The organism is Actinomyces sp. 565, from assembly GCF_010365615.1.
Taxonomy (GTDB): Bacteria; Actinomycetota; Actinomycetes; order Actinomycetales; family Actinomycetaceae; genus Actinomyces.
Map to the genome: position 1 here is coordinate 1 of NZ_PIZD01000038.1, position 57671 is coordinate 57671.

Sequence of the window (57671 nt, forward strand, 5' to 3'; positions counted from 1 at the left end):
GGCCACCATCAACGCTTCCAAACCACCCAACAGAATCATCAGCAGGCCACCCCGCTCACCCCGCTCCCAACCGTCCCAGAAGTCATGAGACTCAACCGTCCCAGAAGTGTGGAGACAGCACAGTACCCCTACCGTACGAACCGTCACCACAGGGTACGAATCGTCGACCAGAACATACGAACCGTCGCGAGAATGTACGAACCGTCGGCCGGAACAGACGGACCGACCTGCCTCGGAACATTACCAACCACCGCGCCAGCACAGCCCCGAAGGCCAACCGTCTGCACCCGCACGCCACAAGCGCCGTTGTCAGCACGCCACAAACGCCGGTCCCCGCAGGCCAACTCACCCGGACGCGCACCTGCCACCACCGGATGAACCACCACTCCCCCACGAACCAGAAGATCCGGACAAATGAGTCGTTCGGGGTCGTAAGGGCTGGGGAGGTAGTGCGGGGCCTTGGCGAAGTGCCCGACGTGTCCGGCAGGCTCGGGCGACTAGTTGGCAGTCGCACGCGGTGTACCGCACGACCAAGGCGGCAGCTTCAACGACCTCCGTGACGTTTTACGACCTTGGGGTACGTTTCACGACCCCGGGGTGGTCGTGAAACGTACCCCAAGGTCGTATTTCGTATTGCGTGGGTCGGGCCCATGCACATCTTGGATGTCCATCCCATGCTCTCAAGCACGTCGGCCCGTCATTCGCCAGTCGTCAGCACATGGGCAGCACATCGCATCATTGGGCTCCGGCATCGAAAGCGACTGGTGAGCATCGACGACGCAGACCCAAGACCAACAGGCCCGCAAGGGCGCGAGGTGCTTCCTGACGAAGCGCAGTGGCCCGCCATCGCCACGGAAATCCACCGGGCAACGGCCGGCGGTGTCCGGATCGATGACAAACGGCGCCAACGACGCCGGCAGCCACGAACGAATCGTTGGAACCATGCCAGGCTCGGACCGAAGTCCGCTGGTGCGCGCGGCGTTTGTCATCAATTTTGACACCGCACACCACAGCGGCCACCCGCAAATAGTCCTAACGCACCTGGAGGTACGGGTGGGTCTCGTAGTGTGGTGGCAATTCCCGCGAGGGGTTCCCTGTGGTAGGGGGCATCGTGGGAGCCCAGATTCTCGACCAAGATTCACCAGGAAGGTTCACCCACGATGCCCGAGAACAAGTCTGCCGTGTCCACACTGATCGCGGAAGTCCTTGCGGACCCCGACCTGGCCCACAATGATGTCTTCCGCCGGCTGCTTCAGGCCGGCCTGCAGGACCTCGTGGACGCCGAAGCCTCCGCGGTGATCGGTGCCGACAGGTACGAGCGCACCGAGAGGCGCACCAACCGTCGTAACGGCACCCGTCCCAGAAGGCTGGCGACCACCGCCGGGGAGGTTGACCTGGCCATCCCCAAACTGAGGCAGGGCTCGTTCTTCCCGTCCCTGCTGTCCCCGCGTAAGCGGGTGGACAAGGCCCTGTACGCAGTGATCTGCCAGGCCTGGATCGAGGGTGTGTCCACCCGGAAGGTCGATGACCTGGTTAAGGCCCTGGGCAACGAGTCCGGGATCTGGCAGGGCGACCGTCTCGCGGGTCTGCAAGGACATAGACGAGGGCGTGCACGAGTTCCTGTCCCGACCGTTGGATCACACCTGGTTGCCCTACCTGTTCGTTGACGCCACCTACGTGGACGTAAGGCTGGGCCACCGGGTCGTCTCCCAGGCCCTGGTAGTGGCCACCGGGGTCTCGGCCCAGGGCAGGAGGGAGATCCTGGGCACGGGGCGTCGGGGACGCGGAGACCACGGACTTTTGGACCGCTTTTCTGCGGTCCTTGCGCGAGCGGGGGCTGAAAGTGCCTACCCAGGAGGACCCACAGGGGGTGGTGCTGGTAACCAGCGATGCCCACTGGGGCATCAAGAACGCGGTCAAGGCGATCCTGCCGGGCGCCTCGTGGCAGCGGTGCCGAGTGCACTTCGCCCGCAACATCGGCCTCCAAGCTCGGCTCGGCCCGCTCCAAGCCCGTAAACGCCCTGATTACGACGATCTTCGCTCAGACCACTGGCGAGGCCGTGAAGGACACTTACAAGCAGGTCACAGCCTCTCTGCGTTCCTCGTTCCCTGAGATAGCCGACATGCTGGCCGAGGCCGAGCCGGACCTGACCGCGTTCGCCGCCTTCCCCAGGGAGCACTGGCCCAAGATCTGGTCCAACAACCCCATTGAGCGTCTCAACCGTGAGATCAAGCGCCGCGCGGATGTGGTCCAGGTCTTCCCCGACCGAGACTCCGTCACCAGACTGGTCGGTGCCGTCCTACAGGAGCAGCACGAGGAATGGCAGTACGGCGAACGCCGCTACCTGTCGGAGACCTCCCTGCGCCACCTCACACGGATCCTCCACGAACAAGCCGAAACCACCCACCCCATCATGGCCATCACCGCCTAGAACATTTACACCACACCAAGAGACTTGACCGGAGGTACGAGGTGCTTCCTGACGGTCAAGGTGAACGGGCGGGATTACGAGGCCGCCCTTGAGTCTTAATGCACCTTGAGGTGCGAGGTGCTTCCTGACGGGGCCTACTCCAGAAAGGGGAGTAGAATGTTAAGTCTTAATGCACCTTGAGGTGCGAGGTGCTTCCTGACCCCTACCCCTGGAAACCGCGCCATACCGCCACTTCCAGGCCCGAGATCGCCACCGGCTCCGCAAGCACCCCACGGAACCGACTGGCACCAAGCCAAAACTACCACCTTTCGTTGAAAACAAGCCAAGCGCCACCGACACCCCTCAGACCCCCTCCAGCCACCAACTTTCAACGAAGTCATGCAGAAAAGTCGGGGTCAAACGTACCTATCTTTGTACCGTAGACCGAATTGTAACCTCCCGGCAGGCGCCACACCAACCCCATACGCCCCAACTGCATCACACGCAACACTCGCAAACACCGCTCTCGCCACCTCCAGGCGGCCCCGCCGCACCGACACTACCGCCGCAAACGACCGCGAGCACCCACCACCCCGCCGCGCCTTTACTACGCCACTTCGCCGTTAACAACGCTAGTTAACGGCCTGCTGAATACCTCAGAGGCCTTCAGCAAACGGCTAAGTGGCGTAGCAAACGGTGAACCGACGTAGTAAACGGTGAACCGGCGTAGCAGACCGCGAACCGGCGTAGTTAACACACCCGGCTTAGGCCACTGACACCTCTCCCGGTCATGTGAGCGCCTAGCGACTCGCGCGTCACGGCATGCAGGAGACGCAGCCCTCCACCTCGGTGCCGACGAGTAGCCCCGCCACGAAACTGGCATCTGCGCCGGTTGGCGCTGACGAAGTAAGCCACGCACCGCTCAGGGCAGTAGTCCTGCGAAGTGAGCCCGGCAGCCTTCCGGACGGTGGGCGAGCCGGGTTTCGCGTACCGGATTCGCCCGATAGCCGCCTTCACGTCCGAATCGCCACCACCGGAGCGCTCTCAACTCAACGGCCTCATTCGGGCACAGCCTTACAGCATGCAGGAGACGCAGCCCTCCACCTCGGTGCCGGTGAGCGCGGCCTGGCGCAGGCGGATGTAGTACAGCGACTTGATGCCCTTGCGCCAGGCGTAGATCTGCGCCCGGTTGACGTCGCGGGTGGTGGCGGTGTCCGGGAAGAACAGCGTCAGGCTCAGCCCCTGGTCCACGTGCTGGGTGGCGGCGGCGTAGGTGTCGATGATCTTCTCGGGCCCGATCTCGTAGGCGTCCTCGTAGAACTCGAGGTTGTCATTGGTCATGTAGGGCGCCGGGTAGTAGACGCGCCCGATCTTGCCCTCCTTGCGGATCTCGATCTTGGCGACGATCGGGTGGATCGAGGAGGTGGAGTGGTTGATGTAGGAGATCGACCCCGTGGGCGGCACCGCCTGGAGGTTGCGGTTGTAGATGCCGTCCCGCTTGATCTTCTCCGCCAGCTCCGCCCAGTCCGCGCGCGTGGGCACGTGCACCGACGACGCGGCGAAGACCTCCCGAACCCGCTCGGTGACCGGGACGAAGTCCTGGGTCAGGTACTTGTCGAAGAACTCGCCGGAGGCGTACTTGGAGTCCTCGAATCCGACGAAGGTCTCTCCCCGCTCCACGGCCAGCTCATGCGAGGCGGTCAGCGCCGCGAACAGCACGGAGGCGAAGTAGACGTTGGTGAAGTCCAGCCCCTCCTCCGACCCGTAGTGGATGCGCTCGCGCGCCAGGAAGCCGTGCAGGTTCATCTGCCCCAGGCCGATCGCGTGGGACTCGCGGTTGCCGCGGTTGATCGACGGCACGGACTCCAGCTCCGTCTGGTCGGAGACCGCGGTCAGCCCGCGCACGGCCGTGCGGATGGTGCGGGCGAAGTCCGGGGAGTCCATGGTCTTGGCGATGTTCAGGGAGCCCAGGTTGCAGGAGATGTCCTTGCCGACGTGCGCGTAGGACAGGTCCTCATTGAGCACGCTGGGCTCGGACACCTGCAGGATCTCCGAGCACAGGTTGGACATGACCACCTTGCCCTTGATCGGGTTGGCCCGGTTGACCGTGTCCTCGAACATGACGTAGGGGTAGCCGGACTCGAACTGGATCTCGGCCAGCGTCTGGAAGAACTGGCGGGCGTTGATCTTGTCCTTGCGGATGCGCTCGTCGGCCACCAGCTCGCGGTACTTCTCGGTGACGTTGATGTCCGCGAAGGGCATCCCGTAGACGCGCTCGACGTCGTAGGGGCTGAACAGGTACATGTCCTCGTTCGCGCGGGCCAGCTCGAAGGTGATGTCCGGGATGACGACGCCGAGCGAGAGGGTCTTGATACGGATCTTCTCATCCGCGTTCTCCCGCTTGGTGTCCAGGAACCGCAGGATGTCCGGGTGGTGGGCGTGCAGGTAGACGGCGCCGGCGCCCTGGCGCGCACCCAGCTGGTTGGCGTAGGAGAAGGAGTCCTCCAGCAGCTTCATCACCGGGATGACGCCGCTGGACTGGTTCTCGATGCGCTTGATGGGCGCGCCCATCTCCCGCAGGTTGCTCAGCAACAGAGCCACGCCGCCGCCCCGCTTGGACAGCTGCAGGGCGGAGTTGATGCCGCGGGAGATCGACTCCATGTTGTCCTCGATGCGCACCAGGAAGCAGGAGACGGGCTCGCCGCGCTGGGCCTTGCCCTCGTTGAGGAAGGTGGGGGTGGCCGGCTGGAAGCGGCCCGACATTATCTCGCCGATCAGGTCCAGCGCCAGCGACTCATCGCCGTCACCCAGCGCCAGGGCGACCATGGTGACGCGGTCCTCGAAGCGCTCCAGGTAGCGCTTGCCGTCGAAGGTCTTCAGCGTGTAGGAGGTGTAGTACTTGAAGGCGCCCAGGAAGGTCTCGAAGCGGTAGTCGTAGGCGTAGGCGGCCTTGAAGGCGGCCTTGACGAACTCGGGGCTGTAGCGGTCCAGCACCTGCTGCTCGTAGTAGCCCTCCCGCACCAGGTAGTCCAGCTTCTCCTCAAGCGACGGGAAGGTGACGGTGTTGTCATTGACGTGTTGGAGGAAGTACTGGCGCGTGGCCTCACGGTCGGCGTCGAACTGGATCATGCCGTTCGCGTCGTACAGGTTCAGCTTGGCGTTCAGGGCGTGGTAGTCGAGGTCCGGGGAGACCGTGGTCTTCGGTGCGGTGCTCGCCGGGGCCGTCAGCGTTTCTGCCAAAACTTGTCCAATCCTTCTTTGACGCGTTCGACGTCGGTAGGGGTGCCGAGCAGCTCGTACCGGTAGAGGAAGGGGACGTTGAGCTTGCTGGCGATGATGTCGCCGGCGATGCCGTAGGCCTCGCCGAAGTTGGTGTTGCCCGAGGCGATGACGCCGCGGCACAGCGACCGGTTGTGCGGGTCGTTGAGGAACTTGATGACCTGCTTGGGCACGGCGCCCTTGATGGCGCCACCACCGTAGGTGGGGACGACGAGGATGTAGTCCTCGTCAACGCTCAGCGGCTCATCCCCCGGGCGCAGCGGAATGCGTGCGCTGGGGTAGCCGAGCCGCTCAACAAAGCGACTGGTGTTCTCCGAGGTAGAGGAGAAGTAGACGAGCAGGGGGCGGTCACTCACGAACGCCTGGCCCCACTCAGATGGCGGCGGCCTCGACGGCGGCGGCCAGGGCCTTGATCTTGTCCGGGCGGAAGCCAGACCAGTGCTCGCCGCCAGCCATGACCACGGGAGCCTGCGCGTAGCCGAGGGAGCGGACCTGCTCCAGGGCCTCGGCGTCGAGAGTGATGTCAACCGTCTCGTAGGACAGGCCGGCCTTGTCCAGGGCGCGGTAGGTCGCGGAGCACTGGACGCAGTTGGGCTTGGAGTAGACGGTGATGGCCATGTCGGTCACTTCCTGGCAGCGAGTAGTTGGAGCGGTTGGTTGATGGTTCGGGTGCGCGTGCACTCCGGCGGCCCCAGCGGACGGGAACCTACCCGGTTGTAATCACACCCATGTAGTTCTCGGGAGGGCAAGCGCCCCCTGCTGCTCAAAACACTACCCCTGGGGGTCGAGGAGCGCCACCACCCCAAGATGATGTGTCTGACGTGTTGTTGTGCATAGACCCTCCGGAGCTGTGGACAGCGCGCCTGACGCTGTGGATGCGGTTGTGGAGCGGGCACAGCCGCCCCGCCCGCCGCCCCCGGCGCCACGACGGCAACGCGACGCCGGATCGGCTAGTTCATGGTCTCGCGGGGGTCTGACACGAATTCGCCCCCTTAGCCCCGAGTTACCCACAGGCACCCCTGCGTCACACCGCGCCCTCAGTCCCCAGCCTGGGGACTGGCCGGGGAAAATACCTCGCGGCCCGCACCCGCGCCCGGCGTGTCGCAACTGCCTGCCCGCCGCACCGACGCCGCTCATCACCCCAGTCCATTCCGTCTCCCCCACAACTTCCCCTCAACCGTGCTACGTTCCCATGAGCCGCCTCACACAGGCCGACCGCACGGCAGCGAGCCCACCAAGGAGAGGACCGCGAGACGACCATGGACGCAACCGAGCGCCGGCAGGCGATCCTGGCCCGCCTCAAGGACGCCACCAACCCGCTGGCCGCAGCCTGGCTGGGCGAGCAACTGGGCGTCTCCCGGCAGATCGTCGTCGGCGACGTCGCCCTGCTGCGCGCCGCCGGCCACGCCATCCGCGCCACCAACCGCGGCTACGTCCTGGCTCGCCCCAGCTCCCGCCCGCGCCGCGTCTTCCACGTCCAGCACGGACGCGACCAGGTGGCCGCCGAGCTGGCCGCGATCATCGACGCCGGCGGCACCGCGCTGGACACGATCATCGAGCACCGCCTGTACGGCCAGATCACTGTGGACCTGCTCATACACAACCACGCCGAGCTGGATCTCTTCCTCGAGCGCATGGCCGAGTCCTCCACCCTGTCCGAGCTGACCAACGGCTGGCACGCGCACACCATCGAGGCCGACACCGAGGCACAGCTGGACACCATCGAGTCGCGCCTGAGCGAACTCGGCATTCTGCGCTGATCCCCCGGCTGACTCCGCAGGGCGAATGTCCGAATCCGGCATAAACGCGTCGGCGCCCCCTTGTTCGACGGCGGCGATTCGTTGAGATCGTGCGGTTTCACGAGGTAAGACACGGTAGCCCCGGGACGTTTGTGCCGTTTTCGGACACTTTTCCGCCCCGCTGGCCCGGCCGCACGCCCTAGCCACGCGCGCGGGAGAGGCGGCTCACGCAACTTGTGTCATGACACCTGACGGCTCTCGGCTATCCTTTGAGTGTCTTGACACCTAGCGCGGGCGCGCGCTCCCACGCCGTCCTGCCATCCAGGGGAGGCCCCATGTCCGCATCCTCCAAGCCCATCCCCGCCAGCAAGTCCGCCGCCACCAGCAACAACACCGCCACGGGCAAGGCCGCCACGGCCCCCTCCTCAGCTGCCGCCGCCGAGGGGCACGGCCCGCTGGACTGGCTGCGCGCCTTCGGCAACCGCTTCTTCATCGAGGGCCTGACCGGCATGGCGCACGGCCTGTTCGCCACCCTGATCATCGGCACGATCCTCACCCAGATCGGGGCCTTCATCCCCGGGACGGTCGGCGGCCTCATCGTGCTGATGGGGCGAGTGGCCTCCTCAATCACCGGCGCCGGCATCGGCCTGGGCACGGCCCGCCGCCTGGGGGCCGACGCCTTCGTCACCATCTCCGCGGCCGCCGTCGGGCAGGTCGGCGCCCAGGCGTCCGGCCTGCTGGCCGGCAGCGCCATCCTGACCGACGACGTCGGCACCGCCCTGCTGCTGCGCGGCCCGGGTGAGCCACTGGGCGCATTCGTGGCGGCGTGCGTGGCCATCGAGGTCGGCCGCCTGGTCTCCGGCAGGACGCCGGTGGACATCCTGGTGACGCCGTTGACCACCGTCGTCGTGGGCGGCGGCGTCGGGCTGCTGGTAGGCCCGCCCATCTCCTCCGCCATGACGGCGCTGGGGCAGCTGGTCAACTGGGGCACCGAGCGGCAGCCGCTGCTGATGGGCGTGATCGTCGCCGTCATCATGGGGATGGTGCTGACCCTGCCGATCTCCTCGGCGGCCCTCGGCGTGATCCTGGGACTGTCCGGCATCGCCGCCGGGGCAGCGACGATCGGCTGCGCCACCCAGATGGTGGGCTTCGCCGTCGCCTCTTTCCGGGAGAACCGCTGGTCCGGGCTGCTGGCGCAGGGCCTGGGCACCTCCATGCTGCAGATGCCGAACATCCTGCGCCGACCACTTATCTGGGTGCCGCCCACGCTGGCGTCGGCGCTGCTCGGGCCGGTGGCCACCGCCGTGCTGCACATGGAGTCCAACGCCGTCGGCTCGGGGATGGGCTCGGCCGGGCTGGTCGGTCAGATCATGACCTGGCAGACCATGAGCAGCGCCATGCCCACAGGACAGCTGCTGGCCACGATCGTGCTGTTCCAGTTCGTGGCCCCGGCGGTGCTCACCCTGGCCATCAGCGAGTTCATGCGCGCCCGCGGCTGGATCCGCCCCGGCGATATGGCGCTGGCCGCAGCCTGAGTTCTCCACTACCCCGTCACCCTGCGGCGCGCTCGCCGTCGGCAATGCATGCAACCCCACATACGACTATGAGCACATCCGTGCCATACTCGTAATCGAAACGCGATTGTCATTCGGTGGCGGCCCCCGCGTCACCCGAAACAGCCCTGACCCGGGTGAAGGAGGTAGAACTTGACCTCACAGGCCTCACAGACTCCATACGCGGCAATGCCGCCACTCCCTGTCGGCTGCCGACCGGCACCGCGGCAGGTGGTTGCGGAGAGTATTGCGATTGACCTTGCCATCGTGCTGCTACCCCTGGCTGTCGGCCTAGTTGTGCCGGGGTCGGCACTGCTCAGGCTTGCGCTCGTACTGGGGGCGCTCGGCCTGCTCCTGGCACAGCTCGTGAGCCACTGCCTGTACGGCAGAGCTGTCGGCGGCCGCCTGCTGGGACTGCGCACCGTCGACGCCGACGCCGGGCTCCCCACCGGGACGGCGCGTTCCCTGCTGCCACTTGCGCGCCTAGGCGCAGCGGCCGGCGCCGCTGTGCTGGACGTCCGGCAGGGCCCGGATCCGTCGCGCGGGACCCTGGACGACCTTGACGCGTCGGCCGCCCGAGCCCTGGAGGCGAGTGCGGCGTCTGCGCCCCCGCAGCCTCCCGCCGAGCCGCAGCGGATCGCAGCTCCCCCGGCATCTCCCATGATCACGCCGACGCCGGCCGAGCCAGCCACGACCGCACCTTCACCCGCCAAGACACCGCCTGCGCTGCGCGCAGTGCCGGCGCAAGCAACCCAGCCGACATCCATGCCGCTGCCGCCCGCTGTGCCACCGCAGCCGGCACCTCCACCCCCACCGCCTCCCGAGCCCGCTCAGCAACCGGTCACCGAGCCCCTGCCGCAGGCACCCGCCCCACCCCGCGTCACCCGTAAGGCGCTCAGGGCCAAGGAGAGGGAGCGGGAGCGTGCGCGCGCCCGGCAAGACCTGGGCTTCACGGACCCCGACTCCGAAACCCCCTCAAGGATGGTCGGATGAACCCGGCACCAGCCCCAACCGCATGCGGCGCGGTGACGCCGCCCAGCCGACCCAGTCAGGTGGACAACGCCCATGCCGCGTGAGAACGAGCAGGCGGTCCTCGACTCCGCGCGCGTGCACCATGCGCGCCTGCGCGACGCCCTGGAACGTGGCCGCACGCCGGGGAGGAGCCGGGCTCAGGCGCCCCGGCTGATCGCGTCACTCGTGGTCGCTGCCCTTGCGTGCAGTGGCTGCGTGGGCTACGCCTACGTCTCCACGCACCTGGACTCGATCCGCAGTACCCCGGGCGGAAGCACAAGTACCCCCACGGACAGCGCCACCGTGGCGCCCGCGCCTCCCCAGCCGACGGATGCAGCGGCACAGGCATCCCAGGAAGCAGAGCAATGATCCCCTACACCCGCATTACCCTTGTGGCAGACCGGTCGCGGGCCGAGCTGGTTGTGCCCTCCACCGAGCCGGTCGGCACTCAGATGCCGACGCTGTTGTCCCTCCTGGGCGACCAGTCCAGCCACTCCGGCACCCCGCTGGCGCTGCGCCTTGTGCGCGCCGACGGCCGCCTGGTGGACCCCGAGCTGGACCTGGCCGCCCAGGAAGTGCTCGACGGCGAGGTCTTGCGCGTTGTGGCCGACGACGAGATTCCGCCACCCGCGCGCGTGTCCGACCTGAGCGAGGCCATGGCAGATCTCACCGAGGCGCATCCCGGTAGGTGGCGGCGCACGGACCGTCCGCTCGGGGTCGGCATCCTCATCGGCGTTCTAACCGCGCTCGCCACCTGGCCCGAGCTCCAAGCACTCACGCCGACGGCGCACACCTGGGTGGCGCTTGTGAGCCTGCTTTTGCTCTCCGCCGTAGTCGTGCTCCGGCGCGGCGGTGCCGGCCCGTCGGGCGCCGACGTCCTGGGCGCCTGCCTGCTGCTGGGGCTGCTGGCGGCGCAGAGCCTCACCCTGGCGAGGATCGGAACCGAATCCGGGGTGCTCGCAGCCCTGGCCCTGGTCCTGTTGGTGACGGCCGCCCTGGGACTGGCGCTCGACCGCCCCGGTTGGATCGCGGGGGCCGCCGTCGGGCTCGGCGCCGAGGGCGTCTGGATGCTTGTGGCCGCCCTGAGCCCCACCACGAAGCTGGCCCACGGCGTCCTGGCGGTGCTCGCGCTGGTACTGGCAGGCTGCCTGCCGTGGGTCGCGCTGCTGGTCTCCGGTGCGGCCCGGCTGGATGACACGGCCTTGACCGGGGTGCTGCCACCACGCGATCGTGCCCGGCGCAGCCTGTCCGCCGCCCACGACTCGCTGCTGGTCTCCTGCCTGGTGGCAGCAGCCGCGCTGGCATGGGCGACGGCGAGCCTGGCGCGGCAGGAGGATCCGTGGGCTCACTGGCTGGCCGTGGCCGTGGTGGTTGCCGCGGCGCTGCGCTCACGCGCCTTCCCGCTGCGGGCAGAGGTCATTGCGCTGTGGCTGGCCTGTCTGCCGGCGCCGCTGATACTGGCCTCCCCGCTGCCGTGGCCGCAGCGTGGCGTGCTGCTGGGCGTCGTCGTCCTGGTGCTGGCGGCAGCCGCCCTCTACCAGAGCGCCGATCAGACCCGCGTGCGCCTGCGCCGCCTGGGTGACGTGCTGGAGGCGGCGGCCACCATCGCCACGGTGCCGCTGCTTTGCGGCCTCGACGGGCTCTTCACCCACCTCCTGGGGCTGTTCTCATGACTGCGCCGGAGTTGCGGAGCTCACTGACGCGCCGCGCAGACGCCGCCCGTATGGACCGCCTGCGCCGCCCACTTGACCTGTGCGCCCTGGTGCTGACCGGGGCGCCTGCGTGGCGCCGCGCCGCTGCGCAGACACATCGGGACCTGACGCAGCCGCTGCCGCTGACCTGCCGTATTGTCGTGGTGCCGTTGGTGCCTGCATGTGGGGCCACCACCGTGGCCCTGCAGCTGACCGGGGCGCTGACCCGCGCCAGGCGGGCGCCGGCACTGCTGCTGTCCGCGTCGCCAGGCCCTGCCTCCGCCGCCGACCAGCTGCCCTTCTCCCGCTCCTGGCCCCTGGCGGATCCTGTGCCCGCCGCGGTGCCTCCAGCGGAGAGCGGGCCGGTGCTACGCGGCGCGGCTGGCTGCGGGCCGGATGGCCTGACTTCCTGCCTGCGGGTCACGTCGGCGGACATGGCACCGCTACAGGCGTGGCATAGGGCACGGCGCGAGCTGGGGCACTTCTTCGATACCTGCCTGACCGAGTTCGGTCTCCTGTCCCCCGCCGAGCTGGCGGAGATTGCCCAGCTTCACCACGCGATTGTGCTGGTGTCCCCGGCACGGCGCCGCGAGGTCGAGCGCAGCCGCATACTCGTAGGGAGGCTCAACAAGGTGCTCAACGAGGTCCTGCCCAACCGCCCGGCCGGTGTGATGAGCACTGAGGCCGGCGCCGCTGACGGTCTACCCGGCACGGCCCCCGCTGCCCCCGGCCTGGAGCGCCGGTCTCCCGTCGTGCTGCACGCAGTAGTCGCCACCTCCCCCGGGCACCCGCTCATCCCACGTCTGCACCCCGACGAGGTGCTAGTCCCGTATGACACCGCGCTGGGGCGTCCCGGTCCCACTCCTCTGCGGCGTCCTACCGGCTTCGCCTTCTCCTCACTGGCCGCGCGCGCAGTGGATGCGGCTGCCCGGTCTGCGCAAGGCACTGCACGAACCGCTGCGGGAGGTGAGGCATGATCCGCACCGTCCACCGCCCCGGGCGCCTACGCCGCCCGCTGGAGCTGCCCGAGCCGATGGTGCTGCCCGCGCCCCCGCAGCTGTCCGATACCGGTGCGGGTCAGGGGTTCCCGTTCCAGATGATGCTGCCCCTGGCCGGGGCCGGCTCATCCATGCTGATGATGACGCTGCTGCGGTCCAACCTGATCTTCGCGATCCTCGGCTCGGTGGTGATGCTCGTGACCGTGATCGGCATGCTGGCTGCCACCTTGTCCCGCCGTAACGGGCAGGCCCGTCAACGCCGTGAGCGCCGCGAGCGCTACCTCGACTCGCTCGCGGACGCCGCGGGCGGCCTGGAGGCCGCCGCCGGTCAGCTGCGCAAGCACGCCTACCAGGCCCACCCCGCCCCGCAGGCGCTGGCCTCCTGGGCGATCTCCCCCGACCGGCGCTGGGAGCGACGTCGCACCGATAGTGACTTCCTGCGGCTGCGGCTGGGTACCGCCGACGTGCCTCATCCGCTCGCAGCGATGCCCCGCTCCGACGCCGTGGCGCAGGCTGATCCCCTGCTGGTGCGGGAGGCGCAGACCTTGGTGGACAGCTACGCGGTGCAGTACGCGATGCCCGCCACCGTTGATCTTGACGCGGCCGGCGAGGTGTCACTGATCGGTCCCCGGGAGGTCACCCGCGCCCTGGCCCGCACCCTGCTGGTGCAGGCGGCGGTGCATCACGCCCCGGAGGACCTGCATATCGCGCTCGCCTATGACAAGTCCGTGGCGCGGGCGTGGGAGGGCGTGGCCCGGCTCCCCCACCTGCGCATTCATGGTGCCTTCGACGGTCCGGTGGCGATGCGTCGAGTGGGGGCGGACCAGCAGGACCTGGAGCGGGTGCTGCGGCCCGAGATCGCCGCCGCCGCGAAGGCCGCTGCGCAGGTGGCGCGGATCGGGACGGGCGGCGCGCAGCGGCGTCGGACCCGGCTGCTCGCCGTCGTCGACGCCGAGGGGCCGGCCCAGTCCCTGGCGATCCCCGACGCCTCCCTGCGGGCGCAGGACGTGGGGGCGACCGTCCTTCACCTGGTCACCGACCGTCTGGATGAGCCCTCCGACCCGTCGCTGCGGCTGACGGTGCGTGAGGACGGCACGGTGCTGGTGGAGGACCTGCGGCCGGTCACTGACGCCTCAGGCAGGATCGATAATGACGCCGCCCCGATCCCGCCCACCGTGGTGACCCCCGACGAGTTGGGCCCGGCGGCCGCTGAGGGCGTGTGCCGGGCGCTGGCGCCGCTGTCGCTGGGGGCGGCCGCCGAGCGGGAAGTGGAAGACACCTCCGCCACCTCGCTGGCTGACCTGCTGGGAGTGGACGATCCCAGGCGCATTGATGTGCCCGCGGCCTGGCGGCCCCGCTCGGCCCGTGACTTCCTGCGGGTGCCGCTGGGCACCGATGACAACCATGAACTGGTGCTGCTGGACCTGAAGGAGTCCGCCCAGCTGGGGGTCGGGCCGCACGGGCTGTGCGTGGGCGCGACCGGTTCTGGCAAGTCCGAGCTGCTGCGCACCCTGGTGACTGCGCTCGCCGTCGGCCACGGCCCGGAGGACCTGTCGATGATCCTGGTTGACTACAAGGGTGGCGCCGCCTTCGCGCCCTTCGCCTCCCTGCCGCACGTGGTGGGGCTGATGGATAACCTGGCCGACGACGCCGGGCTCATCGAGCGGGCGCGCGCCTCGATCGCCGGGGAGGTGGTGCGTCGGCAGAAGCAGCTGCGGGATGCCGGCTCCTCCCCCGATATCGCCCACTATCGGCGGCTGCGCGAGGAGCATCCGGAGATGGCGCCCATGCCGCACCTGTTCGTCATCATCGACGAGTTCGGGGAGCTGCTGACGGCGAATCCTGACTTCGTGGACCTGCTGCTGACGATTGGGCGCATCGGCCGGTCCATAGGCGTGCATCTGCTGCTGTCAAGCCAGCGTATTGAGGGCGGCAAGCTGCGGGGTCTGGACACCTACCTGTCCTACCGGATCTGCCTACGTACCTTCACCGAGGGGGAGTCCTCCACGGTGATTGGGGTGCCGGATGCATTCCACCTGCCCGCCTCCCCCGGGTACGGGTACTTGAAGGTGGACACTAGCGTGTTCACGCGCTTCCGGGCCGGCTACGTCTCCGGCCCGGTGGAGGAGGTGGAGGCCGAGCCCGTCCCTGCCGACCGTGAGGAGCAGGTGCCGCTGCTGCTGCCGGTGTACAACGGCCTGGAGGGCGAGGAGCCGACGGCGGCGCAGGCCGTCGTCCCGGAGGAGCACACCACACGGCAGACGGTGGTGGATGCCGTGGTGGCTCAGCTGAGCCGGGCCGCTGAGCCCATGGCGCCGGTATGGCTGCAGCCGCTGCCTGCCCGTCTGCCGCTGACGAGCGTGCTTGGCGGACCTTTGCGGCGCGACGCCGTCGGGCTGCGGGTGCCCGCCCCTGCCGGTCCCGGGCCCAGGGTGCCGGTGGGGCTGGTGGATGATCCCGCCCGCCAGCGCCAGCAGCCGTGGCTGGCGGACCTGACTGTGGGCGGCGGGCACGTGGCCGTGGTTGGGGCGCCGCAGAGCGGCCGCACCACGTTCCTGTGGACGCTGGCCACGGCGGCAGCACTGACCCATGCCCCGGATCGGCTCGCCTTCTACGGGGTGGATGCCACCGGCGGCGGGTTGTCGCGGCTGGCGGCGCTGCCGAATGTGGGCGGCGTGGCCACGCGCGGGGACCGGGAGCGCATGCGCCGCGTACTGGAGGAGGTGGTGGCGATGCTGGACCAGCGCGAGCGGGTTCTGGCCGCACGTCACATCGACTCCCTGGAGGTGCTGCGCGCCCGGCACGCCGCGGGCGAGTTGCCCGAGCTGGCCAGCGCGGACGTGGTGCTGCTGGTGGACGGTCTGGGCCTGCTGCGTTCGGACTTCCCGGAGCTGGAGGACCCGCTGGATGAGGTGCTGCGGCGTGGCGGTGGTTTGGGGGTGCATGCGGTGATGACGCTGTCGCGCGGCAATGACCTGCGTATGTCGCAGCAGTCGCTGGTGGGCACCCGCCTGGAGCTGCGGCTGAACGATCCGGCGGATTCGCTGGTGGCGCGCAAGCTCTCGGCCACGCTGCGGGCGGATACGCCGGGGCGGGTGCTGCGCACGGACAGGCTGTTCGCCCAGGTGGCGCTGCCGGTGGTTGAGGATGCCGACCTGTCGGACGGCGTCGGTGCGGCCCTGCAGGCGCTGGCGGAGCAGATCGGCGATGCGTGGTCGGGGCCGCTGCCGGCACCCGTGCGCATGCTGCCGGAGAGTATTGACCCGGCGGACTTGCCCGACGGTGAGCAGGAACCGGAGCTACTGCCGCTGGGACTGTTCCAGGACACGATGACGCCGATCAATTTGGACCTTGGAGGGCGTGACCCGCATCTACTGGTGCTGGGCGATCCGGGCTGCGGCAAGAGTACTGTGTTGCGCGGCGTGATCGAGTCGCTGGTTGAGCGGCACACGCCCGATGAGCTGGTGGTGGGCGTCTATGACGTGCGGCGGACGACGGCCGGGGCCTGCCCGGAGGCGTTCCTGGGTGGGCACGCGACGTCGACGGCGCTGGCCGGCGGGCTGTCGGCGTCGATCGCGCAGGAGCTGCAGCGCCGCTCCGATGCCCTGGCGGCGGGTGAGGCGGTGGAAGGGCCGCGGATCGTGCTGGTGGTGGACGACTATGACATCCTGTCCTCAGGCGGCAACGGGCCGCTGGGGCCGCTCATCCCGTTCTTGTCCTCGGCGCGGGATCTGCGCCTGAATGTGGTGCTGGCCCGGCCGGTGGCCGGGGCCTCGCGGGCCTTGTACGACCAGCTGCTGCAGGCGCTGCGGGACACCGGGGCGACCGGCCTGATCATGGACGGTGACCGCGGCGAGGGGGCGCTTATCGGCGGTGTGCGGGCGGAGCATCTGCGGCCCGGGCGCGGCTGGTGGGTGCGTCGGGGACGCAAGCCGCGCCTGGTTCAGGTCGGCGACTTCACGCCGACCGGCGAGTGAGCTTCATGCCGACCCGAGGCCGGGGTGCCCGGCTACTTGATGAAGGGGATGCCGCGGAACGGCACGACCTTGCCGCGGCTCGCCCGGACGCCGAAGGCGATGCAGATGATCACGTGGATCAGGGAGATGAGCAGCCAGGCCAGAACCGGCAGCCCCCACGGTAGGAAGTCGTCTGAACCGTCATCAGGCATGAAGGCGAACAAGTACACAAGGAAGCTACCGAGGAACACGATGGTAGCCAGTAGATAGTTGATTCCCCAGCTCGCGGCGGCCGTGCCATTCGTCCGTACAGGTTCGGGATCCTTACGGCAGTTCAAGCCAACGGCGATCATAATGACCGACGTTATGATCGCTCCGACGCCGGGATAGAAGCCGAATACGAATAGCCCCATGAACCAAGCGATTGAGGCTGTCGGCCGGGGCCGCGCCCGCGGGTAGTGCGGCCCGCCATAGGGCGGGGGCGGCACCTGCTGCGGTGTCCCGGGCGGGACCGGGTACGGCACCTGAAATGCCGGGTATGGGCCGCCGGGTACGGGCTGAGCCTGTGTGGGCGGCACCGAGGCCCGCTGCTGGGGAAACTGTGGCGAGACGGGATAGTCAGGGTAGGGGCTGCTCACCGGTTCTGCTTCATCCAGTCCGGGGTCGCTTTGGGGTCGCGGGGGAAGAGCTGAAGCTCTTGGGCGACATCCTCGGGGGTGTAGGGCGGGTTGAGGACGGGTTCGTGGTCGTAGTCGAAGTCGGAGATCAGCTGGTAGTCCTGCTTGTTCATGGTGAACACGCCCCTGGTCCAGGCTCCGCCGCCGGGCCGGGCCATGGCGATGCGCACCTTGACGGCGGGCTCGACGACCTCCCGTGGCACGATGTTGTCCTCCCAGCCGCCGCGGCGCATTAGCCCGGAGGAGCGCAGCGCACGGCTGCGCACGCCGGCGCGGGTGCCCACGGCCTGGACCTCGATGGACATCTCCTCCACGTGGGCGGAGCGCATCCAGCGTGCGCAGGCGTCAGACAGCGCCTCGACGGCCTGCATCTGTGCTTCGAAGGACCACTCGGTCATGAGTTCCTGCCTCTACTCTGCTCGGGTCAAACTGGCAACGGCGTTTACCAAAACGACACTACCGCGAACGAAGACGCACCGCATCCCAGAGCGGGGTCACATGCGTCACGATCGTCCGAAACGATTTCCAAGCTGCGTTCCAGCCGCTCCGGGGCGAGCTTGTGTCCGGGACCCGGACAAACGACTCCGGCACACCTAGACACCTGCCACCTGGCCCCTGCGCAGAAGTAGTTGAAATCACGCGGTTCTGCTGCCGCCGGCCGAGGCCGGCACCGCCGCTTGTCCCGAATCCGGACACCAAATCGGGTCCGCGTTCGCGTTGGCCCCCGTCACCTCCAACGAGACTTACCGTCCGAGGGCGGGTGGCCGTGGAGGCGTGTGCGCCTGGAGCCAGTCACAATCTATGACAAACACCGTCTACACCCACCGAAGCCAATCCGGCGTCCGCATGATTCCAACGTTTCCTCCCAGGAAGTCAACGTCCCCAAGCGTGTTTGTCATGGATTTGGACACACCAGGATTCCGCCGCCGCTTCAGCTCACTCGCCGCGCTCCTGCTCACGCTTACGACGACGCGCCTCACGCCGACGAGCATTACGCTCCTTACGCTTCTCATACTCAGCAGCACGCTCAGCCAACCACTCAGGAACAAACTCAGGATCACGCGGATACCGATCCAGCTCAATCGCATACTCACCCACGCCAGCACTCGAATCCTCGAACACCGGCTCACGCATCCAATCACACTCCTGATGCAACACCCCATCAGACGCATCCATCCACAACCGACACCACGTCCACGCACCCCGACCAGGAACAACCTGCGCACGACGAAGCTCACTAAAAGGCAGTTTCGTGCCGTACGGCGGTATAACCCTGCTCGTTACACCATCAATGGTCAGCTGCGGATCAAACTGACCATACAGCCCGATCCTGTTGATCGTTATTTCGATGCGGCTAGCACCCTCTTGGAGAATCCAACTCCTTATAGACTCTTCAGTCTCATTAAAGATCGCCTCTACCGACTTCGACCCACGCGGCACAGCACTCTATCCCTTCCTCGTTACTTACCGATTCTCAAACGTTTGCGGAGTTCTCGCCAATCCATTGGCGTCCTGCGAAGCCACTGTCCATTGCGTCGGAACCCTATCATCGGGATTCACATCGCTCAGCCTGGTCACTGAGCCGGCGTTGGCAGGCGGCCCGTCGTACTCGATAGTAATGTCGATGTTCCGGTAGTTGCCCGGGCTGTCAGCGATCCTCTGCTCCAACTCATAGAAGCTACCCGGATGATTACCGTTCACCGACTCTTTCATCGGCACCACGTTAATGTCCTCCGGCGGCGCACCGAACCGCTTACCACCAAGGTGACCACCCGGGAAGCCACCACCCAGACCATCACCATAATGGCCTATCCGCCGCTGCACCGCCTTCGACTCATATGTCGCATCAGCATCAACCACATCCAGACGATCCACCTGAAGACGCACCGTACGACCCCAATCATCAGTCGTATAGTGGAACTTCCCATCCACCGTATACGTCGCATTCGGCAGAGGATCCCTCAAATCCGGATTCATCGTCGTGGAAGTCCTACCCAACCACGTCTGCCGCTGCACAGCGGAGTCCGCCTCCACATGCACAATCTCACCGGCGTCGTTGGTGTAGTACTTTCCGCGTCCCTCTACCTCGTAGCAGGTGTTCGGCTCCAAGTCCACACCCTTGCCAAAGGGCTTAGTCGGCTTAGGCACCAGCGGACTGTCGGCATCAACCTTTACCGTCTGCTCCGTGCTGGGACGATGCTCCCGGTTGAACGCATCCTTATCCGGGTCATAGTCTGGCGTGCGCTGCTCGGTGTCGGGCGAGTCCTTGACCTCCGGCGAGCGCTCCCCATCCGACGCGACCCCATCCCCGTCCGGCGTGCGGCCGCCATCAGAAGCCGCATCACCGTTATGCGTCCGACGCACCCCATCAGGCGCATCCGCATCGGGGGTGCGCCCGTCCGGACTCACATCCCCATCAGGACCCCTGCCACCGTCGGGCGTCGCATCGGCATCCGGCCTACGGCCGCCCTCCGGCACGTCGCCCCCATCACCACCGCGTGCATGCGGAGCATCGGGCGCATCAGGAGCGGCGTCCATGTCCGGGGTACGCCGCGTGCCGGGCGCATCCACGTCGCTGCGGCCCAGATCAATCCCGTCCAGATCCGGAGTCTGATTACTCTCACCGTGGGTACGTGAGCTCCGCACTCCACCGTCAACATCTACACCCATGTCAGGCAGATCGGTGCGAGCGTCGACGTCGACACTGGCGTCGGTGGCGCCGTCCGCCCTACCCCTGCGGCCAGGCAGGTCAAGATCAGTAAAGTCCAGATCAACTTTGCCCAGAACAACCTTGAAGCCCTTGCCCAACGTAATGTCCACCACTATGCCAAGCGGGTCCAAGTAGTTCAGCACCTTGCCCACCACAGCAGCCCAGCGCGCGGCCCTACCTGCCTTCGAGGCGCCGGAGGTGACCTTGGTGGCGATGCCTACACCTGGAAGTGCGAGGGAGAGGACATTGAACACTAATCCGCCCGCCGCGCGGGCCGGGTCATCCTCCCACACGTCCCAGCAGACGAAGCCTTTTGCAGTCTCCTTCCAAGCGCCCGTTGCCGTAGGCGAGGGATGCCAGCCCGCATAACTGCCGTCCTCATTCCAGGTGAAGCCGAGCAGCATGCTCATGCCCCGCCATGTGGCGGCAAAACGCTCGCCGTCGTGGGTGAAGCCGTCACTGCCCTCGAACTCAGCCCCGCCCAGATTCAGCACGCCGTTGACCATGCCGCCCAGGCCCTCACACACAAGCCCGTCCCACAGGAAACGCTTGGTGGACACCGCAGCCTTCTTCGGGCAGGCGTCCTGCCGGTCCACCGGGCTGCCCCAAGCCTGGCCCTCGGCGTCATCGGGAATCTCCGAGTAGCCGTAGCCGAGCTCGTCGTCGTCACCCGTGGGGTTGGCGTGATAGCCCTCCAGGCCGTCCAGGGCGCGGATGTTGTTGGCGCAGGTCCGTTCAGCATCCCACATGTCCACCTGGATGCCGTTGGCAGTGATGACCAGCCCGTTGTTCTCATCTACCAGGTCCTGATCACGGTCCCACTCCGGGTTGTCCTTGATCTTCGCCTTGAAGGCGGCGCAGCCGCTTTCAAGGTCTGTGCCCGCGACTTGATGCCGGACATCGACTCCGCAAAGGTGGACAGATACCCGGCCATGCTCTCCAGGGCGGAGGCCAGCGTGTCGGTGTCCGTCGCCACCGGATCCATGGCGGCATACAAGGTCTCCTGCTCGGGTGCCTTGTACACGTTCTGGATGCCCGCCCACTTGGTCTTGATGTCCGAGCCGGAGGTACGCAGGTCACCTGCCTTCGTCTTCAGGTTCGTCGCCGCAGTGCTCAGCGAGTCGACGTCGAAGTCCACAGCGGGGATCTTCGTCTCATCAAAGGGGGTAGCCATAGGGTCAACTCACTACGTCGGGGGATATCAATGGGCCTGGCGCTGGAACTCCAGCGCGGACGCCTCATCGTGCTGCTGGTAGGCGTCGACCGCCTTAACGGTGTTGTTCAACACGTTACTGATCGTCGTGGTGACGGACTCGAAGTCCGGCTTGTGCGTATCGATCCAATCGATGACCGCTTTAGCCACGAGCGCTGACTGCATGAGTTCCTCCCCATTGGAGTCCGTACCCATGCCGCTGGCCTCGGCGCACGGCGTGACCACGTTTCCCAACTCATCGCTGACGCCGTTCAGGGAGGTGGTGAAATCGCCCTCCTGACCCGGGGTGGAGTCCACCAGCGCCTGCTCATCAGACAGCACCTGCGCCACGCCGTCAGGATCGATGTCCCAGGCCGACACCGCCGTCAGCCGATCTCATCCACGGCCTGGCGGGCGCGCTGCAGCGTGGACTGAGCGCCCTCATCCGTGGTCTGCATCGACTGCCGCAGCGTGGCAATGATCCCCCGCACCTCGCCCGCTGCATTCTTCCAGCGCAGCTCCTTGGCCTGGTACTCATCCGAGACGCCATCGGCCTGGTACTGGGCCATGGCGGTCTTGACGTCGCTGTCACGCTGGTTGATCAGGCTCTCGAGCCGCGAGGCGACCCGCTCAAAGTTCGCCTGCACCTCCTGTGAGGCGCCGACGTCGTAGGAGCGCTTGTCAATCTGGTTGGCCATACTCATCCCCTCCTTGAGGACACAACTTACTCAATCGTGGAAGTCTTCTTGATCAACGTCGGCCTCTCCGACGCCTACCGGCAGGTCGTTCCAAGCCGACTCAGCGAGCAGATCCGAAGCGCGCGGAGTCGAAGCTCACCGAGCCCTCGGCAGCACGGGTGGTATCCACCATCTCCTGCTCACCCTGCGTGAATGCGATGTCCATGCCGCTGATACCACCCAGAACAGCCTACAGGAAGGAATCAATTGCAGGTGTAATACAGCCCGATACAAGTACCGAATCGGGACCGCGGGGCCGTCGGGGCGGCTACGTCGCGTAGCACTGCACTCCGTCAGCAGTCACGCAAGAGTAACGTCAGCCGCGAGTCGGTGCGCACAACCCATGCGAACTCAGTCCGGTGCGGCGCGCCGCGACATCCACCGCCATCCCTCTTCGCCCGTCCCCGGAAGGAGCCACGCCCACCCATGCCTCATGGAACATTCGCCCTGCCCGGCGGACCCCGGGCCGAGCAGCCCACCTTCAAGATGACGCACCCTATGCTCGACGCCCAGATCGGCAACCGCGCCAGGGTAACCAGGCTCCCCGGCCCCGTCGTCGCCCTGACCGAGCCGCTGGCAGACCTGCTGCACCGCACCGCCGGAAGCTCCCAGCGCACCATCCTGGTAGTCCCCGAGAACAGCACCGTCACTCCCGCCTTCGACCGCCTCACCGACGCAACCGGCACCATCGTGCTCGTCCAGGAGGGCCCCACCTACCGCGAGCTGCGCTCCGGCCGCCTGATCCCGCAGCTCGGGCAGACCCTCGAGGTCCTGGAGCAGCAGCTGACGGCATCCCCGCGGCACATGGTGCAGCGAGACGTCCGCCCCATCCTCACCGTGTCAATCTCCGCCTATCACCCCACCCGTCGCAGCACCCGGCTAGGCGGCGTCGTGGAACTGGTCACCGAGCAGCTGCTACCCGACGCCGAGCTCTCCTGGGGCGGCTACGAGCCTGCCGGCGCATTCTGGGACCGCGACGCGCTAACAGGCTTCTGCCGCGCGCACATGCCCACCGTCCACCTGGTGCTGGCCGGCCACGGCTACAACGGCACCCTTACTGGCACCCTCACTGCCTCTCGCACCAACAACGGCCTGGAGGAGTACGTGGAGCTGAACCTTGCCGGGGCCACGCCGCCCACCGCATTCCGCGACCGGGCCATCGCACTGTTCCGGGCAGTGGCCGAGCAGGCTAAGCCGCAGTTCGCGCTCGCCATGCGCACCTACGCCCGCGCCGATACCTCCCTGCCAGTGACCGTGAGGCGCCCGCCCACGCCCCTAGCCGTGCTCATCGGCGCCCCGGGTATGCGACAACTCGGCGTCGACGCCGCGCGAGTGGCCGCCGCCCACGGCGGCCAGACCACCGGCTACGGCCGCCGCCGCGGCCTGCTGGTGCCCCTTGAATCCAACTTCGACGCCGACTGGGGCCCGCTGCTGAACCTGGTGCACACCCTGGACGGCGACGCCGGGAACGTCAGGCGCGCCCTCGGGGTGGAGGGCAGCACGCCCAACAACCGTGGCCCCGCCGCGCAGCAGACCTGACTCGCCCAATACGCCCCATATACGTCAGCCCGCATCCACTCGGACTTCTCAGACTTCAAGGAGTAGCAGCAGTGCCCCGCATTATCACCGCAGTCACCCAGGAAGTGCCTGAGGTCCTGGACGTCGTCAGCCTGGCGCTTGCCCGCGACATCACCGCCACCTACACCCGTACCGCGGACAACGCCGCCGTAGCCATCTTCACGGACTTCTCCGACCTCCGCCCCAGCCTGGAGATCGTGAGACCGAGCCTGGTTGCTGACGCGCGCGAGCTCACCCGCATATTCCGGGTCGACTTCCCACGGGACTGGGAGCCACCGTACGTCATCAACCAGTTCCTGGTGCCCTGGGAGGAACGCTGCGACGTGTTCACCCAGGTGCCCATCGACGTCGGCATCATGTTCCACGGTGTAGCAGTCAGCGAGGGCTCAGTCCTACCCATACCGGAGCCCTGGTGGTGGCGCGTGACCGAGGAGGGGCGGTGGAGGCCGACTCGCGCCGCCCAGGAGCAGTGGCGGCGCGCCACCATTGACAGGCCCACCATTGACTGGCCCGCCATTGACTGGCCCACCAGCGGACCAGGCCGCGGCTAGCCCGTATCGCGCACCGGTATAGGGACAAGTTCGCACTAGGGTGCTGCGCCGCCAACGCCCCGCGAGCCCGAGCCGTCCACTACCCTGAGGGCGTGAGCACTTCCGCTGATCCCTATGCCGAGTACCGGCGCCGCCTCAAGCGCCGGCAGACAATCGTGATCGGCGGTGTGCTGACGGCCATGGCCGCAGTGACCGTGGTGGGCCTGATGGTCTGGAGCGGCATACTGCCTGCCATCTACGATCCGGGCTTCTCAACCGCGGAGGAGGACACCACGCCCCTGGTGCAGCCCTGCCCACCCACCGACGCCACCACCGTGGAGATCACCTCAATCCCCGTCAACGTCTACAACGGCACCAACACCATGGGCCTGGCCGGCGGCGTGGCTGACACCCTCGGAGACGCCGGGCTGACTGTGAACAACACGGCGGACTGGCCCAAGGGAGACTACAGCGGCGACGTACAGCTGACCACGTCCCTGAGCGGCCTGACCAATGCCTACACCCTCGCGCGCGCTTTCACCGGCTCCGTAGTCGTGCAGATTGATGAGACACAGGACGCGGACGACCCCACTGTGTCCGTGGTGCTGGGCGAGCAGTACTCCACCGGCATCCTCTCCGTGGAGGAGATCGGCCAGCTCAAGACCGGGGAGGTGGTCTCCGCCCCCACCGGCTGCGTCACCGCCACCACCTCCACGGAGGCGGCCGAGGCGGGCAGCGGGGCAGGCACCGAGAACACCGTCGGCACAGACGATTGACGCTTCGCTCCCCGACCCCACCTGGCGGGCTGATCCGCGTGCAGTCCCAGACCGGTCGATCCGTGGCACGATGAAGTCATGAGCCCCGAGCAACCCGATGTCGTCGACCCCGCCCGGATCGTCCCAGCCGACTTCGTCTTCCCGGGAACCGAGAAACTCAATCCGCGGGAGATCTTCGCCGGCCCCGGCTACCAGGCGCCCCGGCAGCGCACCGAGCCTGCCGCGGTCGCCGCCCTCGTATGCGCCGTCCTCAGTCCCATCCCCGGCGTGGGCCTACTCGCCCTCGGCCTGGGTATTTTTGCGCTGCGCCGCATACGCGACAGCTACGACACCGGGCACGGACAGGCGTGGTTCGCAATCGTCGTCGGCGCAGCCACCACCGCCGGCTGGCTATGGCTGTGGTGGCTGATCACCCAGATGAGCTGACCCCACGCCGCCTGGCGCCGGTGAGCCGGTACGCCCTCATCGCCGGGTGGGCCGCCCCACCCGTGCGCGGCGCGCTCCACGAGCAAGAAAACCCGTATGGTAATCGCGTGAAGCCCTTCATCATGGTCTCGACGCGTCCCGAGCTTGAAGCCGCGCAGAGCGAATACGACTCCTTCCTCGCCCAGGGCGGCCTCCAGCCGGAATACCTCCAGCACATCCTCCTGGAGGAGGTCGACTACTCCGGCTCTTTCTCAGCCGAGGACGTTTCCGGCGTCTTCATCGGCGGCAGCCCCTACGACATCTCCACCCCCGAGGCCGCCAAGACGCGCACCCAGCTGCGCGTGGAGGAGCAGGTGCGGGAGCTGCTGGCCGTGTCCCTGAGGGAGGGGGTGCCCGTGCTCGCCACCGGCTTCGGCCTGGAGGTGCTCGCCGGCTACCTGGGCACCGCCACTTCCCGCGAGTTCGGCGAGCAGCTCGGCACTACTGACGTCTACCTGACCGCTGCGGGCCGCCAGGACCCGCTGCTGGCGGGGATGCCGCAGACCTTCAGCGCCTTCGTCGGCCACCACGAGGGCGCAGTGGAGGTGCCCGAGCACGCCACCCTGCTGGCCAGCTCTGCGGACTGCCCGGTGCAGATGATCCGGGTCGGTAAGGCCGTCTACGGCACCCAGTTCAATCCGGAGCTCGACGCCGAGCGCTTCGCCCAGCGCGTCTCGGTCTACTCCGACGCCGGCTACGGGGACCCAGGACTGGTGGACAACATCCTGGCGGAGGCCCGCAGCTCGCAGGAGCACGTGGCCGGCCAGGTCATCCGCAACTTCGTGAGCCACTTCGGCCGCGAGGAGTAACCCTTACCATTCCAGCTCAAGGATCGGTCGTGACCACCCGTGACGCAGTCAGCAGTCGAAGCCGTCGCCGAGGTAATGGCCGGCCGCCGCACCCTCGCCGTCACCGGCGCGGGTATCTCCACTGACTCCGGCATCCCCGACTACCGGGGCATGGGCACCACCCCCGTGGAGCCGGTGGACTTCCAGCAATTCGTCACCGACCCGGTGTGGTACCGGTGGGTATGGGCCCGCATTCACTCCACCTGGCGGCTACTGGAGCCGCTGGTCCCGACGCCGGGGCATGTGGCACTGGCCCGGCTGGAGGAGGCCGGACTGCTGACGGGAACGGCCACGCAGAACGTCGACCGGCTCCACTCCCGCGCCGGGCAGCGCGCCGTGTGGGAGCTGCACGGCGCCTACGACCGGGTCGTATGCCTGGACTGCGGGCGCATAACCCCACGCGCGGAGCTGGACACGCGCCTGACCGCATTGAACCCCGACTACCCGCGTGAAACCAACCCGGCCCGCGTGGCCATCACCCCGGAGGCCGACCGGGCCGCCGCCGAGGCCTGCGACTTCAAGGCGGCCCGCTGCGAGCAGTGCGGCGGCCTGCTCAAGCCGGACATCGTCTTCTTCGGTGAGAGCCTGCCGGCCGTCATGGATGAGGCTATGCAGGCGGCCCGGCACTGCGACGTCGTGCTGGTGGCGGGCTCGAGCCTGGCGGTGCTCACGGGCCTGTGGATCGTGCGGCAGGCACTGGCCGGCGGCGCCGAACTAGTAGTAATCAACCGCGGCCCGACGGCCGTGGACGAGTTGGCCGCGATTCGCGTGGAGGGCGGCACCAGCGAGTTCCTCGCCCCACTGGCCGAACGGCTCATAGCCTGAGCCTGCCGCCCGGGCCACGGATCCGCCTGCATGCAGGCCGCCCGCGGACCTGGTGTACAGGCACGCGGGCGGCAGAGGTCGGCGCGGAGTCGGCCCGCCGTTCTCAGTCCGGCTCAGCTGTCCAAGTCGGCGTACTCGGCGGGGACGTCGGCGATCGCCTCGGCAATGGGCGTTTCGCCGTCGCGGAAGGGAATCACCTTCCCGATGCTCGCGGAGTCGGCGAGCACCGCAGCGGCTACGGCGGCCACATTCGCACGCGAGGTCGGCGCCTGCTCACCGCCGTCAAAGCGGCCGACGTCGATACGCCCGGTCGGCTCGTCAAGCGTGAGCAGGCCGGGGCCGAGGATGGTCCAGTCCAGGTCGGAGGAGACCAGGTGGCGGTCCGCTGCCAGTTTCGCCATGGCGTAGGTGCGCAACGGGTGATCCGCCGGCACCGGCTCCTGCCCGTGGGAACCCGCGAAGGAGACCATCACGTAGCGAGACACCGAAGCGTCCCGGGCGGCCTCCATGGAACGGATAGCTGCCTCACGGTCCACCGCCTCGGTGCGCTGCGGGCCGCCCTTGCCGCCGGCGCCGGCGGACCAGACCACGGCGTCGGCCCCGGCGAAGGCCGCCGCAAGCTCCTGCTGGCTGGCGTCCTCCACAGAAACGACCAGCGGGGTGGCGCCGGTGGCGGACACGTCGTCCGCGTGCGCGGGATCGCGGATGAGGGAGATGACGTCGTCGCCGCGCTGAACCAGGAGCGGGGCGAGCAGCAGGGCGACCTTGCCATGGCCGCCGACGATGACGATGCGGGACATGATTCAACCTTCTTCCGTGCGCGGGACGCGACCTACGCGCCCCTCCTCGCACATTGGTGCTCCGTGAACCTCCGTCCACGGGCTTCACTCATCCTGGCACCGTGCCACAGTCGTGTCCATGCCGGTACGCGCCCGTCGGCGCCGGTTACGCCCCGGCCGAACGAGGCCCCTCAACGGGAATAGCGCGCCACGAAGTTGGACAGCACCTTCCACGAGTCGGAGACGTCCTGGCGGCGCACGTCCTCCTGGACCTCGGCGAGGTGGTCGTCGTCGAAGTAGCCGTGGCCGGCGTAGAAGGACAGGCGGTGAGCCAGGTAGTTGCCGTCCAGCTCGGGGTGGAACTGGGTGGCATACAGGTTGGTGCGCATCCGCAGCAGCTGCACGGGGCAGGACGCCGAGCCGGCCAGCACGACCCCGTCGGCGGGCGGAACGGTGACGGCGTCGGTGTGGGCCACGAAGGCGCGGAAGGCCGCCGGAACCCCCTGAAGCAGCGGGTCCTCGCGCCCGGCCTCGGTCAGTTCCACCTGCGGGTAGGAGACCTCCTCCTTGTAGGTGCCGTCCACGACGCCGCCCTCGTGGCGGGTGAGCAGGCCTAGCCCGTAGCAGGCTCCCAGGAAGGGGAAGTCTACGTCTAGTACGCGGGTGACCAGGTCGTCCAACTCGGCCTCGACGCGCAGCTGCACCGGGCTCTTGCGCTCCTGCGGGGTGGAGACGTTGAAGGGGGAGCCGCCGACGATAATGCCGGACCAGTCAGCCAGGTCGATCTCCGGCATGGGTTCGGCCTCGAGGCGGTGGCGGATCAGGGAGGACTCGTCGAGTCCGGTGCGCAGCAGGAAGGCCTCGTATTCGGCGTCGGCGGGCTCATCGTCGGCGCGGGCGGCCAGCATGAGGAAGGGTTTCACAGGGCAGAGACTATTTCCTCACCAGGCTCTGTTCACCCCTTTGTCTCACGTATCACCACTGCCGCGGGGCGCCCCCTACAGGGCGGCGAGCAGTTTCTCCGCCGCAGCCAGGACCACGTCCGGCGCGGGCGCCTGCTGGAACTCGGCCGGGGGCGGCGCGGCGGCGGCACGGCGGCCCGCCGCGGAGCGATCAGCGCCGACGCCGTCGGCCACCGCGTCCACATACGCCAGCCCGGCCACGCGCACACCGCGGGCGGCCAGGGCCATGGCCTCGGCGACCGTATCGGTGACGACGGCGTCCGCACCCAGGGCCGCCAGCACGCGAGCCTCCGTTGGACTTGGGCGCACCGGGCCGGTGGTAAGCGCAACCACGGCGGGGTCGCGCACGCCGTCGAGTCCGGCGAGCTCAGTGGCCAGAGCCTGATCCCAGGCGGCCTCCTGCGGGACAGTCGCGGGAAACAGTGGAACGCCGACCAGGCTCAGGTGATCGCCGATCGTAAGGAGGTCCCCTGGGGCGCAGCCGCCCAGTCCCACCGCCCGGGTGACCAGCAGGGCCGCGCGCACACCTGCGCCGGGGGCGATGCGCGCCAGGGCCGTGGTGCGGCGGGCGGGCTTGCCCTCGAAGAGACTGGTGCGGCCGCGCGCCACAAGCACGCCGCGGCCATCACGGTCGTAGGAGCACAGGGCGTCCTCCTGGCCGGGGCCTGCCGGTGCCGACACGCCCGGCAGGAAGGACAGGCGCACACGGGAGACCGGACGTCCCCAGGCCTCGTCCAGCTCGGCCAGCAGCCAGGGCTCGGCTACGACCATGAGGTCGTGACGCTGCCGGCCAGTGGCCAGGACGATCGAGGCGCCGTCGGGGTCTTCGTCCCAGACTCCGGCTGCGGGCTGTGTGGCCACGGGTGCTCCCTCTTGTGCGTCGTGCATTCGTCTTCCTGAGGAGCCTACCCGCCCGGCCCGGGGCTCGACTCCGTCCGCGGGATGAATACCCCACCGGCCCCCGCAGCCCCCACGGCTACGCGCGGGATCCGACCCCCGGATGAGGGTTATCGGCGCGAATGTGTGTGTGGTTCGGGCGTGTCGTGGTGTTCTAGCTGGTTGGTCCGGCCCGGCCTTTGCGGGTCCTGAGGCCTTCTTCGGGGGTGGGGGTGGTGCCCCATCCTGCGGGGTGCGTACTGGCGCTAGTGGTGGCCTCCGGCGTCGGGGACTGGGCGGCTTTGCATGACACTGCACGACACTGCACGACCCTGGGTGGCACTGCACGACCTTGGTGCGCACTCCACGACCCCGGGGTGGTCGTGCAACGTACACCCCGGTCGTGGAACGCGGCCCGAGGTCGTGCAAGACACGGGGCGGGTAAGCGGTCCGGGCGCCGGATGCGTGTGCCGTGCTTCGTCCCGGCTTTGTCCCGGCGCCGTCCCGGGGTGGATCTAGTGGCGTGGTGGCAGTTGCGGGGTTGTCGGCGCGAGTGTGTGTGCGGTTGGTGCGTGTCGCGGTGTTCTAGCTGGTTCGTCCGGCCCAGCCTTCGCGGGTCCCGAGGTCTTCCTCTGGGGATGGGTGTTGTACCACCGCCTGGGGCCGGTGCGGGCGGCGGTTTCGGGGTCCTGCTCGGCGGTGGTGCGCTGGTTCAGTCAGCACCGGTACAGGGTGGTGTGGTCGCTCAGGGCTACCAGCCACCCGGTGGCCTGCTCGGTGGTGGAGATGCTCAGCAGCTTGCGGGAGTGGCGTAGTAGGGCCTTGCCGGGGGTGGTCTTGGGGCGCAGTGTCAGGTCTCGGACCGTGTCACGGTGTACGTGGATCAGGCACCGCTGGATGGGAGTGTCGGGCCACAGGCTGCGTAGTGCTTTGAGGGCGCCGCCGGCCCCGTCGGTGGTTGCCAGGTCGGGCGGGGCCAGGTCGGCTAGCAGCGCCTGGTAGGCCGCCGCGCTCTCGGACGCGGCCCACTGCCAGCCGATCACGTATGTGGGACTGCGGGCTACCAGGAGCACCCATTTGTGGGCCAGCCACATCCCGTCGATGAAGATCAGGGAGTGCACCTGGCCGGTAGCCGGCGGCTTGGGGACGGGGACGTCCCAGCACCAGGCCATCCGGCGGCCAAACGCCCTGTCGCTACCGCCGGCGGCGTCGGCCTGGGAGCGAGTGCCGGTCCCCCACGCCACGAACGTGGTGAGGTCTTCTACCTGCCTGGGCGTGGTGCCGTCCTGAGCGGGTGCCTGATCGCGGCGGCTTCGGGTGGTCCAGGCCCCACAGTCCTTGCACCTCCAGCGCGGGTGCCGGGCGGTGGTGGAGCCGTTACGAATCATCCCGCAGCCGCATACCACACAACGCGGCCTGTTAACGCGGGGCATGCTGAATCATGCCCCATCCCCAATCAACCCCGATCCTCCCCCATTATTTCAACGAAAAACCCCGATCCCACACACACATCAGCGCCGATTACTCCCGGATGAAGACCCGGGTACGGGCAGCACCGGCTCGGCGCGTCGCACAAGCGCAGCCGTATGGCTGCATGGCCGCATGGCCGCGGCGGCACGCTACGTGCGCGCAGCGCGGACCCGCTCACATAGTGCGCTCGTAGTAGAAGCGCGAGCCGTACAGGATGATGATGTTGATCCACATGCCGCCGACGGCGGCAGTGCCCAGGTCGATCTCCGCACCGAGCAGCGCGACGATCACCGCCCCCAGGACCACGTACCAGGCCACTTTCCCGGTCATCGCCCAGGCGGACTTCCAGATCTGCTCATCGCGCTCGTCCTGGGTGCCGTCCAGCGCGCGCGAGTAGGAGCTGCCGCCGCGCCGACGCACCCACCTGCCGATCAGCCAGAGGGCGAAGATACCCATCGCGACACCGCTGACGTAACCACTCAGGGAGTCCGCCTCACGGCGCGCGGGGTCATACACCCAGGCGACCGTAACGACTATGAGCATGACAATAGAGAGGACTGCGGTGATAGTCCTTGTCTTGCGCCGCCGAGCCGCCTTCGCCGCCGCCTGCGGGTTGCTCACCGCGGGGATGCGCGAGTTGCCACGTTCAGGCGCATGCTCCGGCGCATGACGGTTGCCGGAAGCGTCGGCGGCGGGCGTACCGGCGCCGTCGGGCAGGTCAGGCATGGAAGATCTCCTCGACTGCTTTGCCGAAGTAGCGGGCGATGGCAATGGCCAGCGGCAGGGATGGGTCGTAGCGGCCCTTCTCAATGGAGTTGATGGACTGGCGGGACACGCCGACGACCTCTCCCAGCTGGGCCTGGGTGAGACCCCTGGCCTCGCGCAGGGCGCGCACGTCGTTCTCCATCGTCGGACTCCTCTGTAGCTTCAGCACGATAGTAGCGAAGGCTCCGGCGGCAGGCCCTGGCGCGCGAGGCAGGGCCTGCCGCGGTCCGCAACCGCAGACTGATACCGCAGGAGCGGCTGACCCTAGCGCAGGGAGAACAGCTCACGCCTCCGCTTTCCCATTCACCTGCCCCCGGGCGGCAACGACCACCGCATTGCCTGCGACGCTAACAAGCAGAACGGCGATTCCTGCGCCACTGAGCACGAGACTTCCATTCGTAGAGCCAACCAGCTGGGCAGCGAGGGAGGCACCCAGGCCGAGCTGCAAAAGGGCAGCCCACAGGCCAGTCATCTCCGGGGAGCCCACAGACACTGCCGGAGCCCCGGAGCGGCGCCGGGCGTAGCGGCGGACAAGCCCATACAACACACCCGCCAGCGCACCGCCGATGGTCAGCCCGAGGCCGAGGTCGAGCAAGAAGCGGCGCTGACCGGGCAGGACCGTGGCGATCACGGCGCCTACCAGCAACGCCGCAGCGACGATCACAATCAGGCGGGTCCTCATCGTTTGCGCAGCTAACCAGTTCATGGCGGAGTCCTTTCGGATCAGCTTTCAGACGGGGCTTCGTGTCCGTATTCACGGAGGCGCAGCCACCGGGATCAACCCAGCAGCTCACGTCCAGCTCCCTTGACATGACTAGCATGCTTGACATCGTCGCTCATGTCAAGCTTGCTTGCCCACCGTGACATCTGGTCACCTGCGCTCACCCGCCGCGTGGAGGCGGCAGCACCCGGCGTCGTGCAAGCCCGTCGTGCGCTCGCGGTAGGTGCGCGCGCCGTGGATGCGGGCATGATGGGCGGGTGAAGCAGACCGCGGACCCCGTCGCCCGACTCCTGGCCGACCCGCCAGGTCTGCCCGTCGTCGCCGCTCTGCCCCGACTGCGCGCACTGCTCACGTCTGGCTCGGACCACGACGCCGCAGCAGACGCCGCCATGAACCAGCCGACACCCACCACCCCGCTATCGCCGCGGGCCGCCCTCCCCACATCCACGTCCGACGTCGCCACATCCACGTCCACCACCAGCAAACCCGCATCTGCCGTCGTGGTCACCGCTCCGCCCGGCACCGGCAAGACCACGCTCGTCCCGCCCCTGGTAGCAGACGCCCTCGCCCACCCTGTCGTAGGCGCCGACGGGCAGGTCGACGCGCATCGCCCCGACCGCGTCATCGTCACCCAACCTCGACGCGTGGCCGCACGGGCCGCCGCCCGCCGCCTGGCCTCCCTGCTGGGCGAGGATGTCGGTGAGACGGTCGGCTACGCGGTGCGCGGCGAGCGCCGCACCTCGGCCCGCACCCGCATTGAGGTGGTCACCGCCGGACTGCTGCTGCGCCGCCTGCAGGGCGACCCGGAGCTTGCCGGCGTGTCCGCGGTGATCCTGGACGAGGTGCACGAGCGCTCCCTGGAGTCGGACCTGCTGCTGGCGCTACTGCTGGATGCGCGCGCCGCCCTGCGCGAGGACCTGACGGTGGTCGCCATGTCCGCCACTGCCGACCTGACGCGCCTGCCCGTACTACTAGGCGGCGCCGCCACTCCGGCACCGGTGGTTGAGGTGCCCGGCGTGCTGCACCCGCTTGAGGAGTTCTGGGCGCCGCCGCCGTCGGGCACCTCCCGCCTCGGTCCGCGCGGGGTGCCGCGAGAGTTCCTCGCGCACGTGGCCGCCACAGTGCTGCGCGCGCTGGCGGAGCGGGACGGGGATGTGCTGGTCTTCCTGCCCGGCGCCCGCGAGGTCGACGACGTCGTCGCCCGGCTGCGCGAGGCCGTCCGGGGCGACGAGGCACAGCCCGTAAGCGCAGCCGGTCGTAACGCACCTACCGTTCGGGTGCTGCCGCTGCACGGGCGCCTGCCCGCCCCTGCCCAGGACACCGCGCTGGCGCCGGTGGCCGGGGCGCGGCGGGTGATCGTGTCCACCGACGTGGCCGAGTCCTCCCTGACGGTTCCGGGCGTACGCATCGTGGTGGACGCCACCCTTGCCCGCGAGCCGCGCCTGGACGTGGCCCGGGGCATGTCCGGCCTAGTGACTGTTGGCGAGTCCCGGGCGGCCGGCATCCAGCGGGCCGGGCGGGCAGCGCGCACCGGGCCTGGCGCCGTCTACCGCTGCTGCACACAGGTGGACTGGGCACGAGCCGCCGCCGCGCCGACCCCTGAGATCCTGACCGCGGACCTGACCCGTACCGCCCTGGAGCTGGCCGCCTGGGGCGTGCCCGGAGGGGAGGAGCTGGCCTGGATCGACCCGCCGCCCGCCCCGGCACTGGCAGCGGCCACCGACACGCTGCGCCGCCTTGGCCTGCTTGACGCCGGCGCCGTGACCGCGCTGGGCCGCGCCGTGGCCGCCATCCCGGCGGACGTGCGGTTGGCACGGGCGCTTTTGGCGGCCACCGGCGCGATCGGCCTGCGGCGCGCCGCCGAGGCGACCACGCTGCTGAGCGCCGACCTGCGCGCACCCCAAGCCGACCTGACCGAGCTGGCGCGCAGCGTCCGCCGTGACCCGGAGGAGCGAGCCTGGAGGGAGGAGGCGCGACGCCTGGAACAGGCTGCACGTCGGCACCCGGCCGGGGAATCCGCCGCCCCGCTTGCAGCCGCCACCACCCAGCCTGGCGCAGAGCGCAGCGGGGCCGGCACGAAGGCGGCCAACGACGCTGCCACCGGCATGGGTGGACTGATTGGCCCGGCGGCAGCTGACGCCGTCGGGCTGGTTGCGGCGCTGGCGCACCCGGAGTGGATTGCCCGCCGTCGTGGCCCAGCACCGGCTGCGGGGCGGTCCGCCGGCTATGCGAGCGTCGGCGGGACCGGGCTGCGACTGCCGCCTGGTTCTGCGCTGGCCTCCGCCCTGTGGCTGTCGGTCGCCGACGTAGACCGCACCCCGGGAACTGCAGACGCGACGATCCGCGCGGCTGCACCGATTGATGAGACGCTCGCGCTGGCGGTGGCCGATGCCTGGCTGACCGAGGACGCGCACACCCGCTGGGACGGGGACCGGCTGCGGGTGGAACGGGTGCGCCGTCTGGGTGCGATCTCGCTGACCTCCGTTTCCGTCGGGGCACCGACACCGGCGCAGGTGGCGGACGCCGTCATCAAGCGGTGCCGCGACGAGGGGCTTGGCGTGCTGCCCTGGCGCGGCGGCGCCGAGCTGCGGGCGCGGCTGGCGCTGCTGCACCGGGAGCTGGGTGGACCCTGGCCGGACGTGGGGGACGCGGCACTCCTGGAGCGGGTGCGCGAGTGGCTGGTTCCGGGCGTGCAGGCGCTGGCGGACAAGTCCGGCGGGCACTTGGACCTAAGCCGACTGGATATGACGGCGTGCCTGCGCGCCCTTCTGCCCTGGCCCGAGGCCGCGCGCCTGGAAGAGCTGGTGCCGGAGCGGCTCCTGGTGCCGTCGGGCTCGCAGGTGCGCGTGGACTACCTGGACGAGCGAGGCGAGGCGTTGAAACGTCCGGTGCTGGCGGTGCGGGTGCAGGAGTGCTTCGGCTGGGCTGATACACCGCGGATCGTGGACGGGCGCGTGGGCGTGGTGATCCACTTGCTGTCCCCGGCGCGGCGACCGGTGGCAATCACCGATGACCTGCGCTCGTTCTGGCGGAATGGTTACCCGCAGGTGCGCGCCGAGATGCGCGGGCGCTACCCCAAGCATGCCTGGCCGGAGGACCCGTGGACCGCGCCGGCCACCCGCGGCACCGGCAGACGCCCTAGCTAGCGGTGTCCCTTCGCCTTAGGAGCTCGCCCTTGTCACCAGATGCACCACTTTTCCAAGTGCCTACCCTCTTCAGGTACGCCTAATCGCATGATCCCGCGAGTGACTCGGCAGATACGGCAACGGCTGGGCGTAAAGCGGTGCATTTCATGACACCGTCTAGAACCGGCTCGCGTCCAGGCGGCGGAAGCGCCACCCGGTCGGGTTGCGCGCGGTGCCGGCGGCGGAATCCGGGACCACGTATCCGAGGATCTGCAGGTTCCAGGTGCCGCGTACGCCCCAAACCGTAGCCTCGGTGCGGGAGCGGCCGCGGACCACGGGGAATCCGTCGGAGGTTCCGGTCTCTGCAGAGACGAACTGCGAGGCGTGGTAGGCCAGAGTGCCTTCGCGAATGTCGGACAGCCACTCGACCTTGGGCTGGGGGTAGCCGGTCATATGGGTCAGCACGCAGTCCTCGGTGAGCAGGGCGTCGATGGCGGCCGTGTCCGCCGCAACCATGGCGTCGCACAGCCGGCGGTAAAGCTCGATCGACGCGTCTTCGGAGTCGGCCGGGTGCACGGGCGGATTCGTCGCAGTCATGGCGCTGACTTTATGGCTGCGCGGCGGCACCGAACCAGGCCCTGGCAGGAACCCGAAGCTGTGCCGACAACGATCGGCGGGCGCATAGCACCCGGGCGATGCTTGTTCCGCTGTACCCGTTCCGCTGTACGCACTGGGTCCCCACGGCGGGGAAGCGCTACATGAAAAGATCCCCGGACTCCGACTTTTCGCCTGGATTCCGGGGATCGGTTTGGCGGTAGCGCTGGGATTCGAACCCAGGGTGGCTATGAACCACACAGACTTTCGAGATCTGCACCTTCGGCCGCTCGGACACGCTACCTTCGAAAGAGAGCCTACATGCCCGCAGGCCCCAAGCGCACCCACACGGCCTGCGAAGTCGCTCACGGCACCCCGGCCGGCCAGTACCGGAACCGTCCGCTGCACTACCCGGGGCGCCGTGAGGCAAAGAACTCCTGCAGCAACGTCTCGGACTCCTGCGCGCACAGCCCGGCCACCACCTCCACCTGGTGATTGGCACGCGAATCACGCAGCACATCCCGCATGCTGCCGCATGCACCAGTCTTCGGCTCCCACGCGCCGAACACCACCCGCTCCAAGCGGGCCAGCTGAGCAGCACCTGCACACATGGTGCACGGCTCCAGCGTGACCACCAGGGTGCAGCCATCCAGGTGAGACCTGCCCAGCACCGCCCCCGCCGCCCGCAGGGCAAGGATCTCGGCATGCGCCGTCGGGTCGTTCTGCGCCTCACGAGCATTGGCCGCCCCGGCGAGCACTGCGCCACCGGGTGCCAGCACCACCGCACCCACGGGCACCTCCCCGGACTCGCCCGCCGCGCGCGCCAGCGCCAGCGCCCGACGCATGGCGCCGTGGTAGCGCCGCTGGGTGATACCTGGAAGAGTCACACCCCCACCCTGCCACAGTCCACTTCCGCCCCTCGATCGGGTCAGAGCCCAATCCGGCGCCTCAACAGGGCCGCATCATCGGGCAGTTTGCGAGGCGCGGAAGGGAAATGTGGGAAGAATCTCGCCGACGCCCATTTATCGCTGACCTCATGCGGCTGTCAAGTCCACCCAACGTAGCCGCCCCAGGGGCCTTCACTTGCGGACGCGCACAAACCCTGAAAGATTCACAATCTTGTAAACGTCCTCATGGTCACGCGTTGAAGGCCATGTGCACGCCGATCACACCAGCAGTGCATCAACAGCACAATGGTGACGCATACCCTGCATCAAGGAGTGCCACGTGTCTGATTCCCCTAGCACGACTAGCAATCAGCCAACACCACTAGCATCCGCAGCCCCTGAGCAGCGCAGACTCAACACGGTGGTCTTCGCCGTCTCAGCAGCCATCATCGCCACCATCGCCGGCGCCGCGATCATCGCCCCGGAGACGGTCTCAGCTGCCTTCAATGCTGCCGTTTCCTGGGCCGGACGCTGGTTCGGCTCCTTCTACATCCTGCTGGTGACGGCAGCGCTGTTGTTCGTGATCGTCCTGGCGCTGTCGAAGTTCGGGAAGATCCGCCTGGGCCCGGACAACTCCACCCCGGACTTCTCCACCTTCTCCTGGGCCGCCATGCTCTTCGCCGCGGGCGTGGGTACGGGAATCATGTTCTATGCGGTCGCCGAACCGGTGGCCCAGTACATGAGCCCGCCGACCGGTGACGCCCAGACCGTGGAGGCGGCGCGCAACGGCATCGTGTTGACCCTGCTCCACTACGGCATCAGCGGCTGGGGCCTGTACTCGATCCTCGGCATGGCACTTGGCTACTTCGCCTACCGCCGCCACCAGCCGCTGGCGGTCCGCTCCACCCTGCGCCCGCTGCTCGGCGAACGCGTGGACGGTCGGCTCGGCGACGTCGTCGACGCCGCCGCCCTGGTAGGCGGGGCCGTTGGCATCTCCGCCTCGCTCGGTGTGGGCGTCGTCCAGTTGAATGTCGCCCTCACCATCCTGTTCGGCCTGCCGCAGGGGACCGCCACCCAGATCGGCCTGATCGCCCTGAGCGTCCTCATGGCCACCGTTTCCGCCGTTTCCGGCGTCGACCGGGGTGTACGCGTGCTATCCAACATCAACGTGCTGCTCGCCGTCGGGCTGGCCCTATGGGTGCTGCTGACCGGGAACACCTCCTTCCTGATTGATGCCCTGGTGGGCAATATCGGCGACTTCGTCACCCAGTTCCCAGGCCTGACCCTGGAGACCTACGCCTATGACCGTCCCACCGAGTGGCTCAACAGCTGGACACTGTTCTTCTGGGCCTGGTGGATCACCTGGGCCGCCTTCGTCGGCATGTTCCTGGCGCGCATCTCGCGCGGCCGTACCGTGCGCGAGTTCGTGGTCGGCTCCCTGGTGCTGCCCTTCTCCTACGTCACCATGTGGGTGTCGATCTTCGGCAACAGCGCCCTGGACCTGATCCGCTCGGGCAACCTCGAGTTCGCCGAGCTGACGGTGGAGCAGCCGGAGCAGGGGCTGTACACGCTGCTCGGCTACCTGCCCGGAGGGAAGTTCCTGATCGCCCTGGCCCTGTTCATCGGCATCCTGTTCTACGTCACCAGCGCCGACTCCGGAGCCCTGGTAATGGCCAACCTGTCCAGCCGCGCGCTGCCGACCTACCACGGTGACCCGCAGGACGCACCCGCCTGGCTGCGCATCTTCTGGGCGGCCCTGACCGGCGTGCTCACGATCGCCATGCTCGTGGCCGGAGGCATCCCCATCCTGCAGCAGGCAACGATCGTGATGGCCCTGCCGTTCTCCTTCGTGATCATCGCCGTCATGGCGGGGCTGTGGCGGGCAATGCGCACCGAGGCCACCCGCGAGCAGGCCCGCGGCATCGCCAACCGCAACCGCCTGCTGGGGGCCACGGGCACCGCCGCCGGCATGAACCGGATCCCCTGGCGCGACCGGCTGTCGCACACCTTCGACATTGTTTCCCCCGCCCGCGCCCAGCGCGCCATGTCCAACCGCGTAGTCCCGGCCCTGGAGGCGGTCGCCGACGAGTTGCGCAAGGAGGACTTGGTGGCCGAGGTCGTCGTCGCAGGCCCCGAGGCGCAGGACCCCGACGACGTACGCAACTTCCTCGGTTCGGCCACCCTCGTGGTCACGCCCCCGCCCACGCTGGTGCAGGCGACCGAGACGCAGGGCGAGCGCCTCACCGGCTCCCACTTCCGTTACGCGGTGCGCATGGTGCAGGCGCCGGTGCCGGCCTTCGGCGTGGTAGTCCACGAGGCCGACGACCTCACCGTCCGCCTGGAGGTGCGCCCCCGCGGCGGCGGTCAGGGCTACGACGTGATGGACTGGTCGCGCGAGCAGGTCGCCCACGACGTCCTGGACCACTACGAGCGCTGGCTGGAGTACCTGGGCGCCGCCGAGACCGTCTGAGCCGACTGACCTCCAGGAGGCGCGGTCGCGCCGACCCGGCCGACCGCCCCTCCCCCGGGGGACGATTCATCTAGGCTTGACCCATGCGCCTGCACGTTGCCGATCACCCGCTCATTGACCACAAGCTCTCTGTCCTGCGCGATGAGAAGACCCCCTCGGCCGTCTTCCGCCAACTCGTTGACGAGCTGGTCACTCTCCTCGCCTACGAGGCCACCCGCGACGTGCGCACGGAGGAGATCCGCATCAAGACGCCCGTGGCGGAAACGACCGGTCGGCACCTGGCCGAGCCGCGACCAATCGTCGTGCCGATCCTGCGCGCCGGGCTGGGCATGCTCGAGGGCATGACCCGGCTGCTGCCCACCGCCGAGGTCGGCTTCCTGGGTATGAAGCGCAATGAGGACACCCTGGAGGTGGAGACCTACGCCAACCGCCTGCCGGATGACCTGTCCGGGCGGCAGTGCTTCGTCGTCGACCCCATGCTCGCCACCGGCCACACCCTCGTGGCCGCCATCAACTACCTGCTGGAGCGCGGCGCCCGTAATGTCACCGCCATCTGCCTGATCGCCGCGCCGGAGGGCATCGCCACCCTGGAGGCGGCCATCGGCGACCGGGCCGATGTAACCGTGGTCACCGCTGCCCGTGACGACCGCCTCAACGAGCACGCCTACATCGTGCCCGGCCTGGGCGACGCCGGCGACCGCCTGTACGGCATCGTGGACTGAAGGCGGCACCCTTAAAGGCACGGCACCGTCGGGCCGGTGGGCACCTCTCCCCGTGCCCGCCCGCTTCTGTGCGGCGACCGAAGCATTTAGCATCGAGACCATGACTTCCCCGACGCCGTTCCCCGGGCAGTCTGGCCCTGCGCCCGCCGACCAGGACCGGCTCAGCCCACGAGCCATCGGCACCGCCATCCTGGCGGGGCTGCTGGCCTTCGGTGTGGTGCTCGGGGGCGGCCTGGCGCTGGGGCGCGGAAAGGACTACGCCACACCGGCCGCCACCGACCTGGTCACCTACATCTCACCGTCCCCGGACTGGACTGCCGGGGCGGAGCAGACCTGGACCACCACGGTGGCCGCCAACGCCCAGGTCATAACTGTCCCGGGTCATCTACTCACCCTTGAGACCGGGGACAATCCCGCCGATGCGACGCTCACGGCGTACGCGCTGTCTGACTCGGGCGCAGCCAAGTCCTGGTCGGCTCAGGTCGACGCCTCCACGGATGCGGGGGACACGGGCGACGACTTCGACATCCCCATGAAGCCCGCCTACCTCATGTGGGGCAAGAACACTCTCATCCATGACACCACCTTGTACGACCTGGACACCGGCGAGACCCGCGAGGCTCCCTGGTCCTCCAGCGACGGCGTGATGATCGCCGAGGACATTGCCATGGCCTGCGCCTCCGGCGGCAAATGCACCGCGTATCGCGAGGACCAGCCGGATACACCGCAGTGGACCGCAACCATGGAGTACCCCGAACGCTACTTCCAGTACGTGTCAAACTTCTACCAAACGGTATTTGTACGTGATGGCCAACGGTACTGCATTCTCGGGAGCCGCACCATACATAACATCGACACCGGTGAGCGGGTTCCCCTCACCATCCCGGTCCCGGAGGAGAACATCGTCGGGTACGGCACTTATGCGACGACCGATGGCTGGATGATTTATCTGACCGACTTCAGCAACCGGAACACTGTCTACGCATTTCCCCCTGAAGGCGGCGAGCCAATCGACTCCTATGCGGACAGCGAGGCTGGGGCCAACAATCAGTCGTCTGTCAGCACCTACAGGGCACGTTCGCAGGCTGAGCTTAAGGACCGATTCGCCGACGGCTCAACCGAGACCTTGCTCGGCATAGTGAACCGCGATGACAACAACTGCGCCCAGTCGGTTGAGGTCATTGACAAACGAACGATTGAGGTTACGCAGTTCACCGACGACCTCTCCTGCCTGTCAGCAATCCATATCTCTGAGGACCGCACCGTAATGACGGCCGGCCTCGGGGCAGCCGACGCCCAGGATGTTCTGACCTTCCGCCTGATGTACAACGCCGACACCGGAGAGGAGATCACCTTCCCCGGGATGGACACGAGCTCGGGCGCCCTCTTCGACCTCGTAGCCGAGGACTACGCCATCGGCTACGACCCGGCCACCGGCACGCTGATCGGCTACCGCCCCGCCTCCTGATCAAGCTCGCCCCGTCTCACCGCGCGAATCGCTACCTGCCGCCCGAGTCCTCCAGTCTTCCGGGTGAGCCGCGGTAAGGGCGGCGCCCCGGGCAGCACCCCGTCAGACACTGGATCGGGCAGGGGCACGGCCAACCTCGTGGCCATGCGGTTAAGGTACGCGGCCTACTCGGAGCCAACGCATGTAGGCACCATGTCAACGGTGTCGTCCCCGCCCAGGCCCAAGTCCAAGCACGAGGCCGGGAGTCGGCCGAGCCCACACCCGCAACCCGACGGACAAGCCCGAATACGTCCTGTGCTCGGCAAGCCGCCCTCACCGATCCCCTCCACGTTCGGGATGCTCGGGGATGACAAGGTCGTGCCCGGCAGGCCGACGCCTACCGAACACGACCTTGTCAGCCTGAGCGCAACCAACCCGCACAGCAGCCGCAGTCAGCCCACCGCGCCCGCGGGTAGCGGATGCGCCTCAGAAGGCGGGGACCACGGACTCGTCGGTCCAGGTCTCCTCGATGTAGGTGCGCAGCTCCTCGGTGTTCAGCAGTCCGGCGAGCTTGAGCAGGTACTCGTTGTCCTTGTCGGCCCTGCGCACCACGAGCTGGTTGGCGTAGGGGGACTCCCCACTGGGCTCTAGGACGAGAGCGTCCTCGCTGGGGTTCAGGCCTGCGCCGAGCGCGTAGTTGCCGTTGATCACGGCCAATTCTGAATCAGCCATCGAGAGGGGCGTCTGGGCGCCGTCGACCGGGATCAGGTCGAACTTCTTCGGGTTCTCGGTGACGTCAAGGGTGGTGTGAAGCTCGACGTCGGGGTCGAGCGTGATCAGGCCAGCGGACTCCAGCAGCTTCAGGCCGCGGGCGGTGTTGGCGGGGTCGTTGTTGAGCACGATCGTGCCGCCCTCGGCGGCCTCGTCGACTGAGCTGTAGCCCTTGTCGGTGTAGATACCCATCGGCTCGATGTGCACGTCAGCGATGGCCACCAGGTCGTAGCCCTTTTCCTCGTTCTGCTGCTCCAGGAAGTTGGGGGTCTGGAAGAAGTTCGCCGCCAGGGAGCCGTCGCTGAGCGAGGCATTGGGGATGTTGTAGTCCTCGATCTCTACGATGTCGAGGCTGATCCCGGCGTCGGCGGCAAGGTTGTCCTGCACCCACTGGAGGATCTGAGCGTGGGGCTGGGAGGACGCGCCGATTTTTATGGTGGCCGTGTCGCCGTCGACGCTGATGCCGTCAACGCCGCTGGAGTTGCCGGAGCAGGCGGCCAGGGTCAGGGCAATAGCGGACGCGACGCCGCCCACGAGGGCGCTGCGGCGGGAGATAGTGAGTCCCATGACTTTGGTTCCTTGTCTTGAAGTCGTGAAGGCTGCGCGTATTTCCATGACTGGCGCGAACGTGCGCAGCGAGGCGTCGGCACCATGGTTTACGAGCCGAGCCGTCGGGGCATCGCCCCGGGACTCCGGCTGGTCGAGGCTCAGCGGTGGTCGACCAGCCGGCTGAGCATGTCGCCACACACCTGGATGACAGCAACCACGAACACGATCAGGACGACGACGATCACCATGACGTCGGAGGCGTTCTGCCGGTAGCCGTACTGGATGGCCAGGTCGCCCAGGCCGCCGCCGCCCACGGTCCCCGCCATGGCGGTGTAGCTGAGCAGTGTGATCAGGGTGACCGTCGCGGACTGGATGAGGGTGGGCAGGGCCTCACGGACCAGCACGCCCCAAGTGATCTGGCGGTCGGACGCACCCATCATCAGGGCCGCCTCAACCTTGCCGTGGTCGACGTCGTTGATCGCGGTCTCCACCAGGCGGGCGTAGAAGGGGATCGCGCCGATAGTCAGCGGCACACATGCCGCACCCCAGCCCAGTGAGGTACCCACGAGCGCGCGCGTGAAGGGAATGAGCGCCACCATCAGGATGATGAAGGGCATGGAGCGCCCAATGTTGACGATCTGGGACAGCACCTCGTACACGGCCCGGTTGGCGTGCTGCCCCCGCTTGCCGGTGGTGACCAGCGCCAGGCCCAGCAGCATGCCGAGCACAATCGTCAGGACCCCGGACACGCCGAGCATCTGGAAGGTCTCCAGGGTGGCCGGGGCGAGCTTGCGCTGAATCGCCGGGTTGTTGAACCAGGTGTCATCGCCGCTGGCAGCCAGGGCGAGGATTCCAGCAGGATTAACGGAATTGACCAGCATGTTCATGCGCGCACCTCCGCGGTGACGCCCGCTTGGCGCAGGGCGGTGAGCGTGCCCGCCGCCTGTTCGGCGCGGGCGGTGAGGGCCAGGCGCCCGACCTGCGCGGACCCGAGGGTCTCGAACAGGCCGCCGGCGACGTCGGCGCCCCGCTCGGCGGCGAGTGCTAGCACCTGCGCGGCAGCCGGCTGGCCGGGGCGGGCGGTGAGCGCGACGTCGATGACGACGTCGCCGTCGGGCAGGCTCCCCTCGGGGATCTCGGGGGTGGGGACCAGCTCGTGGGACAGGCGGGAATCGACGTCGGAGACGACCGCCTCAATCGGGCCGGACTCGACCACGCGGCCCGCCTCGAGCAGGCTCACGGAGTCGCAGATCTGACGCACCACGCTCATCTCGTGGGTGATGATGACGACCGTGACGCCCAGGCGGTCGCGCACGTCCCGGATGAGTCCGAGGATCTGGCGGGTAGTTTCCGGGTCCAGGGCGCTGGTGGGTTCGTCGCACAACAGGACGGGGGGCTGGTCCGCGAGCGCCCGGGCAATGCCGACGCGCTGCTTCTGGCCGCCGGAGAGCTGGGAGGGGTAGGAGGAGCCGCGGTCTGCCAGGCCCACCAGGTCGAGCATCCGGACGACCGTGTCATGGCGCTGCCCCTTGGGTACGCCTGCCAGGGCGAGCGGGTAGGCGACGTTCTGGGCGGTGGTGCGCGAGTCCAGGAGGTTGGCGTGCTGGAAGACCATGCCGATGGCGCGGCGGGCCTCGCGCAGGTCGCGGGCGGAAAGGTCGGTCATGTTCTTCCCCGCGACGCGAACCTCCCCGAAGGTGGGGCGCTCAAGGCTGGTCAGGCAGCGCACCAGGGTTGACTTACCGGCGCCGGAGGTGCCGACGATGCCGTGAATGGAGCCGGCCTGCACGTCCAGGGTGACACCGTCCAGGGCGCGTACAGTCTTCCCGCCCGGGAGCTTGTACACCTTGTGGACGTCACGCAGGGAGATCATGGGCTCAGCTACTGCGGCGCCGTCCCGGTCCAGCACCCGCGTGCCGGGTGTATCGGATGCAGGTGGTTGCGTCACGTAGTCCTCCATCGGTCCTGGCGGTAGCACCCTCACCGTGAACGGGGGTTGCTGCAACGTCGATGAGCCAGGTCTCTCGGTTGCTCTGGATGGTCTGCGCCAACGTTAGGCGGCGGGTGGCACCCGAGGCAAGCGGGGCGCGCAAAACGATGCACGCATCACTTCGCCGAGATCGGTAGATATAACCGCCGAGGTCGGTAGAAGTTGCGCATCGGCCGGCACTAGCCACCGGTAGCGACCGACCGCTATGAGGCCGTCCGTGACAGGATGCAGCCATGGCACCCACGAACGCGACGACCCCTGCCCCGCGGCCGGAGCCGACCGGCCGCGCCTCCTCCCCCAGCGCTGCGCCGGCCGGGCCTGCGCCGAAGCTGTCAACCGACATCCTGGGGGAGCCCTGGGTTGCCCGCACCATTTCGGTGGCTGAGTTCCCGGCCGCTCCGGGTGCGGACCACGCCGTGCTCGTGCACCAACGGGGCGCGGCGCCCGCTCCGGGATCGGCGGGGCAGCCAGGCACCCCCCGCCACGAGCGGGCCGTGCTGTACCTGCACGGACGCAACGACTACTTCTTCCAGACCTGGCTGGCCGACGCCTTCCTGGCCGCCGGCTATGAGTTCTATGCGCTGGAGCTGCGCGCCTGTGGTCGGGCCGGAGTGGGTTACTGGTCCCCGCATGACGTGCGCGACCTGCGGGTGCATGACGAGGAGATCGCTGAGGCGCTGCGCATTATCCGCAGCGAGCACGGGCACTCCACGGTGGTGCTCAACGGCCATTCCACCGGCGGGCTGCAGGCGGCCATCTGGGCCGGGGACCGGCCTGGCTCGGTCGAGGCGGTCACGCTGAACTCCCCCTGGTTGCAGCTGAACTCCTCCGGCCTGGTGCGCTCCTATGGCTCTGCCTTCATTGACCTGCTCTCCCGGCGCGATCCGGACCGGATCATCGACAACCCCAGTGAGAACACGAAGCTTGAGCAGGCTGCCGCGGATCCCGCCGCCACACCCGGCCAGGACCCCGCCACGGGTGCGCAGGAGGATGCCGACGCCGCCGCCTCGATCCCCGCGAACACCGATCCCGGCCCGATTGAGGTGGACATTTACGCCCGGACCCTGCACCGCCGCTGGGGCGGTGAGTGGGATTGGGACCTGACGTTGAAGCCCTCGCCGTCGTTCCCCGTGCGGGCCGGCTTCCTGGCGGGCATTCGCCGACTGCAGCGGGAGGTACGCCACGGGCTCGGCATCGGCGTGCCCGTGCTGGTGTGCTGCTCGACGGCGTCGGGCGGGCCGGGAATTTCGCGACAGGAGGCGCTTCGCTGCGACACGGTGCTGTCGGTGGAGCAGATCGTGGAGCGCTCCCGTTTCCTGGGCGAGGACGTCACCGTGGTGCAGATCCCCGGCGGCGTGCACGACCTGGTGCTGTCGCCCTCGCCGGTACGTGAGGAGTACCTGGGCACGCTCACCGGTTGGCTGACCGAGCGGCTGGGTTGAAGACTGGGATGCCGACTGGGCGTCCGGCCCGGACTTAGCGGCGCCGCTCACCGTGTGCCGGAGGCTCCCACCGGTTCCGCGAGCGCGGGGGCGCGCCGCGCCCACGGCGGCAACAACCGTCAGCCGGCCACCAGCTCCGTGAGCGCGGGGGCGAGGGCGTCGCTGACGCGTTCTACGACGTCGAGGGTGTCGATGAAGTCTGCCATGGTGCCGTACCAGGGGTCGGGCACATCCAGGTTCGCCGCGCGTCCGGGTGCGCCAAGCGCGCCGGCCGCCGTCGGGTCGTACTCGCGGAACATGCGGATGCGTGCGGGGTCGACGCCGAGCTGCTCGCCCCGACGCATCAGGGCACGGTGGTGCGCGGCGGTCATGGCGAGTACCAGGTCGGCGCGGCGTAGTTCGACGTCGCTGATGCGGTGGGCGGCGTGGTCGGCGATTGCCGCGGCGGTAGCCCGCGCAGTCGGGTCGGCACCGACGCCGTAGCCGCCCTCGGCCATGACTTGCCGGGCGCGGGGGTCCATGGGGTTGCCGGACTCCTCGTCGGACACGCCCGCAGAGGTGACGACGACGCCGCCGGGACCGTCGGTGGAGATGCCCGCGGCGGTGAGGCGATCGATGAGCACGACCTCAGCCATGGCGGAGCGGCAGATATTGCCGGTGCACACCATGACGACGCCGTAGGGCGCCGCCGGATCCCGCGGCGCGGGCAGGTCGGGGACTGCGGCGTGGGCCGCCGCATCTGGGTTGGCGGGATCGGTGGAGCCGTGTGGGCGTGAGGTCATGGCAGGAGGCTAAGCGGGGTTTCAAGCCGACGCCACCGCCGCAGACGACCGCGAGCACCCATCGCCCCGCCGCGCCTTTACTACGCCACTTCGCCGTTAACAACGCCAGTTAACGGCCTGCTGAATACCTCAGAAGCCTTCAGCAAACACCTAAGTGGCGTAGTAAACCCCGAACCGGCGTAGCAGACCGCGAACCGGCGTTCTAAACGCCCTCCCGAAGCGCCCTCTCCCTCAACGCCCTCCCGGGCAACCTCAGTCGAACAGCGCCGGCAGCATGGCCTCCACACCCGCACGCAGCTCATCCAGGTCCGGCACCAGCGGGCGGCCGGAGCCGCCGTCGGCCAGCAGATCGGTGCCGGTCACGGCGAGTATGTCCCCGTCGGCATGATCACGGAGAACCCCAGTGCGAAGGGAAAGCCCGGGCGCAGCAGGCACTCCACTACCGGGCTTGCCATGTCGGTCAGGCGCTCGAGTTCAAGTCCCTGGCCTCCTTGACCGTTGTTGGACAACAGGCTCTGGTAGGGGATGTCCAGGTCCAGCAGGGTCATGTTGTCGGACCGCTTGGCGTGCGCCCAGGCACCGTCGTCCATGTCAAGCAAGGTACCCAGGTGGAAGTGCATGACCTGGCGCGCGTCCACCTCGCTGGGCACGGACAACAGGTGGTGCGCCTCGGGGTCGCGGGGGGCGCGCAGCGTGAACAGCAGGATGGCGCCGTCGCGCGCCGCCCGCAGCATGAGACGAGCGATGTGGACGGCAAAGCTGGTGCGGTCCAAGCCGCTTGCCACGCCCATGGCCTCGTGGGCCGGCAGCGCCGGAGACAGGCGGATGGGGGCGCCGTCGCCCGGGTCGTTGATCGCGCGACGGCCCGACGGCGTGACCGCGCGCAGCCGCAGCACGGGGACGTCGTCGGAGTCGGAAGCGGGTGGCAGCAGGGTGGCGGTCTCGACGAGTTCCTGCCAGCCCTTGGGCGTCGCGGTGGGGCCGGGTTCGGTCTGCACGTAGCCCAGGCCGAGGATCGAGGCGAAGTCAACCTCGTCGAGCGGGCGGTGCCAGGTGATGTCGGTGCCGTCGTGCCACAGGGGCAGGATGTCGTTGAACGGCAGCCCGAAGCGCACGTGCTCGGGCGTCGGCGGCGCCACATGACGGCCGCGCGAGCGTTCTCGGGGCCGGGACCGGCCTGGAATGTCAGCGCTGGAAACGGAATCCGGTCGGCGCCCCGGGAAGGGCGTCCAGGGCTCAGACCGTCCGCTCTCCGGGAGTCCCCCTGGTGCGGCCTGGCCCCGCTTGCCCCCGAAGTACTCGCTCATGGGGCCAGCCTAAGGCGCCGACGTCGAAACGGCGTCGCCGCGACGCGGCCCCTGCGCGTTCGGCAGAACTGCCTGCACAGAGCGCTTCACCGCGCGGCTCGTGCAGGTCATCCAAGCCCTCAGGTCCTCCGCGAGTGCGTTTGCCGTCCATATCCTTCGTCGTGGGCTGTTACCTGCACGCCGCCTGCTCGACGAGCACATGACCATGTGAGACGGCCGGAGCCTCACAGATCACTCACGGCTTACTCGGCCCGTGCCCGCAGCCGCTCGGCCTTACGTGCCCTCTCCCAGCGGGGAACCGGCCTGGCCGTCATCGCCAGCAGCGCCAGCACTCCCAGCGCCGCGGCGGCGATCAGCCCCCATCCGGCCTGCCTGACCCCGACGGCGGAGATCGCGGTCATCACCGAGCCGATGTTCAGACTCAGCACCACCATCAGGGCGATCCTGGCGCGGGGATGCCCGAACCAGACCGCGACCGCCAGACCCAGAATCGCGAGCGTGACGACGGCGGTGGTCACCGTCGCCGTCGTCATGACAATCCGGTGACCGTCGGCGGCGCCGGCACCGTCCACCTCACGAACGAGTTCATCAATGGTCCCACCGCCGAACAGCCTCAGCGCATTAGCGGTAAGAACCGCCACCACCAGCCCCATGGCCACGATCAGCTCCGCCGGGCGTCGACGGCGCACCTCGGCCTCCGCCCTGCGGGCCTGCTGCAATTCGCCGCCGGAGTCGGGAACCAGACGATCCAGATCCAGCACATACAGGTCGCCGTCGGTGACGATCCGGTCGCCGCCGCCGTTGCGGTGGTGGTAGGCAGTGAAGAAGTCCGGCCATATCTCCAGCAATGCCGCATCATTGGCCCAGCGGACGTCGTCGACCACGTAGTCGCGTTCGACGTCGATATCGGCATCGATCTTGTGCGTCACCTGGAGGGTGAGGGTGGACAGCCCCACGGAGCGGTCGTAGGTCGCGCCGGCCAGCCAATCCACCCGACGGCCGCCCGGCATCACCCATCCCTCGGGCACGCGCCAGAAGCGGATATGGTGTCGCTGGGCGGGATTGCCCTCCACCTCTTTCTGATATGCGAAGTCCTGCTTGCGCCCGAACAGCAGCAGGTCGGAGACCGGGGCCGCCGGGTAGGAGCGGCGCAGCAGCGAGGAGACGACGATCCCCCAGGACGATCGCAGCGTGATGGGGTCGGCGCGCACCCAGCCTGCCTTCGTCACCGCAGCGTGGATGTCCTCCTCGTCACCGAGCACGGCGAGGTTGACCGGGTCGCCCAGAAGGCCGTCAGCGGTGCGGGTCCGGCCGATGAAGTAGTCGGGCACGTACAGCCAGGTGAGGATCTGATGCAGGCGGGGCAGCGCCAGGTAGGACAGCACCGCCCAGAACAGCAGAATGTTGACGATCGCCCCCGGGCTCAGGCGGGTGCCCGAGCCGAGCAGCAGCCAAGCCAGCCAGAGCGTGGCCAGCGCGGCGACGGCGAAGAAGACGGCGTCCAGGACGTCGTCGAGGCCCCATTCGCGGGCGCCCGCGGCCAGTACCTTGTCCGACCCGGCTGAGTAGACCGGCGGAGAGTCCGGACGCGGGCGGGTGCGCGCCCTGGGCGCGGCGTCGCCGCTGCGGGCGACCCGGGCCGGTATCACGCGGGCATCCTGTTCACTGGTCATCGCCCGCACGGTACACGACCTATGACATCAGACAAGTCGACTCAATACCGCGATACCCGCCGCGCATACGTTGTATACGTTGTGTTTGTTGGGTACGTCACCCGCAATGTTGCCTGCAATATAGATATGCAGCGCTTCCGGTTTGAGAGTGTGGCGGTTCATCCGCCGGGTGGGGTGACACACCATGGCCGACACTTATGACATTCCGAGATGGTTGAGTTGGTGGCGCTTTAGTGTGCGCGGTAGATCTGACGCGACGGTTCGTACGTTGTGATCGACGATTCGTACCCTCTCGTGACGGTTCGGCACCCAGAGGTACGTACCGTCGTCGGAAGTGCCGAAGCGTTGGTGCCAAGTGACGAATCGTCGCCCGGAGCACGCGGACGAACGCCGGGGCCGCCCCCGCGCAGCGCTACATGCGCGCCCGGGCACGGCACCGGAAACACTGAGAATCACCGATGCCACCGGCATGCACCGCCAACGGCCGCCACCCCGGTCCGATACCCGCATAATCCCTATCTTGCCTGTAATACGCGCAGGGGCCCGGGCGACATGCACGCGAGGTGCCCGAACACGATCTCGCCTCACCGGCGTGGGAGCATCACATCTCCGATCGCGCAGCCGCACACCGGTCCGGGAACACCTCCTCCATGCCCGCCGAAGAAGTCGATCGACAGCTGGGGATTGAGGTCGCCCCCGTCGCCGACGCCGCAGCAAAGGCCGACCTCGGCGGTTATATCAACCGACCTCGGCGAGGGGCGGGTCAGCGGGCGGGCGGGGCGGTGGAGCCGCGCACCACCAGCTCGGTGGGGATGATGATGCGCCGCGTCCCGTCCTGCACCCCGGAGGCGACCTGCTCCAGGACCAGGTTGACCATCTCCACGCCGGCGCGGTGGAAGTCCTGGCGGATGGTGGTCAGCGGCGGGAAGCAGTACTCGCCCAGCTCCAGCCCGTCAAAGCCGACCACGGACACGTCCTCGGGCACGCGCCGCCCCTCCTCGTGCAGGGCGCGCACCAGTCCGATGGCAACCTCGTCATTGGCGCAGAAGACCGCCGTGACCTCCGGGTCGGCGGCCAGTCTCCGCCCGGCGGCATAGCCGGCGGCGGCGTGCCAGTCACCAGGCACGGCCTCGGGCACCTCCCGCCCGGCCTCCTCCAGGCATGCCGACCAGGCGGCGGAGCGGATCAGGGCGGACTGGGAGTCGGCCGGCCCGGTGATGTGGTGAACGGTGCGGTGCCCCAGCTGGAGCAGGTGCCCCACCGCGGCGCGCACGCCCCCTACCTGGTCGGCCGACGCCGAGGGGTAGTAGCCCACGAGCGCCGAGTCCGACACGGCCACCGGCATGCCGGCCGGCAGCGCCAGGTGCTCGCGTCCAGCCCGCCCGGCCTGGACGACGACGAGTCCGTCGACCGCCTGCGCGGCCAAGCGGTGCACCGCCGCGCCCATGTCCTCCGACTGGGGGCGGTCCACCTGCACCATCGACACCGTGTACCCGGCCTCCCAGGCGGCCTGCAGCACGCCGTCGGTAGTCTGCGCCTCGCCGGTGCGCAGGATCTGCTGGGTGAGCACGCCGATGGCCTTGAACGAGCCACTACGCAGCGCCTGAGCGGCACGGTTGGGGGTGTAGCCGAGCTGCTGCATCGCATGCAGGACCTTGTCCCGGGTGGACGGACGCACATTGGCCGCGCCGGCTGAAACGCGCGAGACGGTCTGCGAGGACACGCCGGCCAGGCGGGCAACGTCGGCTACCGACGGCGCACCCCTGACACGTCGCTTCCCGTCCATTTTCGTGAGCCTAGCAGCCCGCCCGGGCACAAGCGCGAGCCCACCCCACCCACAGATTAATGATAACGTCGCCACCGCCGATGCACATCCTCCCGCACATATTCGTCAGATCACACTGACTACCTACGATATCGGGTATTCCTAACCCGCGCCTGCTTATGTTAACGTCGACATACGCGGGCCGCTAGGGCATGGCCGCCCATCACCGTGGCGCCCCGCCCCCACCGACGTCCACCAGCGCCGTCGGGCAACAAACCAGGCGGGCCGCCCGGCCCGCCGCCGCACACAGGAGAGTCAGCGATGATCCTTCCCGGGCACCACGAGAACCTCACCGTCCTGCACGAGGGCGCCCTCCCCCAGCGCGCCTACTACATTCCCGCCTGCGCACCCACGCACGCAGCACCCTGGCAGCGGGAGTCATCCGACCGCTTCCACCTGCTCAGTGGTGAATGGGCCTTCGCCTACTACCCGGGCCCCTACGCCGTCCCCGAGGAGTTCTGGGCGGGCGAGGCCCCCGCCGCGGACCTGGACCACATCCCGGTCCCCTCCAGCTGGCAGCACCTGGGCTACGACCACCACCAGTACACGAACTATCGCTACCCCATCCCCCTGGACCCGCCCTTCGTCCCACGGGACAACCCCTGCGGCACCTACCTGCTGGACTTCGAGCACACCGCACCGGCCGAGGCCCCGCTCACCCACCTGGTGTTCGAGGGCGTCGACTCCTGCTTCTACGTATGGCTCAACGGCCGCTACCTCGGCTACAGCCAGGTGGCCCACGCCACCACCGAGTTCGACGTCACCGACTACCTGCTCCCCGGCCCCAACCGCCTGGCGGTGCTCGTACTCAAGTGGTGCGACGGCACCTACCTGGAGGACCAGGACAAGTTCCGCACCTCCGGCATCTTCCGCGACGTCTACCTGCTGGACCGGCCGGCCGCCCACCTGCGCGACTACGCCGTCACCACCACCCTGGACGACGGCGGAGCCACCGTCACCGTCCGCGGCGCCTTCAGCGGAGGAAGCGTCACCACCCGCCTGGAGCTGCGCGACGCCGCGGGCGCCGTCGTCGCCGCCGGCGAGCTGACGCCCCTCGCCGACGAGCCGGTGCCGGAGTCCGGAAGCGACGGCACTGAGCGGACTGCACGGGCTGAGGGGCACCGGCCAACCGACACCGGCCCCGCCCCCTTCACCCACGCCGCCGTGCTGCACGTGACCGACCCGCACCCCTGGTGCGCGGAGGACCCGTACCTGTACACGCTTCACCTCACCACCCCCGGGGAGGCCATCACCGAGCAGGTGGGCCTGCGCGAGGTCACCACCGCAGGCGGCGTCCTGTACGTCAACGGCGTCCCCGCGACCCTGCGCGGGGTGAACCGCCACGAGTCGGACCCGGTGACCGGGCCGGTGGTCGGCGTCGAGCACATGCTGCGCGACCTGAAGCTGATGAAGCAGCACAACATCAACGCGGTGCGCACCGCCCACTACCCCAATGACCCCCGCTTCTACCAGCTGTGTGACGCCTACGGATTCTTCGTCATGTCAGAGGCGGACGTGGAGTCCCACGGCACCCAGGTGCGGGTGCTGGCCGACTCCTCCTGGGAGAGCCAGGTGGAGCACTGGAACGAGCCCATCGCGGACAACCCCGAGTGGATCGAGCCCACCCTGGACCGGGTGCGCGCCATGGTGGAGCGGGAGAAGAACCGGCCCTGCGTGATCTCCTGGTCGGCCGGCAATGAGTGCGCCTACGGGTGCACCTTCGAGGCGGCGCTGGCCTGGATCAAGGCCGCCGACCCCACCCGGGTGACCCACTACGAGAGCGCCTTCTACCGCGATTCCAAGCGCACCTACGACTACTCCGGCATCGACCTGTACGGGCGCATGTACCCGGGCCTGGACGAGGTGCACGCCTACCTGGAGTCTGATCCGGACAGGCCCTTCCTACTGGTGGAGTACTGCCACTCCATGGGCAACAGTCCAGGCGACCTGGAGGAGTACTGGGAGCTGATCCTCGCCGAGCCGCGCATGTGCGGCGGCTTCGTGTGGGAGTGGTGCGACCACGCCATCCGCGCCGGGAGCGTCGACGGGCGCCCCGTCTACCTCTATGGGGGCGACAGCGGCGAGACCCTGCACGACGGCAACTTCTGCGTGGACGGGCTGGTCTCCCCCGACCGCGTGCCCCACACCGGGCTGCTGGAGCTGAAGAACGTGCAGCGGCCCGCGCGCGTGGTCGCCTTCGACGCCGACGCCGGCACACTCACGCTGCGCAACGACCTGGACGCCACCGACCTTGCCGACTACCTGGAGGTCCGCTACGAGGTGCGCCGCGACGGCGTCGTCGTCGACTCCGGAGAGCTGCCGCTGCCGGAGTCGGTGCCGCCGCACACCACCGCCACCATCCCCTGCTGCGCAAGCATGCCCGAGTTCGGCCGCTGCCACCTGCTGGTGTCCTACCAGCTCAGGGCCGCGGTACCGCTGCTGGAGCGCGGGCACGATCTGGGCTTCGACGAGGTCCCCCTGGCTAATCCGGCGCCCCATCACCACGTGTTGGAGACACTGACGGCGCTGTCGGCTACGGCCGGTCCGCGCCCGACGGCGAAGGCGGGCACCGCGCCGAGCTCGTCGGCCCCCACGAAGGCACCGGCCCCCACTGTCAGCACCGCCAACGCGACCGCACTGGTGGTGGCCGAGGAGTCCTTCAACTACGAGTTCGACACCCGCACCGGCCTGCCCAGCCGACTGGTGGTGGGCGGCCGCGACCTGCTCGCCCGCCCCATGGAGATCAACACCTGGCGCGCCCCCACCGACAACGACGCCGAGGTACGCAAGCAGTGGGAGACCGCCCAGTACCACCGCACCTCCACCCGGGCCTACCGGGTGGAGGCCGAGGCGCGGGGCGACGACGTCGTCCTGCTGGTGGAGCTGTCAGTCGGCGCGCCCGCGGTACAGCCGGTGCTGCGCGCCGCCGGCAAGTGGATCATCAGCCCCACGGGACTGATCGAGCTGGAGGCGCGGATCGCGCTCGACCCGGCATTCCCACCGCTGCCGCGCCTGGGCCTGCGCCTGTTCCTGCCACCGTCCATGACGTCCGTCTCGTACCACGGGCTCGGCCCGCACGAAAGCTACGTGGACAAGCACCGCGCCAGCTACCACGGTGCCTTCAGCACCGACGTCGACGCCCTGCACGTGCCCTACCTGCGCCCGCAGGAGGGCGGCAGCCACGCGGACTGCGACTACGTGACCGTCAGCGACGACGTCGCCTCCCTGACCGCCGCCGGGCTCGGACCGCTGTCCTTCAACGCCTCCCGGTACACCCAGGAGGAGCTCACCCGCGCCCGCCACGATGTGGAGCTGCGGGCGAGCGAGACCACCGTGCTGTGCCTGGACCGGGCCATGGCGGGCATCGGCTCCGCCTCCTGCGGACCCGCCCTGGGGCAGGCCTACCGGGTGGATCCGCAGCGCCTGGCGGACCTGGACATTCACCTCTTCCTCCTTCCATCCATTACCCGTGGCGAACCGGCGCTCGCGGGTACGACTCACAGTGAGGTCAACTGATGCAAGAGAAGAAGTACCTCAAGTGGTACAACAAGGTCGGCTACGGATCTGGTGACGTAGCCGGGAACGTGGTGTACGCGCTCCTGTCCGCGTTCGTCATGATCTACCTGACCGACACCGCCGGCCTGAACCCCGGAGTGATCGGCACGCTCATGATGCTGTCGAAGTTCTTCGACGGGTTCTCCGACATCCTCTTCGGCACCCTGCTGGACCGCACCCGCACCCGGATGGGCAAGGCCCGCCCCTGGATGCTGTGGGCATTCTTCGGCTGTGCGCTGATGATCATCGCCGTCTTCGCCGTCCCGCCCAGCCTGGGTGAGACCGCCAAGTACGCCTGGTTCTTCATCGCCTACACGCTGCTGAACTCGGTGTTCTACACGGCCAACAACATCGCCTACTCCTCGCTGACGGCCCTGATCACCAAGAACAGCGCCGAGCGGGTGCAGATGGGATCGATCCGCTTCATGTTCGCCTTCGGCACCAGCCTGCTGATCCAGACCTTCACGGTCAAGGGTGTGGAGCTGCTGGGCGGCGGGGCCGAGGGCTGGCGCAGCATTGCCATCATCTACGCGCTTATCGGCTTGGCAGTGAACACGCTGTCGGTGCTGTCCGTGCGCGAGCTGTCCCCCGAGGAGCTTGCCGACCGCTCGGACATGCCCGCCGAGGACGCGCAGCGCGCCGCGGCCGCAGACGCTGCGGCGTCCGGCGGGGCCGACGAGAAGCTGCCGTTCAAGGAGTCCTTCAAGCTGCTGCTGGAGAACAAGTACTACCTGATCATCCTGGTGGTCTTCCTGATGACCCAGATCTTCACCGCGACGCTGAACATGGGCATCTACTTCATGACGTACATCCTGGGGGACGCCAACCTCCTGGGCGTGTTCGCCTGGGCGATCAATATCCCTCTGATCGCCGGCCTGCTGGCCACTCCCTGGGTGGTCTCCCGGGTGGGCGGCATGTACCGGGTGAACATCGTCGGGTACATCATCGCCGTCGCCGGCAGGCTCGGGGTGGTGGCGGCCGCCTACGCGGGCAGCCTGCCGCTGATGCTGGTGTTCTCCGGGGTCGCCTCCATCGGTATGAGCCCCCTGCAGGGGACCGTCAACGCGCTGATTGCGGAGGCCTCCGAGAACACCTTCCTGCGCTCGGGCAAGCGCATCGACGGGCTGATGTTCTCCTGCACGTCGCTGGGCGTGAAGATCGGGGGCGGCCTGGGTACGGCGCTGGCGGGATGGCTGCTGGCCGTGAGTGGTTACGTGGCCAACGCGCCGGTGCAGCCGGAGTCGGCCATCAGCATGCTGTACTTCATGTACCTGTGGATCCCGGCGATCGTGAACGGCATCATCCTGTTCCTGCTCTCGCGCCTGGATGTGGAGCGGTCCAACGACCGGTTGCGCGCGCGCCACGAGCTCGAGAAGCTGGCTCCGGTTCAGTCGGCGGAGCACTAGTCGGCAGCCGCCGTCGGCAGGCGGGCACCAGGCGTGTCCGCCCGCCGCCCGGGCCGCATTCCACGACCTCGGTGACACTGCACGACCTTGGGGTACGTTCCACGACCACCCCGGGGTCGTGGAACGCGCACGGGGGTCGTGGAGTGTGCACGGGGGTCGTGGAGTGTGGCCCAGAGGCGCAGGGGGCCGCATCCTTGCGGACGGAATTCGTGTCAGACTCCAGGTAGACAGTAGATGCGGAAGATGGCGGCACGCCGCGCCCCAGGCCACGGAGGGAGAACCAATGACCACGTACGCGACTAACGCACTATCCGCGCCACAGACGCTTCCGCTCGGTACCGGCATCCATGGCCTGCTAGCCGTCCCGGATCAGCGACACACGCGCGGGAACACACCTGGCGCGTCTAGCGTTCTCACCGTCCGTGAGGAACCGTCGAGTACGCATGGAGTTACTACGTTGAGCAAACCTTCCACCTACACCTCGCTCGAGGTGTGCGCTGGTGCGGGCGGCCAGGCACTCGGCCTCGAGCAGGCGGGCTTCGAGCACCTAGCCCTGGTCGAGCTCGAGGACTGGGCT

Annotated in this window: 48 protein-coding genes, 1 tRNA gene, 1 pseudogene and 1 riboswitch (1 of these 51 running past the window's edge); of the genes and pseudogenes, 23 read left to right on the forward strand and 27 right to left on the reverse strand. The window is 68.4% G+C overall.

Going from position 1 to position 57671, the window contains the following annotated elements; genetic code table 11:
- Positions 1–1160 precede the first annotated feature (1160 nt).
- Positions 1161–2432, forward strand: a pseudogene (locus GZ997_RS06170) (IS256 family transposase).
- 1053 nt (positions 2433–3485) lie between these two features.
- Here the strand turns inward: GZ997_RS06170 and nrdE are convergent.
- Genes nrdE through nrdH form a run of 3 tightly spaced genes read right to left on the reverse strand, consistent with a single transcriptional unit; the run spans position 3486 to position 6308 of the window.
- Complete coding sequence (gene nrdE, locus GZ997_RS06175) at positions 3486–5651, reverse strand: class 1b ribonucleoside-diphosphate reductase subunit alpha (RefSeq protein ID WP_162679260.1); 2166 nt, start codon at positions 5649–5651, stop codon at positions 3486–3488.
- Positions 5636–6046 (reverse strand): class Ib ribonucleoside-diphosphate reductase assembly flavoprotein NrdI, encoded by a 411-nt coding sequence (gene nrdI, locus GZ997_RS06180; protein WP_162679261.1) that lies wholly within the window; start codon positions 6044–6046, stop codon positions 5636–5638. Before nrdI ends, nrdE begins: the two co-directional genes overlap by 16 nt.
- A 16-nt stretch (positions 6047–6062) precedes the next feature.
- The gene (gene nrdH, locus GZ997_RS06185) at positions 6063–6308 is read right to left on the reverse strand and encodes a glutaredoxin-like protein NrdH (protein WP_161925218.1); all 246 of its coding nucleotides are present in this window, start codon (positions 6306–6308) and stop codon (positions 6063–6065) included.
- 641 nt (positions 6309–6949) lie between these two features.
- On the opposite strand from nrdH, the gene GZ997_RS06190 reads away from it, so the two are divergent.
- From GZ997_RS06190 to eccCa, 7 genes are all read left to right on the forward strand, one after another.
- Positions 6950–7450, forward strand: a complete 501-nt coding sequence (locus tag GZ997_RS06190) for a transcription repressor NadR (RefSeq protein WP_161923316.1) — start codon at positions 6950–6952, stop codon at positions 7448–7450.
- Positions 7451–7764: 314 nt separating this feature from the next.
- Positions 7765–8964, forward strand: a complete 1200-nt coding sequence (locus GZ997_RS06195; RefSeq protein ID WP_162679262.1) for a PTS sugar transporter subunit IIC — start codon at positions 7765–7767, stop codon at positions 8962–8964.
- A 207-nt stretch (positions 8965–9171) separates the two neighbouring features.
- Positions 9172–9975, forward strand: a complete 804-nt coding sequence (locus GZ997_RS06200; protein ID WP_162679263.1) for a hypothetical protein — start codon at positions 9172–9174, stop codon at positions 9973–9975.
- 72 nt (positions 9976–10047) lie between these two features.
- Positions 10048–10362 (forward strand): hypothetical protein, encoded by a 315-nt coding sequence (locus tag GZ997_RS06205; protein WP_161923313.1) that lies wholly within the window; start codon positions 10048–10050, stop codon positions 10360–10362.
- On the forward strand, positions 10359–11666 hold the full coding sequence (locus GZ997_RS06210; protein ID WP_162679264.1) for an EsaB/YukD family protein: 1308 nt from the start codon (positions 10359–10361) through the stop codon (positions 11664–11666). Before GZ997_RS06205 ends, GZ997_RS06210 begins: the two co-directional genes overlap by 4 nt.
- Entirely contained in the window at positions 11663–12661 is a 999-nt protein-coding gene (locus GZ997_RS06215; protein WP_162679265.1) for a hypothetical protein, read from the forward strand. Before GZ997_RS06210 ends, GZ997_RS06215 begins: the two co-directional genes overlap by 4 nt.
- The gene (eccCa, locus tag GZ997_RS06220) at positions 12658–16659 is read left to right on the forward strand and encodes a type VII secretion protein EccCa (RefSeq protein ID WP_162679266.1); all 4002 of its coding nucleotides are present in this window, start codon (positions 12658–12660) and stop codon (positions 16657–16659) included. The genes GZ997_RS06215 and eccCa overlap by 4 nt, the downstream gene beginning before the upstream one ends.
- A gap of 32 nt (positions 16660–16691) precedes the next feature.
- Here eccCa and GZ997_RS06225 read toward each other — a convergent pair whose 3' ends face one another.
- The 7 genes from GZ997_RS06225 to GZ997_RS06255 form a co-directional block, all read right to left on the reverse strand.
- Complete coding sequence (locus GZ997_RS06225; protein ID WP_162679267.1) at positions 16692–17051, reverse strand: DUF4870 domain-containing protein; 360 nt, start codon at positions 17049–17051, stop codon at positions 16692–16694.
- A 221-nt stretch (positions 17052–17272) separates the two neighbouring features.
- Positions 17273–17713, reverse strand: a complete 441-nt coding sequence (locus GZ997_RS06230) for a hypothetical protein (RefSeq protein ID WP_238994309.1) — start codon at positions 17711–17713, stop codon at positions 17273–17275.
- A gap of 538 nt (positions 17714–18251) precedes the next feature.
- Positions 18252–18755 (reverse strand): hypothetical protein, encoded by a 504-nt coding sequence (locus tag GZ997_RS12720; RefSeq protein WP_238994310.1) that lies wholly within the window; start codon positions 18753–18755, stop codon positions 18252–18254.
- Between the two features lie 24 nt (positions 18756–18779).
- Entirely contained in the window at positions 18780–20774 is a 1995-nt protein-coding gene (locus GZ997_RS06240; protein WP_238994313.1) for a DNA/RNA non-specific endonuclease, read from the reverse strand.
- Between the two features lie 47 nt (positions 20775–20821).
- Positions 20822–21199 carry a hypothetical protein gene (locus GZ997_RS06245; RefSeq protein WP_162679269.1) on the reverse strand — a complete coding sequence of 126 codons (378 nt, stop codon included), beginning with the start codon at positions 21197–21199 and terminating at the stop codon, positions 20822–20824.
- A gap of 27 nt (positions 21200–21226) precedes the next feature.
- On the reverse strand, positions 21227–21598 hold the full coding sequence (locus GZ997_RS06250) for a DUF6507 family protein (protein ID WP_162679270.1): 372 nt from the start codon (positions 21596–21598) through the stop codon (positions 21227–21229).
- A gap of 5 nt (positions 21599–21603) precedes the next feature.
- Entirely contained in the window at positions 21604–21915 is a 312-nt protein-coding gene (locus GZ997_RS06255; protein WP_108965449.1) for a pore-forming ESAT-6 family protein, read from the reverse strand.
- Positions 21916–22380: 465 nt separating this feature from the next.
- Between GZ997_RS06255 and GZ997_RS06260 the strand changes: the two genes are divergently transcribed.
- The 6 genes from GZ997_RS06260 (at position 22381) to GZ997_RS06285 (ending at position 26976) form a co-directional block, all read left to right on the forward strand.
- On the forward strand, positions 22381–23493 hold the full coding sequence (locus tag GZ997_RS06260; protein ID WP_162679271.1) for a DUF6177 family protein: 1113 nt from the start codon (positions 22381–22383) through the stop codon (positions 23491–23493).
- Positions 23494–23564: 71 nt separating this feature from the next.
- Complete coding sequence (locus tag GZ997_RS06265; protein WP_162679272.1) at positions 23565–24083, forward strand: hypothetical protein; 519 nt, start codon at positions 23565–23567, stop codon at positions 24081–24083.
- 92 nt (positions 24084–24175) lie between these two features.
- Positions 24176–24838, forward strand: coding sequence for a LytR C-terminal domain-containing protein (locus GZ997_RS06270; protein ID WP_162679273.1), 663 nt, complete (start codon positions 24176–24178; stop codon positions 24836–24838).
- A gap of 78 nt (positions 24839–24916) precedes the next feature.
- Complete coding sequence (locus GZ997_RS06275) at positions 24917–25264, forward strand: DUF4190 domain-containing protein (protein ID WP_161923300.1); 348 nt, start codon at positions 24917–24919, stop codon at positions 25262–25264.
- Positions 25265–25371: 107 nt separating this feature from the next.
- Positions 25372–26112, forward strand: coding sequence for a glutamine amidotransferase (locus GZ997_RS06280; protein ID WP_161923299.1), 741 nt, complete (start codon positions 25372–25374; stop codon positions 26110–26112).
- Positions 26113–26187: 75 nt separating this feature from the next.
- Positions 26188–26976, forward strand: coding sequence for a Sir2 family NAD-dependent protein deacetylase (locus GZ997_RS06285; RefSeq protein WP_162679299.1), 789 nt, complete (start codon positions 26188–26190; stop codon positions 26974–26976).
- A 113-nt stretch (positions 26977–27089) separates the two neighbouring features.
- Here GZ997_RS06285 and GZ997_RS06290 read toward each other — a convergent pair whose 3' ends face one another.
- From GZ997_RS06290 to GZ997_RS06320, 7 genes are all read right to left on the reverse strand, one after another.
- Positions 27090–27776 (reverse strand): NAD(P)H-binding protein, encoded by a 687-nt coding sequence (locus GZ997_RS06290; protein WP_162679274.1) that lies wholly within the window; start codon positions 27774–27776, stop codon positions 27090–27092.
- A gap of 170 nt (positions 27777–27946) precedes the next feature.
- Positions 27947–28678, reverse strand: a complete 732-nt coding sequence (locus tag GZ997_RS06295) for a glutamine amidotransferase (RefSeq protein WP_162679275.1) — start codon at positions 28676–28678, stop codon at positions 27947–27949.
- 75 nt (positions 28679–28753) lie between these two features.
- Positions 28754–29578: a purine-nucleoside phosphorylase gene (locus tag GZ997_RS06300; protein WP_162679276.1), complete on the reverse strand. Its 825-nt coding sequence runs from the start codon at positions 29576–29578 to the stop codon at positions 28754–28756.
- Positions 29579–30309: 731 nt separating this feature from the next.
- On the reverse strand, positions 30310–30837 hold the full coding sequence (locus GZ997_RS06305) for a transposase (RefSeq protein WP_162679277.1): 528 nt from the start codon (positions 30835–30837) through the stop codon (positions 30310–30312).
- A 400-nt stretch (positions 30838–31237) separates the two neighbouring features.
- Positions 31238–31789: a hypothetical protein gene (locus GZ997_RS06310; protein WP_162679278.1), complete on the reverse strand. Its 552-nt coding sequence runs from the start codon at positions 31787–31789 to the stop codon at positions 31238–31240.
- Positions 31782–31970, reverse strand: coding sequence for a helix-turn-helix transcriptional regulator (locus tag GZ997_RS06315; protein WP_161923293.1), 189 nt, complete (start codon positions 31968–31970; stop codon positions 31782–31784). The genes GZ997_RS06310 and GZ997_RS06315 overlap by 8 nt, the downstream gene beginning before the upstream one ends.
- 141 nt (positions 31971–32111) lie before the next feature.
- The gene (locus GZ997_RS06320) at positions 32112–32534 is read right to left on the reverse strand and encodes a hypothetical protein (protein WP_162679279.1); all 423 of its coding nucleotides are present in this window, start codon (positions 32532–32534) and stop codon (positions 32112–32114) included.
- A gap of 132 nt (positions 32535–32666) precedes the next feature.
- Between GZ997_RS06320 and GZ997_RS06325 the strand changes: the two genes are divergently transcribed.
- Positions 32667–32810, forward strand: coding sequence for a hypothetical protein (locus tag GZ997_RS06325; protein WP_162679280.1), 144 nt, complete (start codon positions 32667–32669; stop codon positions 32808–32810).
- The gene (gene hrpB / locus GZ997_RS06330; RefSeq protein ID WP_343212289.1) at positions 32807–35695 is read left to right on the forward strand and encodes an ATP-dependent helicase HrpB; all 2889 of its coding nucleotides are present in this window, start codon (positions 32807–32809) and stop codon (positions 35693–35695) included. Before GZ997_RS06325 ends, hrpB begins: the two co-directional genes overlap by 4 nt.
- Before the next feature lie 156 nt (positions 35696–35851).
- On the opposite strand, the gene GZ997_RS06335 is transcribed toward hrpB, so the two are convergent.
- The 3 genes from GZ997_RS06335 to GZ997_RS06345 all read right to left on the reverse strand — a co-directional run bounded on the left by GZ997_RS06335 (position 35852) and on the right by GZ997_RS06345 (position 37113).
- On the reverse strand, positions 35852–36271 hold the full coding sequence (locus GZ997_RS06335) for a nuclear transport factor 2 family protein (RefSeq protein ID WP_162679281.1): 420 nt from the start codon (positions 36269–36271) through the stop codon (positions 35852–35854).
- 212 nt (positions 36272–36483) lie between these two features.
- Positions 36484–36572, reverse strand: a tRNA-Ser gene (locus tag GZ997_RS06340).
- Positions 36573–36675: 103 nt separating this feature from the next.
- Positions 36676–37113, reverse strand: a complete 438-nt coding sequence (locus GZ997_RS06345; RefSeq protein WP_162679301.1) for a nucleoside deaminase — start codon at positions 37111–37113, stop codon at positions 36676–36678.
- 382 nt (positions 37114–37495) lie between these two features.
- Between GZ997_RS06345 and betT the strand changes: the two genes are divergently transcribed.
- From betT to GZ997_RS06360, 3 genes are all read left to right on the forward strand, one after another.
- Positions 37496–39625, forward strand: a complete 2130-nt coding sequence (gene betT / locus GZ997_RS06350; RefSeq protein ID WP_272927758.1) for a choline BCCT transporter BetT — start codon at positions 37496–37498, stop codon at positions 39623–39625.
- An 83-nt stretch (positions 39626–39708) separates the two neighbouring features.
- Positions 39709–40347, forward strand: coding sequence for a uracil phosphoribosyltransferase (gene upp / locus GZ997_RS06355; RefSeq protein ID WP_147681642.1), 639 nt, complete (start codon positions 39709–39711; stop codon positions 40345–40347).
- Between the two features lie 100 nt (positions 40348–40447).
- A complete protein-coding gene (locus GZ997_RS06360) occupies positions 40448–41815 on the forward strand; it encodes a hypothetical protein (RefSeq protein ID WP_162679282.1) in 1368 nt (455 codons plus the stop codon).
- 465 nt (positions 41816–42280) lie between these two features.
- Here the strand turns inward: GZ997_RS06360 and GZ997_RS06365 are convergent, their stop codons facing one another.
- From GZ997_RS06365 to GZ997_RS06375, 3 genes are all read right to left on the reverse strand, one after another.
- Positions 42281–43132 carry a MetQ/NlpA family ABC transporter substrate-binding protein gene (locus GZ997_RS06365; protein ID WP_161923289.1) on the reverse strand — a complete coding sequence of 284 codons (852 nt, stop codon included), beginning with the start codon at positions 43130–43132 and terminating at the stop codon, positions 42281–42283.
- A gap of 140 nt (positions 43133–43272) precedes the next feature.
- Positions 43273–43995 carry a methionine ABC transporter permease gene (locus GZ997_RS06370; RefSeq protein WP_237564343.1) on the reverse strand — a complete coding sequence of 241 codons (723 nt, stop codon included), beginning with the start codon at positions 43993–43995 and terminating at the stop codon, positions 43273–43275.
- A 2-nt stretch (positions 43996–43997) separates the two neighbouring features.
- Positions 43998–45023 carry a methionine ABC transporter ATP-binding protein gene (locus GZ997_RS06375; RefSeq protein WP_343212291.1) on the reverse strand — a complete coding sequence of 342 codons (1026 nt, stop codon included), beginning with the start codon at positions 45021–45023 and terminating at the stop codon, positions 43998–44000.
- 44 nt (positions 45024–45067) lie between these two features.
- Positions 45068–45158, reverse strand: a riboswitch (SAM riboswitch).
- Between the two features lie 179 nt (positions 45159–45337).
- Here GZ997_RS06375 and GZ997_RS06380 point away from each other — a divergent pair.
- Complete coding sequence (locus GZ997_RS06380; RefSeq protein ID WP_162679283.1) at positions 45338–46546, forward strand: alpha/beta hydrolase; 1209 nt, start codon at positions 45338–45340, stop codon at positions 46544–46546.
- A 119-nt stretch (positions 46547–46665) separates the two neighbouring features.
- Here GZ997_RS06380 and GZ997_RS06385 read toward each other — a convergent pair whose 3' ends face one another.
- From GZ997_RS06385 to GZ997_RS06400, 4 genes are all read right to left on the reverse strand, one after another.
- Entirely contained in the window at positions 46666–47214 is a 549-nt protein-coding gene (locus tag GZ997_RS06385; RefSeq protein WP_162679303.1) for a low molecular weight protein-tyrosine-phosphatase, read from the reverse strand.
- Positions 47215–47687: 473 nt separating this feature from the next.
- Positions 47688–48635: a hypothetical protein gene (locus GZ997_RS06390; protein WP_238994311.1), complete on the reverse strand. Its 948-nt coding sequence runs from the start codon at positions 48633–48635 to the stop codon at positions 47688–47690.
- A gap of 242 nt (positions 48636–48877) precedes the next feature.
- Positions 48878–50308, reverse strand: a complete 1431-nt coding sequence (locus GZ997_RS06395; protein WP_162679284.1) for an LssY C-terminal domain-containing protein — start codon at positions 50306–50308, stop codon at positions 48878–48880.
- 763 nt (positions 50309–51071) lie between these two features.
- Positions 51072–52094 (reverse strand): LacI family DNA-binding transcriptional regulator, encoded by a 1023-nt coding sequence (locus GZ997_RS06400; RefSeq protein WP_162679285.1) that lies wholly within the window; start codon positions 52092–52094, stop codon positions 51072–51074.
- A 300-nt stretch (positions 52095–52394) separates the two neighbouring features.
- Here GZ997_RS06400 and GZ997_RS06405 point away from each other — a divergent pair, with 300 nt between their 5' ends.
- From GZ997_RS06405 to GZ997_RS06415, 3 genes are all read left to right on the forward strand, one after another.
- Complete coding sequence (locus GZ997_RS06405; protein WP_162679286.1) at positions 52395–55649, forward strand: glycoside hydrolase family 2 TIM barrel-domain containing protein; 3255 nt, start codon at positions 52395–52397, stop codon at positions 55647–55649.
- Positions 55649–57094 (forward strand): MFS transporter, encoded by a 1446-nt coding sequence (locus GZ997_RS06410; protein WP_162679287.1) that lies wholly within the window; start codon positions 55649–55651, stop codon positions 57092–57094. The genes GZ997_RS06405 and GZ997_RS06410 overlap by 1 nt, the downstream gene beginning before the upstream one ends.
- Before the next feature lie 457 nt (positions 57095–57551).
- Positions 57552–57671: the start of a DNA cytosine methyltransferase gene (locus GZ997_RS06415; protein ID WP_238994312.1), read on the forward strand. 852 nt of this gene lie beyond the right edge of the window; the window shows 120 of its 972 coding nt (coding positions 1–120); it begins with the start codon at positions 57552–57554; its stop codon lies off the right edge, out of view.

Coding starts and splice junctions, on each gene's coding strand:
- GZ997_RS06315 (WP_161923293.1), bottom strand. CDS start 31,970: ATGGAGAACGACGTGCGCGCCCTGCGCGAGGCCAGGGGTCTCACCCAG.
- eccCa (WP_162679266.1), top strand. CDS start 12,658: ATGATCCGCACCGTCCACCGCCCCGGGCGCCTACGCCGCCCGCTGGAG.
- upp (WP_147681642.1), top strand. CDS start 39,709: ATGCGCCTGCACGTTGCCGATCACCCGCTCATTGACCACAAGCTCTCT.
- GZ997_RS06400 (WP_162679285.1), bottom strand. CDS start 52,094: ATGGACGGGAAGCGACGTGTCAGGGGTGCGCCGTCGGTAGCCGACGTT.
- GZ997_RS06405 (WP_162679286.1), top strand. CDS start 52,395: ATGATCCTTCCCGGGCACCACGAGAACCTCACCGTCCTGCACGAGGGC.
- GZ997_RS06215 (WP_162679265.1), top strand. CDS start 11,663: ATGACTGCGCCGGAGTTGCGGAGCTCACTGACGCGCCGCGCAGACGCC.
- GZ997_RS06255 (WP_108965449.1), bottom strand. CDS start 21,915: ATGGCCAACCAGATTGACAAGCGCTCCTACGACGTCGGCGCCTCACAG.
- GZ997_RS06225 (WP_162679267.1), bottom strand. CDS start 17,051: ATGGGGCTATTCGTATTCGGCTTCTATCCCGGCGTCGGAGCGATCATA.
- GZ997_RS06360 (WP_162679282.1), top strand. CDS start 40,448: ATGACTTCCCCGACGCCGTTCCCCGGGCAGTCTGGCCCTGCGCCCGCC.
- GZ997_RS06395 (WP_162679284.1), bottom strand. CDS start 50,308: ATGACCAGTGAACAGGATGCCCGCGTGATACCGGCCCGGGTCGCCCGC.
- GZ997_RS06380 (WP_162679283.1), top strand. CDS start 45,338: ATGGCACCCACGAACGCGACGACCCCTGCCCCGCGGCCGGAGCCGACC.
- GZ997_RS06290 (WP_162679274.1), bottom strand. CDS start 27,776: ATGTCCCGCATCGTCATCGTCGGCGGCCATGGCAAGGTCGCCCTGCTG.
- GZ997_RS06410 (WP_162679287.1), top strand. CDS start 55,649: ATGCAAGAGAAGAAGTACCTCAAGTGGTACAACAAGGTCGGCTACGGA.
- nrdH (WP_161925218.1), bottom strand. CDS start 6,308: ATGGCCATCACCGTCTACTCCAAGCCCAACTGCGTCCAGTGCTCCGCG.
- GZ997_RS06385 (WP_162679303.1), bottom strand. CDS start 47,214: ATGGTGTGCACCGGCAATATCTGCCGCTCCGCCATGGCTGAGGTCGTG.
- GZ997_RS06195 (WP_162679262.1), top strand. CDS start 7,765: ATGTCCGCATCCTCCAAGCCCATCCCCGCCAGCAAGTCCGCCGCCACC.
- GZ997_RS06325 (WP_162679280.1), top strand. CDS start 32,667: ATGTCAAGCTTGCTTGCCCACCGTGACATCTGGTCACCTGCGCTCACC.
- GZ997_RS06205 (WP_161923313.1), top strand. CDS start 10,048: ATGCCGCGTGAGAACGAGCAGGCGGTCCTCGACTCCGCGCGCGTGCAC.
- GZ997_RS06365 (WP_161923289.1), bottom strand. CDS start 43,132: ATGGGACTCACTATCTCCCGCCGCAGCGCCCTCGTGGGCGGCGTCGCG.
- GZ997_RS06310 (WP_162679278.1), bottom strand. CDS start 31,789: ATGCCTGACCTGCCCGACGGCGCCGGTACGCCCGCCGCCGACGCTTCC.
- GZ997_RS06275 (WP_161923300.1), top strand. CDS start 24,917: ATGAGCCCCGAGCAACCCGATGTCGTCGACCCCGCCCGGATCGTCCCA.
- GZ997_RS06245 (WP_162679269.1), bottom strand. CDS start 21,199: ATGGCTACCCCCTTTGATGAGACGAAGATCCCCGCTGTGGACTTCGAC.
- GZ997_RS06200 (WP_162679263.1), top strand. CDS start 9,172: ATGCCGCCACTCCCTGTCGGCTGCCGACCGGCACCGCGGCAGGTGGTT.
- GZ997_RS06240 (WP_238994313.1), bottom strand. CDS start 20,774: ATGTGGGATGCTGAACGGACCTGCGCCAACAACATCCGCGCCCTGGAC.
- GZ997_RS06285 (WP_162679299.1), top strand. CDS start 26,188: ATGGCCGGCCGCCGCACCCTCGCCGTCACCGGCGCGGGTATCTCCACT.
- GZ997_RS06260 (WP_162679271.1), top strand. CDS start 22,381: ATGCCTCATGGAACATTCGCCCTGCCCGGCGGACCCCGGGCCGAGCAG.
- GZ997_RS06210 (WP_162679264.1), top strand. CDS start 10,359: ATGATCCCCTACACCCGCATTACCCTTGTGGCAGACCGGTCGCGGGCC.
- GZ997_RS06370 (WP_237564343.1), bottom strand. CDS start 43,995: ATGCTGGTCAATTCCGTTAATCCTGCTGGAATCCTCGCCCTGGCTGCC.
- GZ997_RS06230 (WP_238994309.1), bottom strand. CDS start 17,713: ATGACCGAGTGGTCCTTCGAAGCACAGATGCAGGCCGTCGAGGCGCTG.
- GZ997_RS06320 (WP_162679279.1), bottom strand. CDS start 32,534: ATGAACTGGTTAGCTGCGCAAACGATGAGGACCCGCCTGATTGTGATC.
- GZ997_RS06345 (WP_162679301.1), bottom strand. CDS start 37,113: ATGCGTCGGGCGCTGGCGCTGGCGCGCGCGGCGGGCGAGTCCGGGGAG.
- GZ997_RS06190 (WP_161923316.1), top strand. CDS start 6,950: ATGGACGCAACCGAGCGCCGGCAGGCGATCCTGGCCCGCCTCAAGGAC.
- GZ997_RS06390 (WP_238994311.1), bottom strand. CDS start 48,635: ATGAGCGAGTACTTCGGGGGCAAGCGGGGCCAGGCCGCACCAGGGGGA.
- GZ997_RS06335 (WP_162679281.1), bottom strand. CDS start 36,271: ATGACTGCGACGAATCCGCCCGTGCACCCGGCCGACTCCGAAGACGCG.